The organism is Pseudomonas sp. JL3 (assembly GCF_031570575.1).
Classification (GTDB): domain Bacteria; phylum Pseudomonadota; class Gammaproteobacteria; order Pseudomonadales; family Pseudomonadaceae; genus Aquipseudomonas; species Aquipseudomonas cucumis.
The window spans coordinates 57,485-115,155 of record NZ_JAKWJK010000004.1 but is presented as its reverse complement, the minus strand read 5'-3'; the positions used below and the strand labels follow the sequence as shown (position 1 = coordinate 115,155).

General features: G+C 60.1%; 41 protein-coding genes and 2 pseudogenes (2 of these 43 running past the window's edge). 13 read left to right on the top strand and 30 right to left on the bottom strand.

Annotated features, from left to right (window positions below; genetic code table 11):
- The 17 genes in view from MMG91_RS09755 to MMG91_RS09675 are tightly spaced (at most 9 nt apart) and all read right to left on the bottom strand, a layout consistent with a single transcriptional unit that may run on beyond the window.
- Positions 1-192: the 5' end (the start) of a beta-ketoacyl-[acyl-carrier-protein] synthase family protein gene (locus tag MMG91_RS09755; RefSeq protein ID WP_310659464.1), read on the bottom strand. It extends 1,005 nt beyond the left edge of the window; the window shows 192 of its 1,197 coding nt (coding positions 1-192); it begins with the start codon at positions 190-192; its stop codon lies off the left edge, out of view.
- A complete protein-coding gene (locus tag MMG91_RS09750) occupies positions 189-671 on the bottom strand; it encodes a hypothetical protein (protein ID WP_310659463.1) in 483 nt (160 codons plus the stop codon). The genes MMG91_RS09755 and MMG91_RS09750 overlap by 4 nt, the downstream gene beginning before the upstream one ends.
- On the bottom strand, positions 671-1,396 hold the full coding sequence (locus MMG91_RS09745; RefSeq protein WP_310659462.1) for a methyltransferase domain-containing protein: 726 nt from the start codon (positions 1,394-1,396) through the stop codon (positions 671-673). Before MMG91_RS09745 ends, MMG91_RS09750 begins: the two co-directional genes overlap by 1 nt.
- The gene (locus tag MMG91_RS09740) at positions 1,393-2,640 is read right to left on the bottom strand and encodes an NAD(P)/FAD-dependent oxidoreductase (RefSeq protein ID WP_305447894.1); all 1,248 of its coding nucleotides are present in this window, start codon (positions 2,638-2,640) and stop codon (positions 1,393-1,395) included. The genes MMG91_RS09745 and MMG91_RS09740 overlap by 4 nt, the downstream gene beginning before the upstream one ends.
- Positions 2,627-3,787 (bottom strand): sodium:proton antiporter, encoded by a 1,161-nt coding sequence (locus MMG91_RS09735; RefSeq protein WP_310659461.1) that lies wholly within the window; start codon positions 3,785-3,787, stop codon positions 2,627-2,629. Before MMG91_RS09735 ends, MMG91_RS09740 begins: the two co-directional genes overlap by 14 nt.
- Positions 3,784-6,123 (bottom strand): MMPL family transporter, encoded by a 2,340-nt coding sequence (locus tag MMG91_RS09730; protein WP_310659460.1) that lies wholly within the window; start codon positions 6,121-6,123, stop codon positions 3,784-3,786. Before MMG91_RS09730 ends, MMG91_RS09735 begins: the two co-directional genes overlap by 4 nt.
- Positions 6,107-6,709 carry an outer membrane lipoprotein carrier protein LolA gene (locus MMG91_RS09725; protein WP_310659459.1) on the bottom strand — a complete coding sequence of 201 codons (603 nt, stop codon included), beginning with the start codon at positions 6,707-6,709 and terminating at the stop codon, positions 6,107-6,109. Before MMG91_RS09725 ends, MMG91_RS09730 begins: the two co-directional genes overlap by 17 nt.
- On the bottom strand, positions 6,706-7,131 hold the full coding sequence (locus MMG91_RS09720; protein WP_237884238.1) for a thioesterase family protein: 426 nt from the start codon (positions 7,129-7,131) through the stop codon (positions 6,706-6,708). Before MMG91_RS09720 ends, MMG91_RS09725 begins: the two co-directional genes overlap by 4 nt.
- Positions 7,124-8,668, bottom strand: coding sequence for a histidine ammonia-lyase (gene hutH, locus MMG91_RS09715; RefSeq protein WP_310659458.1), 1,545 nt, complete (start codon positions 8,666-8,668; stop codon positions 7,124-7,126). Before hutH ends, MMG91_RS09720 begins: the two co-directional genes overlap by 8 nt.
- Positions 8,649-9,596, bottom strand: a complete 948-nt coding sequence (locus MMG91_RS09710) for a glycosyl transferase (RefSeq protein WP_310659457.1) — start codon at positions 9,594-9,596, stop codon at positions 8,649-8,651. Before MMG91_RS09710 ends, hutH begins: the two co-directional genes overlap by 20 nt.
- Positions 9,593-10,327, bottom strand: a complete 735-nt coding sequence (locus MMG91_RS09705) for a glycosyltransferase family 2 protein (RefSeq protein ID WP_310659456.1) — start codon at positions 10,325-10,327, stop codon at positions 9,593-9,595. Before MMG91_RS09705 ends, MMG91_RS09710 begins: the two co-directional genes overlap by 4 nt.
- Positions 10,320-12,002, bottom strand: coding sequence for an AMP-binding protein (locus tag MMG91_RS09700; RefSeq protein ID WP_310659455.1), 1,683 nt, complete (start codon positions 12,000-12,002; stop codon positions 10,320-10,322). The genes MMG91_RS09705 and MMG91_RS09700 overlap by 8 nt, the downstream gene beginning before the upstream one ends.
- Complete coding sequence (locus tag MMG91_RS09695) at positions 11,999-12,544, bottom strand: membrane protein (protein WP_030129182.1); 546 nt, start codon at positions 12,542-12,544, stop codon at positions 11,999-12,001. Before MMG91_RS09695 ends, MMG91_RS09700 begins: the two co-directional genes overlap by 4 nt.
- Positions 12,541-12,795, bottom strand: coding sequence for an acyl carrier protein (locus MMG91_RS09690; protein WP_007903178.1), 255 nt, complete (start codon positions 12,793-12,795; stop codon positions 12,541-12,543). Before MMG91_RS09690 ends, MMG91_RS09695 begins: the two co-directional genes overlap by 4 nt.
- Positions 12,796-12,804: 9 nt before the next feature.
- Positions 12,805-13,065 carry a phosphopantetheine-binding protein gene (locus MMG91_RS09685; protein WP_123721556.1) on the bottom strand — a complete coding sequence of 87 codons (261 nt, stop codon included), beginning with the start codon at positions 13,063-13,065 and terminating at the stop codon, positions 12,805-12,807.
- The gene (locus MMG91_RS09680) at positions 13,046-13,855 is read right to left on the bottom strand and encodes a 1-acyl-sn-glycerol-3-phosphate acyltransferase (protein ID WP_305447902.1); all 810 of its coding nucleotides are present in this window, start codon (positions 13,853-13,855) and stop codon (positions 13,046-13,048) included. The genes MMG91_RS09685 and MMG91_RS09680 overlap by 20 nt, the downstream gene beginning before the upstream one ends.
- Positions 13,831-14,556, bottom strand: coding sequence for a beta-ketoacyl synthase chain length factor (locus MMG91_RS09675; protein WP_305447903.1), 726 nt, complete (start codon positions 14,554-14,556; stop codon positions 13,831-13,833). Before MMG91_RS09675 ends, MMG91_RS09680 begins: the two co-directional genes overlap by 25 nt.
- Positions 14,557-14,913: 357 nt before the next feature.
- Between MMG91_RS09675 and MMG91_RS09670 the strand changes: the two genes are divergently transcribed.
- Positions 14,914-15,684 (top strand): ParA family protein, encoded by a 771-nt coding sequence (locus tag MMG91_RS09670; RefSeq protein WP_008009127.1) that lies wholly within the window; start codon positions 14,914-14,916, stop codon positions 15,682-15,684.
- 116 nt (positions 15,685-15,800) lie between these two features.
- On the opposite strand, the gene trxC is transcribed toward MMG91_RS09670, so the two are convergent.
- The 6 genes and pseudogenes from trxC to MMG91_RS28940 all read right to left on the bottom strand — a co-directional run.
- Positions 15,801-16,235: a thioredoxin TrxC gene (gene trxC, locus MMG91_RS09665; RefSeq protein WP_123358753.1), complete on the bottom strand. Its 435-nt coding sequence runs from the start codon at positions 16,233-16,235 to the stop codon at positions 15,801-15,803.
- A gap of 115 nt (positions 16,236-16,350) precedes the next feature.
- The gene (selO, locus tag MMG91_RS09660; protein ID WP_310659454.1) at positions 16,351-17,814 is read right to left on the bottom strand and encodes a protein adenylyltransferase SelO; all 1,464 of its coding nucleotides are present in this window, start codon (positions 17,812-17,814) and stop codon (positions 16,351-16,353) included.
- Positions 17,815-17,862: 48 nt separating this feature from the next.
- Positions 17,863-21,210 carry a mechanosensitive channel MscK gene (gene mscK / locus MMG91_RS09655; protein WP_310659453.1) on the bottom strand — a complete coding sequence of 1,116 codons (3,348 nt, stop codon included), beginning with the start codon at positions 21,208-21,210 and terminating at the stop codon, positions 17,863-17,865.
- A 34-nt stretch (positions 21,211-21,244) separates the two neighbouring features.
- Positions 21,245-22,987: a potassium/proton antiporter gene (locus MMG91_RS09650; RefSeq protein ID WP_201061419.1), complete on the bottom strand. Its 1,743-nt coding sequence runs from the start codon at positions 22,985-22,987 to the stop codon at positions 21,245-21,247.
- A gap of 231 nt (positions 22,988-23,218) precedes the next feature.
- Positions 23,219-24,082, bottom strand: coding sequence for a methyl-accepting chemotaxis protein (locus MMG91_RS28945; protein WP_405046529.1), 864 nt, complete (start codon positions 24,080-24,082; stop codon positions 23,219-23,221).
- Positions 24,074-24,829 (bottom strand): annotated as a pseudogene (locus tag MMG91_RS28940) (MCP four helix bundle domain-containing protein); the annotation flags it as partial. The gene MMG91_RS28945 and the pseudogene MMG91_RS28940, both read right to left, overlap by 9 nt.
- A 290-nt stretch (positions 24,830-25,119) precedes the next feature.
- Between MMG91_RS28940 and MMG91_RS09640 the strand changes: the two are divergent.
- From MMG91_RS09640 to MMG91_RS28930, 4 genes and pseudogenes are all read left to right on the top strand, one after another.
- The gene (locus tag MMG91_RS09640; RefSeq protein ID WP_007903194.1) at positions 25,120-25,350 is read left to right on the top strand and encodes a hypothetical protein; all 231 of its coding nucleotides are present in this window, start codon (positions 25,120-25,122) and stop codon (positions 25,348-25,350) included.
- Positions 25,347-25,649 carry a cell division protein ZapA gene (locus tag MMG91_RS09635; protein WP_310659451.1) on the top strand — a complete coding sequence of 101 codons (303 nt, stop codon included), beginning with the start codon at positions 25,347-25,349 and terminating at the stop codon, positions 25,647-25,649. The genes MMG91_RS09640 and MMG91_RS09635 overlap by 4 nt, the downstream gene beginning before the upstream one ends.
- Positions 25,650-25,704: 55 nt before the next feature.
- Positions 25,705-26,832, top strand: a pseudogene (locus tag MMG91_RS28935) (cache domain-containing protein); the annotation flags it as partial.
- A gap of 21 nt (positions 26,833-26,853) precedes the next feature.
- Positions 26,854-27,699: a methyl-accepting chemotaxis protein gene (locus MMG91_RS28930; RefSeq protein ID WP_405046528.1), complete on the top strand. Its 846-nt coding sequence runs from the start codon at positions 26,854-26,856 to the stop codon at positions 27,697-27,699.
- A gap of 119 nt (positions 27,700-27,818) precedes the next feature.
- Here MMG91_RS28930 and MMG91_RS09625 read toward each other — a convergent pair whose 3' ends face one another.
- Positions 27,819-29,621 (bottom strand): acyl-CoA dehydrogenase, encoded by a 1,803-nt coding sequence (locus tag MMG91_RS09625; RefSeq protein WP_310659449.1) that lies wholly within the window; start codon positions 29,619-29,621, stop codon positions 27,819-27,821.
- Positions 29,622-29,765: 144 nt separating this feature from the next.
- Positions 29,766-33,719, bottom strand: coding sequence for a trifunctional transcriptional regulator/proline dehydrogenase/L-glutamate gamma-semialdehyde dehydrogenase (gene putA, locus MMG91_RS09620; protein WP_310659448.1), 3,954 nt, complete (start codon positions 33,717-33,719; stop codon positions 29,766-29,768).
- A gap of 460 nt (positions 33,720-34,179) precedes the next feature.
- Here putA and putP point away from each other — a divergent pair, with 460 nt between their 5' ends.
- The 7 genes from putP (at position 34,180) to MMG91_RS09575 (ending at position 45,418) form a co-directional block, all read left to right on the top strand.
- Positions 34,180-35,664, top strand: a complete 1,485-nt coding sequence (putP, locus tag MMG91_RS09615) for a sodium/proline symporter PutP (protein ID WP_310659447.1) — start codon at positions 34,180-34,182, stop codon at positions 35,662-35,664.
- A gap of 281 nt (positions 35,665-35,945) precedes the next feature.
- Positions 35,946-37,964, top strand: a complete 2,019-nt coding sequence (locus MMG91_RS09610) for a type VI secretion system tip protein VgrG (RefSeq protein WP_310659446.1) — start codon at positions 35,946-35,948, stop codon at positions 37,962-37,964.
- Positions 37,954-38,691 (top strand): DUF4123 domain-containing protein, encoded by a 738-nt coding sequence (locus MMG91_RS09605; protein WP_310659445.1) that lies wholly within the window; start codon positions 37,954-37,956, stop codon positions 38,689-38,691. Before MMG91_RS09610 ends, MMG91_RS09605 begins: the two co-directional genes overlap by 11 nt.
- The gene (locus tag MMG91_RS28925; RefSeq protein WP_405046527.1) at positions 38,691-43,355 is read left to right on the top strand and encodes an RHS repeat-associated core domain-containing protein; all 4,665 of its coding nucleotides are present in this window, start codon (positions 38,691-38,693) and stop codon (positions 43,353-43,355) included. Before MMG91_RS09605 ends, MMG91_RS28925 begins: the two co-directional genes overlap by 1 nt.
- Positions 43,352-43,660: a contact-dependent growth inhibition system immunity protein gene (locus tag MMG91_RS09585; RefSeq protein WP_310659444.1), complete on the top strand. Its 309-nt coding sequence runs from the start codon at positions 43,352-43,354 to the stop codon at positions 43,658-43,660. Before MMG91_RS28925 ends, MMG91_RS09585 begins: the two co-directional genes overlap by 4 nt.
- 347 nt (positions 43,661-44,007) lie before the next feature.
- Positions 44,008-44,331, top strand: coding sequence for a hypothetical protein (locus MMG91_RS09580; RefSeq protein WP_310659443.1), 324 nt, complete (start codon positions 44,008-44,010; stop codon positions 44,329-44,331).
- 247 nt (positions 44,332-44,578) lie between these two features.
- Positions 44,579-45,418 (top strand): 23S rRNA (adenine(2030)-N(6))-methyltransferase RlmJ, encoded by an 840-nt coding sequence (locus MMG91_RS09575; protein WP_305447916.1) that lies wholly within the window; start codon positions 44,579-44,581, stop codon positions 45,416-45,418.
- 124 nt (positions 45,419-45,542) lie between these two features.
- Here MMG91_RS09575 and msrA read toward each other — a convergent pair whose 3' ends face one another.
- From msrA to aceE, 5 genes are all read right to left on the bottom strand, one after another.
- Complete coding sequence (gene msrA / locus MMG91_RS09570; protein ID WP_305504195.1) at positions 45,543-46,190, bottom strand: peptide-methionine (S)-S-oxide reductase MsrA; 648 nt, start codon at positions 46,188-46,190, stop codon at positions 45,543-45,545.
- Positions 46,191-46,288: 98 nt separating this feature from the next.
- Complete coding sequence (locus tag MMG91_RS09565; RefSeq protein WP_310659442.1) at positions 46,289-48,982, bottom strand: EAL domain-containing protein; 2,694 nt, start codon at positions 48,980-48,982, stop codon at positions 46,289-46,291.
- A gap of 237 nt (positions 48,983-49,219) precedes the next feature.
- Positions 49,220-50,614 (bottom strand): alkaline phosphatase D family protein, encoded by a 1,395-nt coding sequence (locus tag MMG91_RS09560; protein ID WP_310659441.1) that lies wholly within the window; start codon positions 50,612-50,614, stop codon positions 49,220-49,222.
- A 284-nt stretch (positions 50,615-50,898) separates the two neighbouring features.
- Positions 50,899-52,869: a dihydrolipoyllysine-residue acetyltransferase gene (aceF, locus tag MMG91_RS09555; RefSeq protein WP_310659440.1), complete on the bottom strand. Its 1,971-nt coding sequence runs from the start codon at positions 52,867-52,869 to the stop codon at positions 50,899-50,901.
- Between the two features lie 11 nt (positions 52,870-52,880).
- Positions 52,881-55,526 (bottom strand): pyruvate dehydrogenase (acetyl-transferring), homodimeric type, encoded by a 2,646-nt coding sequence (aceE, locus tag MMG91_RS09550; protein WP_305447920.1) that lies wholly within the window; start codon positions 55,524-55,526, stop codon positions 52,881-52,883.
- Positions 55,527-55,910: 384 nt separating this feature from the next.
- Between aceE and glnE the strand changes: the two genes are divergently transcribed.
- Positions 55,911-57,671 carry the 5' portion of a bifunctional [glutamate--ammonia ligase]-adenylyl-L-tyrosine phosphorylase/[glutamate--ammonia-ligase] adenylyltransferase gene (glnE, locus tag MMG91_RS09545; protein WP_310659439.1) on the top strand. 1,179 nt of this gene lie beyond the right edge of the window, so the window shows 1,761 of its 2,940 coding nt (coding positions 1-1,761); the start codon lies at positions 55,911-55,913; its stop codon lies off the right edge, out of view.

Below are 57,671 nucleotides of genomic sequence, written 5' to 3'. Positions count from 1 at the left end.
TTGATGCGCCAACTCAGCCGGAATCGGCGCCAGCTCACCGCGCACCGCCGCCACCGGCAACGAGCGTTCCACCACCCAGCCGGCCTCGCTGCGCATGCCCGAGCAATCGCCGGCAAACAGGTTGCGGGCGACTTCCTGCTTGTCGCGGCCCAGGGCGCAAATTACCCCGAGGGCATTCAGATAGGCTGTCATGGCGTGTGCTCGCCTAACGGAGTGACGCGATAGTGCGGGCCTTGGGATAGGTTCAATTCAAAGCTCAGTGGTTGTGAATAGCGGATGTTCCAGCGTGGTGGCAAGGACCGTTGCCGGCCATCCTGCCGGGCAGCGGGATAGTTGTTGTGCAACTCGCCCGCAGGGGTCAACGCAAATAATAAGGCAGCGAACAGCTCCCTGGCTTCCGGATTGGGCGGCAGCAGACCGTCGGCCTGCCATTGGCCATCGATCAGTTTCTGCCGTGCCACGGGAATCCCCAAAGGGTCCATCATCGACCAGCGAATGCCTGGACCTTCACGCTGGATCACCAGTAGCCAGTCCTGACGTTGCTCGGCTACCTGGCGTTCAATGTGCAGTTGCAGCGGCAACGCCAGGTTCGGGGTTCGCTCGGGCAGCGGTGCCTGGCTGGCGCAAGCGCTCAGCAACAGGACACAACCCAGAAGCAGGAAACGAATCATCAGGCACACCCTTCAAGGGGCTTGCGCGCGACCACATTCACCAGGGTTTCTTCCCGTTGGCCAAAAGGTTTTGGCTGGCGCAGGCCGAAGCGTTCGAGCAGGCCGAAATCCTGGGCGCGACTCCACCACAAGTAAGGGTAAGACACGTTCTGCGGGCCGAATTCAAAACCCTGGCGACGAATCATATCCAAGTAGCCGGCGGCGCTTTTCTGCACGTGCATCGGGTGGCGGAACAGCCAGCGAATGACCCATGTATCAATGTAAGCCTCGGTGGACTCGGCGAACAGCAAATAGCCGCCCGGCTTGAGCACCCGGTAGAACTCGGCCAGGGCCTGATCCTGCTCGACAAGGTGATGGAAAGTCTGGTGACAGAACAGCAGATCGACACTGGCGTCCGGCACTTTGATACTCGCGCAGTCACTGCCGAGCAGCTCTACATCCATGCCCTGGCGAGACGCTTCTTCGCCGCTCAGGTTCAGGCTGTGAGGGTCGGCATCCAGCCCGATCAGGCGCCGAGGCGCGAAGGTCTGGCGCAGGTACTGGAACGACTTGCCCTGGCCGCAACCGGCATCCAGCAGTACCGGGTTGGCGGGCAATGGCGCGCTGAACAGATCGCGCAAATCATTGATTGCCACTCGCAATACATGATGTTGCCAGGTGTGGCTGCGCAGGAACCAGAAACCGAAACGGGTTTCTTCGACGTAGTTGTCGCTCAAGTAACTCATGTCGGATCCTGTGCGCACAGGTCCGAAATCATCCGCAGTCGACGTTTGGGTTCGCTGACGAACGGGTTGCGTTCATCCCAGGCGTAACCCGCGAGGATCGAGCTGATCATGCGGCGGATATCCGCTGTGCCGCCCTGATAGAAAATCACATCCTGAAAGGTCCCGGCATACCAGCCTTCGACGTAGCAGCGGAAAGTGTTGACGCCGCGCTTGAGCGGTTCGGCGAACTCGGTCTGCCAGTCGACGCTTTCACCTTGCAGTTGGCGGTGCAGCACCCCGGCGGCCATGCTCGCCGAACGCATGGCGATGGTCACGCCGGAGGAGAACACCGGGTCGAGAAATTCCGCCGCATTGCCCAGCAGGGCGAAACCTTGACCGTGCAGGGTTTTGACGTTGGCCGAATAGCCGCCGATGGTCCGCGCGGGCGTATCCCACACGGCATTGTTCAGCACACCGGCCAGGCTTGGGGTTTCAGCAATGAAGCCGCGCAGGCAGTCGTCCAGATTCTCGGTGCGGCCTTCGAAGTGTTCAGCGGCCGCCACTACGCCCACCGAGCAACGGCCGTTGCTGAACGGGATGGTCCAGAACCAGATATCACGCTGGGTCGGATGGGTGGTGATGAGGATTTTCTCCCGGTCGAAAGCCGGGCTGTCGATACAGTCTTCGACGTGGGTGAACACGGCCTGGCGCACCGGGAAGTTCGACGGTGCTTCAAGGTCCAGCAAGCGCGGCAGCACGCGACCGTAGCCGCTGGCGTCAAGCACGAAGTCGGCCTCGACGCGGTATTGGCTGCCGTCTTCGCGAAGCACATCGAGCTGCGGTTTCGGCAGGCTGAAATCGACGCTGACGATGGCTTCGCCATAACGGACATCGACACCCTGCAACTCAGCCTGATCGGCCAGCAGCTTGTCGAAGTCGGCGCGCTGGACCTGGAACGTCGTCGGCTTGCCGTTGGTGAATGTGTCGCCGAAATCGAAGGTGCTGTACTGATCACCCCAAGCGAACGCTGCGCCGTTTTTGCGCTGGAAACCAGCAGCATTTACCGCGTCGAGCATGCCGGCTTCTTCGACGAAATCCAGGCAGTGGGACAGCAGGCTTTCACCGATGGAAAACCGTGGGAAATGCTGGCGCTCGATCATCAGCACATCATGACCTTTACGCTTGAGCAGCGCGGCGGCGATGGCGCCCGAGGGGCCGGCGCCGATTACCAGTACCTGACGACGTTCCATTTCAACTGTTGGCACGGGTGCTCCTTGCCGGGACGGCGATGTTCAAAGGGATTCGGTGCATGCCGGCCAGTGCTGGCAGCAGGGTTGCGATCAGGCCCATCAACATCAGCGCGAAATACAGCGCCGGGCTGATGAGCTGTTGTTGCAGCAGCAGGTTGAGAAAGACGATCTCGCTCAAGCCGCGAATATTCAGTAAAAGGCTTTCCCGCCAGCGACTGGCACCTTCAAACGAGGCGCCGGCCCAGCCGAGGCCCAGCCAGTTGCCCAACAGTTTGCTGGCGATAGGCAGCAGCAGGAGCGCGGCCAGTTGCATACCGCCGAGACTGTCGATGGCGCTGTGCACGTTGATCTGCACGATGCCGAACGTGAGGATCAGCGGGATGGCGATCCAGGTCTGCAAACGGTTCATCCACGCCGCCGACAATGGCAGCACCAATGGCACCTTGAGCGCGGCCATACACAGCAGATAGCCGATGCCGAAAATCAGCGCATTGAGTTTGAAGTGTTCGGCGACCACCAGCAGCGCGAAGAAGCAGCCGCTGTGCAGCAAGGGTTGGCGCAACCCGGCCAGTCGCAGCAACAACGGCAGACAGGCGCCGGCCAGCGGCAGCAAGAGGCTGCTCAGGTGCAGGCTCCCCTGGGCGAACGCGAACAGAGTCCAGCAGGTCAGGTCGATCAGGATCGCGGTCTGCACCAGGCGTCGGGTGGCAGCGGGCGGGTAGTTGATGTGGCGCAGGTACAGATACAACACCGGAATCGCGGTGATGGCGAACAGCAGACCGACCGCCAGCGAGCTGATCCACGGCTGCGGCGGCAACAGCCAGACCGCAGTCGCGAGCCCGCAGGCAAACGGAATGCAGAAACTCGGCAAGGCGATTTTCAGGCTCTGGCGTTCCAGTCGCAGGTCGATCACGTCACTGAGGATGTGCCCCAGCAGTAAGGCAAAGCTCAGGCTGTAGAGGTTCTTCAGCCAATCCGGAGCGATCAGATCGGCGCCGCTCAGGTGCCAGCCCGGTTCGATCCAGAAGTACATCAGCAGCGGCAGGCCGAAGGTCGCCAGCAGCAACTGGCTGACGATCGGAATCAGACCGAAATGACGGCCGACGCGAGTGGCCACGGCGAACAACACCAGGGCCATCAACCAGAACGCAGCGACCATCATGCTGCCGGCTCCACGACCGGGGCGGCATGGACTTGGCGTCCGGCCCACGGCGCCAGGATGAAACTGAACGCCAGGCCGAGGCTCACCGACAGGCCGAAGTTGCTCACCGCCGGGGTGCTGGACACCGCCAGCAGGCCGAACGACAGCCAAGTGGTTACTGCCGCCAGCAAGGTGCCCAGCAGACTCGCCGCGGCGCCACCTATCTGTTCGCGCATGAGGATCGCGTAATCGACGCTGATGGCCGTCACCAGCAGCAGGCCGAACAGGCTGAACAGCGTCAGCGGCTGACCGAGCCAACCGAGGCTTGCCAGACTGCACAGGGCCGCCAGCAACGGCAGAGAGACGATTCGCAGCGCGCCACCGAAACCGAATGGCAGGATCAGCACCAGCACGATCAGCACGCAGGAAGCGAGTTTCAATTCAGCGGCGCTGATTTGCGTGGCGGCGAAAACCTCGTTCAGTTCGCCGAGGCGGTCCACCAGTTCCACACCTGGCAAGTCCAGTGCCTGGACCCGCAACAGCGTGGGATTGTTCAAGCCTTGCAGGCTGACCATCGCCGCCACGCCATCATCGGTCGGCCCCAGCCACAGGGTGCGGTAGGGCTCGGCCAATGGGCCGGCCAGCGCTGCGTCGATGTCTTCGGTGGGCAGCGCCCGCAACGTTGCCAACTCTGCTTGCAACGCGGCGGCTGGCACGCCGAGGTCGAGCAACGGTTGCCAGAACTGCGGTAGCTTGCTCAGTGCTTCACGCACTTTGCGCTGTTCGCTTGGCTGGCTGACCAGTTGATTGAGCGACAGATAGCCCTGAAGTTTTTCCAGATTGACCAACTGATCCAGACGCTCGCTCAGTGCCGTCAGGCGTTCGAGCAACTCCTGCTGATTGGCCGCGCGCACCAGGAAGAACTGGCTGGTGGGTTGATAGCCGGTGATGCGTGCGATGGTCTGGGCTTCGTCAGTCAGATGCTGCGGCGTGCCGACCCATTGGCGAATATCGTTTTTGCTCTGCAACTGCAACAGACCGCCGACACAGAAGGCGATTAGCAATGCCAGCAGTACCGGCGTGCGCAAGTATTTCAGCAGCGATTCACGCAGCTCGAGCAACTTCTCGGCGATGCGCATCGGCCATTGCGCCGGCCGCAGATCCACGCCCTTGAGCAGCGCCGGCAGCAGGCACACTGCCGACAGGTAGGCGCCCACCAGACCGGCAGCGGAGAACACGGCAATTTGGGTCAGGGCCGGGAACGGCGTCCAGGCCAGGGCCAAATAACCGATGCAACTGGTGATCAGGCTCAGCGTCAGCCCCGGCAGGGTCAGGCGCAACGCCGGCCAGCTGTGCCAGGGTTTCAGGCTCCAGCTTTTGGACAGGTAATGCAGCGGGTAATCCACCGCCACGCCGATCAGGCTGGAGCCCAGCACCAGCGTCATCACATGCATGTGACCGAACAGCGCGACGCAGGCGACCGCGCCGAACAGCATGCCCACCAGCACCGGGACGAACGCCAACAATACCCGCCAACGCCGGAAGGCCAGCAACAGCAGCAACAGAATCCCGACCGTGGCGCCACCGCCGACCCAGGTCATCTCGCGAGCGGCTTGCCGTTGACCGCTGGCGGCGTACAACAGACCGCTGGCGGCGAGCAGTTGCACATCCGACCGGGCGGCTTCTTCGCGACTGTGCTGGAGCAGGTCAGCCACTTGCAGCGGCAGGTTCATGTCGAACGCGTTGCCGGCGGTTCGCGCTCGCAGCATCACCCAGCTCTTGCCATCGGCATCGGCGACCAGCGCACCGCTGCCGATGTCCAGTTGCACCGAGCCGTGTTGCGGCTGGCTGTTCTGGATGCGCCCGGTCAGGCCGAGCCAGTCGTCCTGGCTCGGCACCAGGCTGAAGCCGGTGAACGGATCGAACAGGGCTTGAACTCGTTGCTGAATAAAGGCGTCGGGGTGCTCGATGAGTTGCTGCCGGTCGGCCGCCGACAGCATGGCCAGTCGGCCTTGCAGTAATTGTGTGCGCACCGCCGGCAGGTCGGCCTGCAGGTTCCACTTGACCTTTTCGAACACGCCGCTCGCCTGCCACTGCTCGCCCAGTTTTTGCGCCATGGCGATGGCTTGCTGGCGGTCTTTATGGCCGACCAGCACTAGCATTTCCCGGTTCAGTGGTTCTTGCATGCGTTGTTCGGCGCGCAGTTCCAGCGCGTCTGGTGCGGTGCCTGGCACCAGTTCCATCAGGTTGGCCGACAGCGGTGCACCGTCACGCCATTGCCAGCCGGCGAGCGCGAGCACCGCCAGCAGCAGGATCAGAAACAGCCGCGGCAGCATCCGTTCACTCGGCAAAGTCATGTTGCTCCGCATCGCTCAAAGGTTGTGCGCTGGTGCTGTCCTGCATGCGCAACAGGGTTCGGTCACCCTGGGTTTCGAGCAGCTCGATGCTGTGCACCAGTTCGCCGCCGTCAATGTTGATCTGATTGAACACCTGCTTGAGCAGCATCGAACGCGGGGTCAGGGTCAGCTTCCAGCTTTGTGCGTCGCCGCTCAGCGAAAGCTCGAAATCCCGTTGCAGGCCGCTGCTGTCGCCTTGCAGCACCGCGAGGAACAAGCGGTTCTGTTCGGCGCCGGCACTCTTGTTCGGCAGCATTTGCCAACCGCTGGCATCACGCCGGGCAATGCCCTTGTCGCTGATGCGGTAGTCCTGTTGCAGCGGCGTTTTCAGCAGCCAGAGCAGACCGTGGTTTTTTGCCAGAACGAAGGTGCCCTTGCTGGTCAGCGGCTGGGGCAGGGCGCGCAGGTGTTTTTCCTGAATGAAACTGCCGTGGATCACATCGGGTTTGGCCAGCTGATCGCTGAGCTGTTGCAGATCGAAGGCCTGCGCCAATGATGAAAGCCCGAGCAACGCTAAAGCGCCAAGGCATTTGAGGAGCGAATTCATGGCAGCATCCTTTCAACCGCGTCGGTGAACACCTTCGGTGAGGCCAACTGCATTTCGCGGCTGCTCATGTCGACGGCAACCTGTACTGAAACAGCGCGGGTCAGACGTTCGCCGGTTGCGAGATCGCTGATCAGGTAATTGATCTTCAGTCGGTTTTCCCACTCCACCAGGCTGGCGCGCACATTCAGCTTCTGGCCGAACACGGCGCCGCGTACATAGCGCAGTTGCAAATCGATCACCGGCCACGCGTAACCCGACGCCACCATGGCGTCGTAGTTGTGGCCGATCTTGTCCAGCAGCGCACAGCGGGCGACTTCCAGGTATTTGACGTAATGGCCGTGCCAGACCACGTTCATGGTGTCGACGTCAAAGAACGGTACGAGGATTTCCGTGTCGGTGTGGAGCACTCCCTTGCTACGCATGCAGCCTCCAGTGTTGTTCGGCGATGCGTTGCAGGCACAGGCGCAGTTCGCCTTCCAGGGCACGGTCTTCGATGACCGGCGCAAAGTCCTTGGCCAATTCTTCGTGCATCGCGGCCAGGGCCGGTGGTAGTGGCCGTGCGTCTTCAGCCTGGCCGCGCAGCCAGACCCCTTGGTTGGCGGCCAGCAGCGTGGCGGCGGCGACCTGTTCGGTCAGCTCCAGCACGCGGATGGCGTCGCGGGCGGCGATGGTGCCCATGCTGACTTTGTCCTGGTTGTGGCACTCGGTGGAGCGCGAAAAAACGCTGGCCGGCATGGTGTTTTTCAGCGCCTCGGCGGTCCAGGCACTGGTGCCGATCTGCACCGCCTTGAAGCCGTGGTTGAGCATCGCGCGGTCGGCGGTGGCGCCAGACAGGTTGCTCGGCAAGCCATGGTTGTAACGCTCGTCCACCAGCAGCGCGAGCTGACGGTCGAGCAAGTCGGCGACGTTCGCCACCAGGGTTTTCAGACTGTCCATGGCGAACGCGATATGGCCGCCGTAGAAGTGCCCGCCGTGCAGCACGCGTTCGGCTTCGGCGTCGATGATCGGGTTGTCGTTGGCGCTGTTGAGTTCGATCTCGATGAATGAGCGCAACCAGTTCAGGCTGTCGGCCAATACACCGAGCACGTGCGGCGCACAACGCAGGGAATAGCGGTCTTGCAGGCGATGCAGCGGCGCAGTCGGCGCATCGATCGCCAGGTCTTTGCGCAACCAAGCAGCGACTTGCATCTGCCCTGGATGGGGTTTGGCGGCAAACAGACGCTCGTCGAAGTGCTCCGGGTTGCCCTGCAACGCGACTACGTTCAGCGCGGTAATGCGCGTGGCCAGTTGCAGCAGGTAATCGGCGCGGGCGTAAGCCAGGCACGCGAGGCCGGTCATCACGGCGGTACCGTTCATCAGCGCCAGCGCTTCTTTGGGACGCAATACCAGCGGTTCCCAGCCCAGTTCGCTGTGCACATCGGCGGCTTGTCGGCGTTCACCACGGAACATCACTTCGCGCTCGCCGGACAAGGTCGCGGCGACGTAGGACAGCGGCGTCAGATCACCACTGGCGCCCACCGAACCTTCTTCCGGAATCAGCGGCAGAATGTCGTGTTCGAGGAAGGCTTGAAGACGTTCCAGCAGTTCCACGCGTACCCCGGAAACGCCTTGGCAAAGCGATTGCAAACGCGCCGCCAGCACCGCGCGGGTGGCTTGGGCGTCGAGCAGTTTGCCCAGGCCGCAACCGTGGAAGGTATACAGATGACGGGGCAGGGCTTCGACGTGGTGCAGCGGCACCGCTACTACACAGGAATCGCCATAACCGGTGGTCACGCCATAGATCACGCCTTCCTTGTCCAGCAGGGAATCAAGGAATTGCGGGCCCTTGGCGATGCGCTGGCGAAACTCGGGGTCGCCCTGCAACTGCGTCGGCACCTGACGGTTGGCCAGGGCCAGCACGTCTTCGATGCGCAAAGGGAGTTCGCCGAAGGTTACCGGCTCAAGCGTTGGCGTCGTCATCGGTCTTCCAGAAAGGGTAAAAGTTGAACCATTGTTGGGGCGCTTCGAGGCAATAGTGACCCAGGCGTTCGGCGTAGCGGGAGGCCCACTGATGAATGACCTGTTCGCGGTCGTTGCGTTTCCACACGATGGCGTCGGCGAACGGTTCGAGGGTCAGTCGATAGTCGCCCGTGGGTTTCTTCAGGCACAGCATCAGGTTGATCGGGCATTTCAGCAGACCGGCCAGCAACCAAGGGCCTTGCGGGAATGCGGCCTGATGGCCGAGAAAATCCACTGTCACGCTGCGCCCGCCATGCAGCGGCACGCGGTCGCCAGCAATCGCCAGCCATTCGCCGCGCTCCAGGCGTTCATGCAGTTGCAGCATGATCACCGGGTCCAGCTCGCTGACCTGAATCAGGCGCAGATTGGTCGCCCCGGCTTCGCCCAGCAGGCGGTTGAACTGTTCGGCGTGCTTGGTGTGCACCAGCACGTTCATGGTGACTTTCTCGCCGATCTCGGCCAGCGCCCGGCAGACCTCGAGATTGCCCAGGTGTGCGCCCACCAGCATTTGCCCGCGTGTGCCGCGCAGTTTATTGCGCAGCAGTGCGGGGTCGATGATTTCAATTTGATCGATGCTCAGCTTGCCGTTCCACACATCGAGTTTGTCGAGCATGGAGTCGGCGAACGCCATGAACTGGCCGAACACCCGCCAATGGCTCGGCCGCAACTCGCTACGACCGCTCCAGTCGGCGAGTCGCTGCTGGTATTGCCAGGCGCTCTGGCGGGCGCTGCGTCCGAACAGGAAAAAGTACAGCACGATGCCGTACAGCAGTGGGCTCAGCAGTCGGCGGCCCAAGACTTTTGCGCAGAGCGCGGTGAACTTCATCAGCCAGAAGCTGCCTCGCTCCTGGCGGTCGGCCCAGTGCTGTTTGTCTGCGTTGTCGCTCATGCTCGCCACCGTCGCCAGAGGATCACCGGTGCGCGCAGCAACATGCCGAAGAACAGCCGGGTGTGCATGCTCGAAATCAGTACATTGTCGTGGAACAGGCGGAAATGCGAGACGCCATCCGAGGGGTAATGGACCTTGGTTTTCAGCCACTGCATTGGCATATTGCGCCAGGCCAGGCGCACCAGGATGTCGGAGTCGAAGTCCATGCGCTTGCCGATCCTGGCCGAGTCGATCAGTGCCAGGGTCGGTGGTAATGGATAAACGCGGAAGCCGCACATGGAGTCGCGAATCTGCAACGACAGGGTGTTGATCCAGACCATGACGTGCGTCAGGTAGCGGGCGTACAAACGGCCCTTCGGCACGCTGTCGTCATATTGTGGATAACCGCAGATCACCGCCTCGGGATGGGCGCGCGAATGCTCGATGAAGACTTTGACGTCTTGCAGGTCGTGCTGGCCGTCGGCGTCCACCTGCAAGGCGTGGCTGAAGCCCAGGCGCGAGGCCTCCCGCAAACCGGTCATCACCGCACCACCCTTGCCTTGATTGACGGTGAGCCTGATCAGGTAAACCCGCTCACGCTGGGCCAGTTGGTCAAGCACCTTGGCGCATGCCGGGCTGCTGGCATCGTCCACCAGAATGCACGGCAGGCCGCAAGCAAGCAGCGCATCGACCACGGCAGTGATTGCGGTTTCGTGGTTGTAGACCGGGATTACGGCGCAGGGGTTATGCATCGCTGGCAGCCTCCAGCAAAATCCGCCCGCTGGAGCAGGTGGCGGTTTCATTGCGATAGGCGAAATACAATTTACTGCGCGCGGAGTCGAAGCGCAGGTGCAACTGGATTTCATCACCGGGGCGTACCAGTTGCTGGAATTTCAGCACTTCCATACCGGCGAATTTTGCCGGCAGATCCATTAATTGCTGGCCCAGGCTCAGCGCCCAATCCACCTGCACGACACCGGGCAATACCGGTGTCTGAGGGAAATGGCCGCTGAAATACGCCAGGTCTGGCGGGATGGCCAGTTGCAGGCTCCACTCGCCATCGGTGTCGATTTGTTCCAGCACTTCCGGCGCCTTTGGGCGGGGCGCCAGCAATATGCTCTCCACTTGTGTCTGGGGCAGTTTGCCTTGAGCGTTCAGTGGCAGTTGTCGCAACAGGCGCCAGCGACGGGGCAGGGCGAGTGCTTCGCAATGCTGGCTCAAGTGTTGGCGCAACTCCTGAGTAAGAGTACGTCGACCCTGATTACGCAAGGCATGCAGGCCTTGTTCGCTGAGTACCAGCAGTGCCCCCAATGAAGCGCGGTTTTCCTGAACCACACCGAGGCGCGCTTCGGCGACCCAGTCGTGAGCCATCAGCGCTTGTTCGAGCATCGGTAGCGAGATACGTTTTTCTTCCAGTTTGACGATTCGGTCCAGTCGTCCCAACAGCTCGAAACGGCCGTCGGCGGCGATGCGCGCGGCATCGGCGGTGTGTTCGATATGGCCGGCCGGTAAGTACGGTGAGGCGATAAGCAGGGCGCCATTGCTGTCCTGACTCAGCGCAACATCGGCGAAGGGTTGCCAGAGACTTTGGCCTTGACGCCAGGCGATTCCGCCGGTTTCCGAACTGCCGAAGATTTCTGTCGGCCATTGCTGCAGGCGCTCATGCAGGCTTTGCGCTGCTTCGGCAGGCAACGCACCACCGGAAGAGAACACTCGGCGCACCGCGCTCAGCGCTGGCCAGTCGAGGTTGTCGCCCATGCGCTTGAGCAGCGCGGGGCTGGCGACCCAGGCGAAGGCCGGGTGTTCGCGGCTGGCGCGCTGCAAGTCTTCCGGGAAGGCCATTTGCGTACGCACGAAGGAGCGCCCGGCGCACAACGGCCACAGCACCCGAAACAGCAAGCCGTAGATGTGTTGCGTGGCGACGCTGCCGATGATGCAGGCCTCGCCCAGATCGGCGCCCCACAAGTGCTCCAGCGCTTCGACTTCATTGGCCAGTTGGCGCAGGGTTTTGTCGATGCGCTTGGGTTCGCCACTGGAGCCGGAGGTGCACAGGCTCAGCTGACAGCGATCCAGATCCAGCGGGCTGGCCGGTAGCGGTGAATGCCGATAATCGCTCAGGTGCGCGTCGTCGGCCTGATCGGTCAGCCACAGATCGACCTCGCTCGACCAGCGCTGGCGAGTCTGCGCTTGCAGGTCGGCGGGCAGCAGCACGCTGACCCCGGCCCGCCAGGCGCCGAGCAGGGCAATGGCCAAGTCGCCGGCGTCTTCAAGGTGCACGGCGATGCGCTGCACACCCTGAGCTTGCAGGCCCGCAGCCAGGCTCAGGGCCTGCTCGCACAATTGCGCGTGATTCAACGCCGGTTCCACCGTCACGGCACGGTCCGGCTGAGCCTTGAGCAACAGTTGCTCAAGTGTTATCCAATTCATGGGCGGCCTCTTACCCGTTGTCGTATCAGCCATTCAATGGCAAACATCAGGCCGATCAATCCATAGGAGATCAGGCCGGTGTACAACATCCACCAACTCAGCGGCGCCCAAAGGGTCAGGGCGGCGGCGCACAAGCCGTTGCAGAGAAAAAACACGCTCCAGGCGATCGTCACCTGGCGGGTGTAGCGAATGGCCCTGGCCGGCAATTCCGGTTCTCGCAAACGGGCCAGGCGTTCAATCATTGGCGGGCCGTATTTCAGGCTCAGGCCGAACAGCACCAGCATGAATGCACTGATCAGTACCGGGTACCAGCGCAGCAGCACCGGGCTGTCGAATAGTGCCAGCAGCAGGCAAAACCCGATGGCGACCGTGGCCATCCACAGGCTGCCGGGCCGCCGCTCACCGGTCAGCGCCCGCGCCAGCCACAGGCTACCCAGCAGCAGACCAAACTGCCACGGGGCAAAATGCTCCATGCCGAAATACACCGCAAAGGGGTACAACAGGCCTGCCAGCAGCAGGCCCAGGCCGATCAGTCGGCTCATGCGGCCGGTTGAACCAGACGGTAGACCGCCTCGACCACGTCGCTGACGGTACGCACCGATTTGAATTCTTCGGCAGCGATTTTCTTGCCGGTCTGGCGTTTGATGTGATCGATCAGGTCGACCGCATCGATGCTGTCGATTTCCAGATCCTGATACAGGTTGGACCCCAGACTGATGCGCTCGGGCTCCAGCTCGAAGAGTTCGACCAGAGCATCGCGCAGGGTATTGAAAATATCGTCACGAGTTTGCATGGTCCGGTCTCAAGCTGCCTGTTTTGCAGTGACGAACGCCGCAAGGCTCGCCACGTTGGTGAAGTGATTACGGGTGTCCTTGGCGTCGGCATCGATTTTGATACCGTATTTTTTCTGGATGGCCAGGCCGAGTTCCAGTGCATCTACCGAGTCCAGGCCCAGGCCTTCGCCAAACAGCGTCTGGTCATCGCCGATGTCGTCGACGCTGATGTCTTCGAGGCCCAGGGCGTCAATGATCAGTTCTTTGATTTCACGGTGTAGATCGCTCATCTTCGGCGAGCTCCTTAATAAAGTAGTGGTGCAAATAATCATTGAGCTTGCGCGAGGCCTGAGGTGCAGGTCCCTGCGTTGCAAAGGCCTGTGGGTCTATATCGGCCCCGACGCGAAAACTGAAGTGCACGCGGCGTTTGGGGATCCGATACCAGGGTTCGGCCTTGGTCAATGTGGTCGGATTGACCTTGATAATCACCGGGGTGAGGATTCTCGCACCGCGCAGGGCGATTGCCGCGCCCCCCCGATGAAAGGCCGGCGCTTTGCCGGGTTGGGTGCGGGTGCCCTCGGGAAAGATGATCAGGGTCTGACCGTTTTTCAGCGCGTCGGCCGCCGCATCGAGCATGTCCATGCTGCCATCGTTGCTGATGTAATCGGTGCGGCGTAGCGGTCCGCGGGTGAACGGGTTTTCCCAGAGGCTTTTCTTGACCACGCAGTTGGAGTGGCCCACCAGGCCGATCAAAAACACCACATCGATCAACGAGGGGTGATTGGCGACGATCATTTGCCCTGGCCGTCCCAGTTTCTCCGCGCCCTGAATGTCATAAGTCAGCACGCCAGTGCGAGCCATGAACCGAATGAAAAACCAGAAACAGCGGCTCACCGTCTGTCGTGCACGCTGACGATGGGCCTGGGCGTCTCCCGGCAGGCAGCTCAACAGCGGGAACACCACCAGTCGCAGGCAAAGCCCGCCCAACCCGAACAGGGTGAAGCTTGCGGCAGTGGCCAGCAGGCGCCAGTAATAGGCGTCGCGGTTTTTATCGGTTACGGGTTGCGTTGCCAGGTCCATACACGATTTTTCCAGGCATGTTGGCAGGAAGTCTGCTGGCCGAGCAGGGTACGCAACAGATTCAGGGCATGGGGCCAGTGGGGTTTGGACAACGCTTGTGAGGTGCTGTTCAGCGACAGCTGCCACTGATTGCCGGGCGTAATCAACAGCCCGACCGCGTAAGGAAATGGCACATCGTCGATCCAGGCCGAATAGGCTTCGGGCGGTTGCTCTTCAGTCACTACCAACAGTACCGCGGGCGCGCCTTCCTCAAGCAATGCCGCTGCCTCTAGCATGCCGTGTTCAAGACCATCGCCAGCCGCGGCGAGAGCGGTCATTTCGCTGGTTTCACCACGCATGATCGACCACAGGCCGATGACCGCGTTATGCACTGACAGGCTGAACTGAGTGGGCGACAACGGTTGATCAGTCGCCAGATCGCTGAGAATTTCGAAAGTGCGCGGAGTTTCGCCATGGCGGGAAATAAAGACCAACGGTAGGTCTGGGTGCCCATCGGCCAACGGCCAGCCGACGCTGAACGCCATCCGCGCCAGGCGGCTGAGTCGCCGACGTTGCATGGCCGGCAGAAACGACACATCGGGGGCGGCATCGCTGCGCTCGAGCACGACCGGTTGTCGGCTCCAGGCCTGCCAATCATCCACGCTTTCAAGCCCAGGGGCCCACGCGCGCCATTGGGCGATGTTGAAGTTGATCACAGACATTCATCCCGCCCCTGCGGGCTTCCTTTGACGCGGTGAGTCGCAAAAAATCGCGCCTGACCTTACGTGGCGCTTAACGCCGAGTGGCGCGCATTATCCCGGTGTGGCGGGCGTGTAGCAAATGCTGGTTACATTTTGCGCAACGAAATGTACCGTCTGGTTCGCGAAAAAGCTGTCGTTTGGCCATTATCCATGATGCGTCGGACATGTCTGTCGGCTCTATCAGCTGTCGATGGACGAGTTGGCGGCTTCTTCTGCCGGATAATTACCATGACTGTGTAGTCCCGACTCCAGCGAGGTAGCTAAGCAGCGCCGTGGACTACTACACTCGGTCATTCTTTGATACACGGAGGTTTTGACATGCGGCGCGTGGTGTTCAATCAGAAAGGTGGCGTGGGCAAATCAAGCATTGCCTGTAATCTGGCGGCGGTCAGCGCCAGCGAAGGCTATCGCACGTTGTTGGTGGACCTCGATGCTCAGGCCAACTCCACTCAATACCTGACGGGACTCACCGGTGACGATATCCCGATGGGGATCGCTGACTTCTTCAAGCAGACTCTATCCTCCGGGCCGTTCTCGAAGAAAAACCAGGTCGACATATACGAAACCCCCTTCGACAACCTTCACGTCGTCACCGCCACCGCCGAACTGGCCGACTTGCAACCCAAGCTTGAGGCCAAGCACAAGATCAACAAGCTGCGAAAATTGCTCGAGGAACTGGACGGCGATTACGACCGAATCTACCTCGATACGCCGCCAGCACTGAATTTCTATGCTGTCTCGGCCTTGATCGCGGCTGATCGTGTGCTGATTCCCTTTGACTGCGACAGTTTCTCGCGTCAGGCGCTGTATGGCCTGTTGGCGGAAATCGAAGAATTGAAGGAGGACCACAACGAAGGGCTGGAAGTTGAAGGCATCGTCGTCAACCAGTTCCAGGCCCGCGCCAGTTTGCCTCAGCAAATCCTCGACGAATTGATCGCCGAAGGCCTGCCGGTGCTGCCGGTGTACCTGGCCAGCTCGGTGCGCATGCGCGAATCCCACCAGGCCAACACGCCGCTGATCCACCTCGACCCGCGGCATAAACTGACCCAACAGTTCGTCGACCTGCACAACCTGCTGGAAAATGCCTGATTTACCCCTGTAGGAGCGAGGCTTGCCCGCGAAGGCGTCGTGTCAGGCAACAATGATTTCGAATGTGCCGGCCCCTTCGCGGGCAAGCCTAGCTCCTGCATTTTGTCGAAGGGGATTCAAATTCCCTGACTACGCAACCAGCTCATCAACTGCGGCAACGGGAAGGCCCCGCTTTGGCGAGCCACTTCCCGGCCGTTCTTGAACAGAATCAGGCTCGGAATCGAGCGAATCCCCAACTGCGCCGATAATTGCTGATTCGCCTCGCTGTCCAGCTTGGCCAACCGACACTTGCCCGCCAACTGCCCCGCCGCCTGCTCGAACACCGGCGCAAACGACTTGCAGGGTCCGCACCAGTCCGCCCACACATCCACCAGTAACGGCAGGTCGCCCTTGATCTGACTGGCGTAATCGCCTTGCTTCAATTCGAACGGCTTGTTCAGCAGGACTTCGGCCTTGCAGCGACCGCATTTTGGATGGTCGTTGAGGCGCTCGGCGGGGATGCGATTCAGGCCGTTGCAGTGGGGGCAGGGGATTAGCAGTGGTTCGGGCATGATTGGTTCTCAGTGGGCAGTCTATGCAACTGATCTGGAGTCGAAGGTGGTCATTATCAAGGCGATAGGTTGTAGGTCATTACCTTCTTCAGTTGCACAGAGGGACTACGTTCACTCACGATGAACAACTAATCTCCAGATGCTTCCCCCACTCCGGTGGCCGCTCGGCATAGCTCTCCATTCCAGGCTGTTCCTCGAACGGATTGCTCAATACCGCATGCAAACGACGAACTTCTGAGTAGTCGCCACTTTCCGCCGCATCGATGGCTTTCTGCGCCAGATAGTTACGCAGGATGTACAGCGGATTGACCGCATGCATTCGTTTGCGGCGCTGTTGCTGGTCAACCACACCTTCACGAGCAACCCGGGCGATGTAGAGCTCGCCCCACGCATCGAAGCCCTTGATGTCGACGAAGTCATCGCGTAAACGAGCGACCGCCAGTTCCGGTGATTCATCCCCCAGGCGGCGGAAGAACAGGCTGTAGTCGACGCCGCTGTTCTGCATCAGTTGCAGCAGGTGCTCCAGCAGTTTCTGGTCGTCGTCTTCGGCAGTGGTGAAGCCGAGGCGGCGGCGCATCAGGTCCAGGTAATGGGCCTGGAACAGCGGCAGATACAGGCCGAGGGTTTCGCGCAGGGCTTCGACGCTGATGAATGGCGTCAGGGCCTGGGCGAGGGCGCTGAGGTTCCACTGGCCGATCGGTACCTGGTTGCTGAAAGAGTAACGACCCTGATCATCGGAGTGGTTGCAGATGAAGTGGGCGTCGAAGTCATCGAGGAAGGCGAACGGGCCGAAGTCGAAGGTGATGCCCAGGATCGACATGTTGTCGGTGTTCATCACGCCGTGGCAGAAGCCATAGGCCTGCCATTTGGCGATCAGCTCGGCGTTGCGCTCGACGATTTCGCGAAACATCGCCAGGTACGGTTCCGGCTGTTCCAGGCAGTGCGGGAAATGCATGGCCAGCACATGCTCGCCGAGTTCTTTCTGCTGCTCGGGGCGCTTGGTGTAATAGAAGAATTCGAAATGCCCGAAGCGCACATGGCTCGGCGCCAGGCGCAGGACCATGGCTGCGCGTTCCTGTTTCTCGCGCCAGACCGGTGTGTCGGAGCCGATCACGCACAGGGCGCGAGTGGTGGGAATGTTCAGGGCATGCAGGGCTTCAGAGGCGAGAAACTCGCGGATCGACGAACGCAGCACCGCTCGTCCATCGCCCATGCGTGAGTAAGGCGTCTGACCGGCGCCCTTGAGGTGCAGGTCCCAATGTTCGCCGGCTTCGTTATAGACCTCGCCCAGCAACAGGCCGCGACCATCGCCCAACTGCGGGTTGTAAGAACCGAACTGATGCCCGGAATAGACCATCGCCCGCGGCTCGGCCTCGGCCCAGAGCTTGTGGCCGCCGAACAGTTCGGCGAACACCGGTGTCTCGGCCGCGGCCGGGTCCAGGTCCAGCAACGCCATGGCAGCGGGGCTGGCGACCACCAGTCGCGGAGCGGCGATGGGCTCGGGCAGCACATGGGTTGAGAACGCGTCGCCCAGGCGGGCGAAGCGATTATCGAAGGTCAGTTCGTCGAGGGCTTTCAACGGCCATCTCCAGCAGAATGTCCGAGCATTCTGCTAGGGATAGAGCGGTTAGTCGAGTTCGACAGGCGGCTCGTGCCGCGGTTTACCGTCGGCCAGCGGCACGATGGTTTTGGTTTCCGGCTCGACCGGCACCATTTTGTATTCCTGGCCGTTAAGGTTCTTGAGGTAGACCTCCAGCTGCCGGAACGAGATGTTGATGTGCTGCTTCTTGAACTCGCGATTGATGAAGCGGTTGACCTCATCGAGCACCGGGTTACGGTCGCCGAGGTCGCGCACATGCATGCGCAACTCGTGATCGAGGGTGCTTTCGCCGAAGTTCAGGAAGTACACGTGGGGCTCCGGATCCTTCAGCACGCGCGGGTTATCCCGGGCTGCCTTGAGCAGCAACTCTTTCACCAGGTCCAGGTCCGAGCCGTAGTCGACGCCGAGCTTGAGGGTCACTCGGGTGATGGTGTCGGTCAGGGACCAGTTGATCAGTTGCCCGGTGATAAACGTCTTGTTCGGAACGATGATGTCCTTGCGGTCGAAGTCGGTGATGGTCGTGGCGCGAATGCGGATCTTGCTCACCGTGCCCGACAGGTTGCCGATGGTGATGGTGTCGCCGATCCGTACCGGGCGTTCGAACAGGATCATGATGCCGGAGATGAAGTTGGCGAAGATTTCCTGCATGCCGAAACCCAGACCCACCGACAGCGCCGCCACCAGCCATTGCAACTTGTCCCAGCTCACGCCGAGCGTGGACAGGGTCGAGACAAAACCGACACCGGCGATCACATAGGACAGCAAGGTGGTCGTGGCATAGGAACTGCCTTGGGCCAGGTTCAGTTTCGACAGCACAAACACTTCAAGCAGGCCTGGCAGGTTGCGCGCCAGCGCGAAGGTGATGCCGATGATAATCAGGGCACCGAGCATGTCGCCGATACTGATCGGCACCATGCTCATGTTGGCGCCGGTGCCGCTGGTGTATTCGTAGAGGGTGATGTTGTCCAGATACGAGAACACTGAGATCAGGTCCGACCAGACCCAGTACAGCGCGGCGATGAAACCACCGAGCAGGGCCAGACGGATCAGTCGCAGGGACTGCTCGTTGACCTTCTCGATGTCCAGGGTCGGCTCTTCGATTACTGCTTCACCGTCGCCGGCCTCTTTCGCGGCCTGGCGTTTGGCCAGGGCGCGCTGATAGGCCAGGCGCCGTGCCGCAACACTGAGGCCGCGCACGAAGGTCGCTTCGATCACCAGCCAGAACATCAGCAAGTACAGCGTGTTGATCAACCGGTCGCTGAGTTTCAGCGCGGTGTAGTAGTAGCCAAAGCACACGGCGACGAACAAGGCGATCGGCAGGGCTGTGAACAGAACCCCCACGGCCTTGCGGAACAGTGAAGCGTTCTGGTGAGTCGGGCTGCTGATCAGCAGGCGGCTGAGCAACCAGGCCATCAAGGCATAGCAGGTCAACACCACCGGCATGCCGAGCACGTCATCGGCCAGCGCCGCCGGTTGCAGTTCGGCGACCGCCACGACAGCTACCAGGGCCATCACTACCAAACCGAGTCGGCGTATCCAGCCTTGAAGGAATTCGACCTGAGGTTTTTCCCAGCGGAAATGCAATTCGGCGACGCCGCCCGGCGCGAGGATGCGGTAGGCGGTATAGAACACCAGCCAGGCCTGGGCCATTTGCAGCAGCGCCGCGCCCATATTGGCGTTCTGCCCGCGGGCGTCGATCTGCAACGCCAGGCCGCACAAGGCCAAACCCAGGGCGACGGGCATCGCCAGCAGGATGTTGATCAGAATCGCTTGCGGTGTGTGCCACTGGCTGTCGCGCTTGAAATGGCCAATATCCAGGTGAACTTTATTCAGGCGGGAATAGAGATTTTTGCGGCGCCACAGCAGCGCCCCGATCAGCAAGGCCAACGGCAAGAACAGCAGTGGCCGTTGCGTCAGGCCATCGGTCAGTTCGCTCAGGCTCGAGGCCCACGGCAAGGTGGTGACCTGACGTTGCAGGCGTTCGGGCACGCCGTGCATCCACTCAAGATCCAGCGGCTTGTTGCTGGGAATCCAGAACATTTGCTCGTCCAGCGTAGCCCTTAGGCTTTGCGCGGTGCTGAGCAATTGCTTCTGGTTGAGTTGCAGCGTGATGGATTCATTGAGCACCGCGCTCAGCTCGCGATTCAAACGCTCCAGCAGGTCCGCGCGGGTGGTGGCCAGTTCCAGCAGGCTCTTGCGCAGTTGCGGGGTGACTTGCTCAGGCGGTTGAGTTGCCAGCAGGTTATCGACATAGGTGGTCGGGTTGCTGAGCAGTTCCCGTTGCTGGCTGACTTCGAACTGATACAGGCGAATGTCGGCGATCTGGTCGGCCAGGTCGCGGTCGAGCTGGAGGCGCGGCAGGGCCTGTTTCTGTTTGTAGAGAATCTTGGAGAGCAGCAGGCTGCCCTTGAGCACGTTGATCTGTTCGTCCAGCGCCGAATCGCTCTGGGTCACGCTGTCCAGTTGCTGTTTGGTCTGCAGGTTCTGTTGGGTGACTTCGTTGAGGCGGTCGGTGCTTTTGAGCAGGTAGTCGGAGAGCTTCAGGTTGGCCGCGCTTTCGGTGGCCAGCAGGCTGCTGCCGCCGGCCTTCTGCGCTTCGATGGACTGCTGGGTGACGGTCTCTTGGGACTGGGCCAGGCGCTTCTGGTTGATCAGGGTTTGCAGCTCCTGGATTTCCCGCTCCAGGCGATTGGTTTTTTCCGTGAGCAGGTCATGCTGGCTGTTGCCCAAATCCTGCAGCTGACTGTTACCGGCCAGTTCCTGTCGGCGCAACGGAATCAGCGCATTGAGCGCCGCGAGCTCGGCGTTGAGCTGGTCGCGCTGTTCACCGCTCAACGTCTTGCCGTTGTCTTTTCCGATTTTAAGGATGTTATTGATTTGCTGAATGCGCGTCTGGCTGGCGGAAATTTCGGCCTGGGCACGCTCGGGACGGGTCTGGGCAGTAATCACCAGACTGTTGGCCTCGGCCAGTGCTTTTTGCAGATCGCTTTGCTGGGTCGAGCGCTCGGTCAATAGCTGCTCAAGCTGCTGAATGGTCTCTTTGGTATAGCGTTGCGCCACCGGCACTACATTGGTGGCCTTGAGACGAGTCAGTTCACGCTGGTTCTCGATGTTCTGCTTTGGCGCGCTAGCGAGCTGCTGCTTGAGATCAACCAGCTTTTGCTCGTAATCACGCTTGTTGGTGAGTTGCGTCAACGTGCCTTGCAAAATGCTCTGCAGCGCTTTCTGATCGGCTTCCGGCAGTTTGCGGTCGGCGATCTTGTCCAGGCTCGCCTGCACGGCTGCGCTGGAGGGCGGTTCGGCGGCTTGCAGTGTGTTGATCGAAAGACTCAAGCCCAGCAGGGCCATGATGAAAAAAGTGCGCAGGGTTGACATAAAGACCGATCGAAAACTAGACGAAGAGTGGAGTTTAGAGGAACAAGCCGGGACCCGGGCGACTTCCTTCGGGGAATCTGACGCCTACCTTACCAATCTTGTTCCCTTCCATGACAGCCACAGTCCAAAGGGTGTTGTTCCATTCCACCTGGTCACCGACTACCGGCGCACCGCCCACTTTCTGGGCAATGAAGTGGCCCAGGGACATGTTTGGATCGATGCCTTCGACTTTCAACCCGTACAGGGCAGCAACCGCGCCCAGCTGGGCGTCTCCTTCGAGTACGAAGTCGCCGAAGAAGCGCAAATCCAGACCTCGTTGCGGAGCCTGGCTGAAGAGTTTTCCGAGGGCCGGAAGGTTGTGTTCATGGCCGATCACGCAGAGCAAATCATCGACTTCGAGCACCGTACTACCCGACGGATGGAGCAATTGTTGACCACGAAACAGGGCCGCGATACGAGTACCTTCGGGCATTTTCAGCTCGCGAAGAGGGGATCCAATGCACCATTTCTCGGCACCGAGGCGATACACGAACAGCTCCCACTCGCTGGTGACATGCACTTCCAGCGCCGATCGGGAGATGGGCAAAGGCTCAGGCGGGACGGTCACTTTCAAAAGCTTGGCAACCCAGGGCAGGCTCGTGCCTTGCACCAGCAGCGACACCAGCACAATGAAGAACGCCAGATTGAAATACAGCTGCGCATTGGGCAGCCCCGCCATCAGCGGGAACACCGCGAGAATGATCGGTACGGCACCGCGCAGGCCCACCCAGGAAATGAATGCCTTTTCGCGACCATGGAATGCCTTGAAGGGCAACAAGCCGACCAGCACTGAGAGCGGACGGGCAAACAGAATCATCCACAGCGCCAGGCCCAGCGCCGGCAAAGCAATCGGCAGCAGGTCATGGGGCGTGACCAACAGCCCCAGCACCAGGAACATGCCGATCTGGGCCAACCAGGCCATGCCGTCGAGCATGTGCAAAATGCCGTGGCGACTGCGGACCGGACGGTTGCCGATCACCAGGCCGCACAGGTACACCGCCAAAAAGCCGCTGCCGTGCAGGGCGTTGGTCAGAGCAAACACGACCAGGCCGCCCGCAATCACCAGAATCGGATAAAGGCCGGTGGCCAAGTGGATACGGTTGACCAGTTGCAGCATGAGCCAACCACCGCCGAGGCCGATCACGCCACCAATGCCGAACTCGCGCATCAAATGCAGGAGCAGATTCCAGTGCAGGCCGGTCTCGCCGCTGGCGAGCATGTCGATCAGGGTCACGGTGAGGAACACCGCCATCGGGTCGTTGCTGCCGGATTCGATCTCCAGGCTCGCGCTCACCCGTTCGTTCAGGCCCTTGCCGCCCAGCAGCGAAAACACGGCCGCGGCGTCGGTGGAGCCGACGATGGCGCCGATCAGCAGGCCTTGCATCAGATTAAGGTCGAACAACCACGCCGCCGCCATTCCTGTCAGCCCGGTGGTGATCAACACACCCACCGTGGCCAGCGACAATGCTGGCCATAACGCCACGCGAAAACTCGCCACCCGGGTGCGCAAGCCGCCGTCGAGCAGGATCACTGCCAGGGCGAGGTTGCCGACCAGATAAGCCGTTGGATAGTTATCGAAAATAATGCCGGCGCCGTCGACACCGGCCGCCATGCCCACCGCGAGGATGATCACCAGAATCGGGATACCGAGGCGCGATGAAAGTGAGCTCACCAGAATGCTCGCACCTACCAGCAACGCGCCGATCAAGAACAGGCTGTTGATGGTCGTCGCATTCAAAGGCAGTACTCCAGAAAGCTAAAGGCGGGCACAAACTGACCATGCAGTCTGCGTGCCAGCGATTCTAACCTGTTGAAATGTGATGCTGTCAAAAAGCTTTTAACGTGAGTCGACTGATCGTTCCCACGCTCCGCGTGGGAATGCAGCCCGGGACGCTCTGCGTCCCAAGAGCGGACGCGGAGCGTCCTTAGAGGCGTTCCCACGCAGAGCATGGGAACGATCAGTCCCAGGTTACAGGCTAAACCGCCCAACCATGTTGTTCAGGTCCAGCGCCAGGCGCGACAGCTCGTTGCTGGCCGCGCTCGTCTGGTTGGCGCCGGTGGCCGATTGCACCGACAGGTCACGAATGTTCACCAGGTTGCGGTCCACTTCACGGGCCACTTGTGCCTGTTCTTCGGCCGCGCTGGCGATCACCAGGTTGCGTTCGTTGATTTCGACGATGGCGCTATTAATAGTGTCCAGCGACATGCCTGCACCACGAGCGATGTTCAAGGTCGACTCGGCGCGCTCGGTGCTGTTACGCATCGAATCCACCGCGTGTTCAGTGCCGCTCTGGATGCTGCCGATCATGCGTTCGATTTCGCTGGTCGACTGCTGGGTGCGATGGGCCAGGGCACGCACCTCGTCGGCGACCACCGCGAAACCACGACCGGCTTCACCGGCACGGGCTGCTTCGATGGCAGCGTTCAACGCCAACAGGTTGGTCTGGTCAGCCAGGCCGCGAATCACGTCCAGTACTTTGCCGATGTCGCGCGACTCGTTGGCCAGATCGCCGATCAGGTTGGCGGTGCTTTGTACGTCGGCGCTCATGCGCTCGATGGCACTCACGGTTTCCTGCACCAGGTCACGACCGTCACCCGCCGAAGTGGTGGCGTTTTTCGAAGCCTCGGAGGTGCTCACGGCGTTGCGGGCCACTTCTTCCACGGCGCTGGTCATTTCGTTGACGGCGGTGGCGGCCTGCTCGATTTCGTTGTTCTGCTGAGTCAGGCCACGGGCGCTTTCGTCAGTGACGCTGTTGAGCTCTTCCGCGGCGGACGCCAGTTGCGTGGCCGAACCGGAAATCCGTTGCAGGGTGTCGCGCAGTTTTTCCTGCATCTTCGCCATCGCGGCCAGCAAACGACCGGCTTCATCTTCGCCGTCGACGGTGATCGGGCGCGTCAGGTTGCCTTCGGCGATTTCTTCGGCGGCGCTCAGTGCGTTGGCGATGGGCTTGGTGATGCTGTTAGTCAGTAGCCAGGCGAACAGCAGGGTCAGGCCGGTGGCGATGACCAACAGGGTCACCGTCAGGTTGAAGGCCGAGGAGTATTGGTCGACGGCTTGCTGATTGGTGTCGAGGGTCTGCTGAGTGTTGATCTCCAGCAAACGGTTCAGCACGACGTTGATCGCTTCAGAGTTGTTCAGCAAATCGGTATTGAGCAGCGTGCGCAGTTCGTCGACCTGATTGTTGCGCGACAGGCTCTTCATCCTGTCTTCGATCTGGCGATACTGCCCCAGCAGCTGTACATACTGATCATAGGCCGCACGTTCCTGCGGGCTGGCGATCAGTTTTTCGTAGACGGCTTGAGCCGCTCGGATCTGTTGGTTACGGGTTTCCAACAGGTCCATGGTTTTCTGCTGGACATCCGGCTCGCGGTTTACCAACAGACGGTAAGACAGGACGCGCAGGCGCAGGGTCAGCTGAGTGAACTCGTCGAGGCTTTTGATGCTCGGTACGCTGTTCGAAGTAATTTCCTCGGCGGCGCCACGAATCTTGCTCATCTGGTTCAGCGCGAACACCCCCAGAACCAGCATCAGACTGCCAATCAAGGCAAAACCGAGGAACGCCCGCGGTGCGATATTCATATTTCGTAAGGACATGGTGTTCACCGAAAAAAGCGCATCCGTGCGGGGCTGAGACTGCTGTATGCATGACTTATCGGTCATACGACTAAAGTCTTGAGGTGTTGCGCGCTTTTGTCGCACAAGGGCTGCGGCGACGAAGTGCAGGAACCAGATCCGCCAATCACAGTCTTTAAAGCTCGCGAGGAAGGTCGCCCGCCAGGAAAATCAAGGCCTTGCGCCTGCATAACCCTGGCATCTGTGGTGACTTTTCTTTATCGTACGCGCCCTTTGAAAATGCCCGGAAAATCAAAATGTTGGAAGCATCCCTAAGCCAATTGGAACAACTGGTCAGCGACCTGGTGCAGCAGAACCAGACCCTGCTCGGCACCAATCAATCCCTGAGTGCGGAACTGGCCCAGGTCAAGGATGAAAACGAAAGCCTGCAACTGAGCCTGATGGAACAGGAAGAGAAACAAGGCGCCACCGCGGCACGCATTCAGGCCTTGGTTGAGCGCGTCAGCGCCGGCCCTGTCAGCGCATGAGTTACGGCGCCGCAGGGGTAAAAGTCGTCTCGATTCTGGGGGAGGACTATTCGATCAAGGCGCCGGCCGGGGAAGAGCAGACCCTGCTGGACGCCGCATTAATGTTGAAGGCCGCTCTGGCCGAGACCAAAAAGAGATACCCGACGCTGATCGGTGACCGCTTGCTGGTGCTGGCGGCGATGAATCTGTGCTCGCAGCAGATCGAAATGCAAAAGCGTCACCAGCAAGAACTTGACCGTTACCAAGAGCAAGTCAGCGCCACGGTTGAAGTGATCGCCAAGACAATCAATCAGGCCTGATCAGCTTTGCGCACAACCAAAGAATAGATTGTTGATTGAGTTGTATACAATCGGCATGGCTGTTGCAGTGTTTCAGCCTCTTATTCTTTGGGGGTGCTCCATGCAGTTCTGGCGACGCAGTATTCAATGGCAGTTGATCCTGAGCATGGGCACCGCCCTGCTGGTCAGTATTCTGATCGTGGTTGGCGTTTATACCCTCGTGGTCAACCGCCTCGCCCAGCGCTATCTGGTCGAACAAGCGCTACCGTCGAGCATCGAAGCGATGCGCAACGACATCGAACGAATCCTCGTTCAACCCCTCACCGCCGCCAAGGACATCGCCAGTAACAGCATGGTTCGCGACTGGTTGGCCGGGGGTGAAAGCAGTGTCCAGACCGCTGGCTTCGTCAGTTACCTGGAAGGCATTCGCGCCGAGCACAAAGCCTTTACCGCGCTGATCATCGGTGCCGCTTCAAACCATTACTTCACGGAAAAGGGCCTGGATCGCACGCTCAGCCGTTCCAATCCCAACGACGCCTGGTTCTATTCGTTCCTCGACAGCAACCAGCCGCGCACCCTCAATATCGACAATGACACTGCCACCGGTGAGTTGGCGCTGTTCATCGACCTAAAGGTCGAGCAGGCCGGCAAAGTCGTGGGCGTCGCCGGGCTGGGCCTGAGCATGAAAGAGCTGTCGGAGTTGATCCACAATTTCAACTTCGGTGAGCGCGGCAAGGTCTATCTCGTGCGCTCCGACGGTTTGATCCAGATTCACCCCGAGACGCAGTTCAGCGGCAAACGCACGCTGATCGAACAGATCGGCGCCCCGGCAGCGCAAGCGATCATGGGGCAGCTCTCTACCTCCACCGCGTTCGCCACCAGCAGTTTTGTCCGCGATGGAGAAGATTTTCTGGCGTTGAGCCTGCCGCTGCGTGATCTGGGTTGGACCTTGGTGGCCGAAGTGCCGCAGTCGCAGATCTACGCCGAAGCCCGCCGGGCGATGTGGATGAGCAGCGGCATCGGCCTGGCGGTGGCGTTGGTGTGCCTGTTGCTGGTGGTGTTGCTGGCCCGTGGATTGGTGCGACCGATTCGTCAGGTAACAGCGGCGCTAGTAGCCATCGGTAGCGGTGGTGGAGATTTGACCCACAGGTTAGATTCCAGTCGCGCCGATGAGCTGGGTGACCTCGCTCGGGGCTTCAATCGCTTCCTGGAAAGTCAGCGCGACATGATTGGCGAAGTCCTGGCCACCAGTGAGCGCTTGCGTACGGCCGTCGGCCAAGTGGCACGGGTGGTGGACAACACGGCGGCACGCTCGGGTCGTCAGCAGGAAATGACCGACATGGTCGCCACCGCTGTCCACGAGATGGGCCTGACCGTGCAGGAAATCGCGCAGAACGCCGGCAACGCGGCCGTCGCTTCGCAAACTGCGCGAGATGAAGCGCTGCAGGCGCGGGAGGTGGTGGGCGGATCGATCCGGCATATCGAAAGCATGTCCGAGGAGATTGGTATTGCTGCCGGCGCGGTGGGCGAGTTGGCTCATCAGGTGGCGTCTATCGATCAGGTGTTGGCGGTGATTCGCGGGATTTCCGAACAGACCAATTTGCTGGCACTCAATGCCGCTATCGAAGCGGCGCGGGCCGGGGATATGGGGCGCGGGTTTGCGGTGGTGGCGGATGAAGTGCGGACATTGGCGCGGCGGACTCAGTCGTCCACCGACGAGATCCGGCAGATGATCGGCAGCCTCAAGCAGGGCGCGGAGAATGCGGTGTCATCCATGTACGCCGGGCAAGCGGCGACCGGCACGGGTGTTGAGTCGAGTCAGCGCACCGGGGCGTCGTTGACGGCGATTACCGGGCAGGTCGAGCGCATCAGCGATATGAACCATCAGGTCGCGACGGCGACGGAAGAGCAGTCGGCGGTGACGGAAGAGATCAACCGTAACGTGCAGGGGATTTCTGATTTGGCGCGGGCCACGGCGGGGGAAGTCAGGGCTTGCCGTGAAGACTGTCAGACGTTGCAGCGCTTGGCGGATGATCTGGCACGGCAGATGGGTAGTTTCAAACTCACCTAACCGATCGTTCCCACGCGCAGCAAAGGAATGCAGCCCGGGACGCTCCGCGTCCCATTGGAACGCGGAGCGTCCCCTGAGGCATTCCTTTGCTGCGCGTGGGAACGATCAGTGTGAGGGGGTTAGAACCACTCATCCCGCATCGTCAGACACACATCATCCCGCGCCTCAAGAATCGCCAGCTCATGGTGGCAACCCGGCACTTCCCAGGTCAGAAAATACCGCGCCGCCTGCAGCTTGCCTCTATAGAAGCTCACGTCCGCCGCGTTGCCTTTGGCCAACCCTTCCTCGGCGCGAATCGCCTGTTCCAGCCAGCGCCAACCAATCACCGTGTGCCCGAACACTTTCAGGTACAGCGCCGAGTTCGCCAGGCTGCTATTCACCTTGCCTTGGGCCAAATCGGTCAGCAGGCCAATAGTCACGGCGTGCAGGCGTGCCACCAGTTTCTCCAGCGGTTCACGCAGCGGCGTCAGCGATTCATAGGCCTGCGCCCGCTCGGTGGTATCGGCAATCAGGCGGATCAATTGCTTGAGCCCCGCCCCCCCGTTCTGCGCCAGCTTGCGTCCCAGCAAGTCAAGCGACTGAATGCCGTGAGTCCCTTCATGGATCGGGTTCAGGCGGTTGTCGCGGTAGTACTGCTCCACCGGGTACTCACGGGTGTAACCGTGGCCGCCGAGAATCTGGATCGCCAGTTCGTTGGCCTTGAGGCAAAACTCCGACGGCCAGGATTTGACGATCGGCGTCAGTAAATCCAGCAGCTCATGGGCTTGTTTGCGTTCGGTTTCGGTTTCCAGAGTCGTGGTGTCGTCGAACAGTCGTGCCGCGTACAACCCAAGGTCAAACGCGCCTTCGACGTAGGATTTTTGGGTCAGCAACATGCGTTTAACGTCGGCGTGCTGAATGATCGCCACCGGTGCGGTGGTCGGATCCTTGCTATCCGGCACTCGACCTTGCGGACGCTCGCGGGCGTATTCCAGGGAGTACAGGTACCCGGCGTAACCCAGCATCACCGCGCCCATGCCGACGCCAATTCGTGCCTCGTTCATCATCTGGAACATGTAGCTCAAACCGTGGTGCGGCTTGCCCACCAGATAGCCGACACACTCGCCGTTATCACCGAAGTTCAGCGCGGTGGACGTAGTACCGCGCCAGCCCATCTTATGGAACAGCCCGGCCAGCAATACGTCGTTGCGCTTGCCGAGACTGCCGTCATCGTTGACCAAAAACTTGGGCACGATAAACAGCGAAATGCCTTTCACCCCGGCCGGTGCGTCGGGCAGTTTGGCCAGCACCATGTGCACGATGTTTTCCGACAGCGGGTGATCGCCACCAGAGATGAAGATCTTGTTGCCCTTGAGTCGATACGTGCCGTCGGACGCAGGCTCGGCGCGGGTACGAATATCCGACAGCGACGAGCCCGCGTGGGGTTCGGTCAAGGCCATGGTGCCGAAGAAACGGCCGTCGATCATCGGTTGCAGGAAGCGCTGCTTCTGCTCATCAGTGCCGAAGCTTTCAATCAGGTTCGCCGCGCCCATGGTCAGGAATGGGTAAGAGGTCGACGCCGCGTTGGCCGACTGAAAGTGCGCAAAGCAAGCTTGCGACAGCAGCGTAGGAAGTTGCATGCCGCCGGCATCGAAACTGCGCGCGGCGTTGAGGAAACCGGCTTCAAGGAAGGCATCCACCGCCGGTTTCACTTCCGGAATCAGAATCGCCTGACCGTCTTCATAGCGCGGTTCGTTCTCGTCGCCCTTGCGGTTGTGCGGGGCGAAGAACTTCTCGGCGATGCTGCGGGCGGTACAGATAGCCGCATCGAAGGTCTCGCGGTTGTGCTCGGCGAACCGCTCACGCTGCGTCAGGCCTTCGGCATCAAGGACTTCATACAGCTCGAAAGCCAGATTGCGGGAACTGAGCAACGTCTCGGACATGGCGGCCTACCTTTATTTGGGATGGGCCGAGTCTAGGCGTGGGAATAGAGACTGAACAGGATGATTGATCTTGGTGATGGAGAAGCAAAAGATTTTGCTTCAAAAAACCGGACACCCATTGCAGGTGCCCGGTCTTATCGCGGTTTAGCCGATCGTCATCAAACTGGCATTACCACCCGCCGCAGCGGTGTTCACGCTCAACGCACGCTCGATCACCAGGCGCTCCAACGCAATGTTGGTTTCGCCCTGCGACAAACCATGAACCCCGACGATCGCGCCGGCACGCTTGGCCACTTGCTGGCAGACCGCACGCAACTGGTCGGAATGGCCATGATGCAGAACCGCATCAATTACCACCTCGTCCTTGGTCCAGTCGGCCACCCGCTTGATCCGCGCCTGGATTTCTTTCGGCAGGCGTGCGAACAGTGCCTTGCCCGGTTCAGCGTCCGGCCATACCGCCGAGCCGCCTACGGCCAATACCGCAGCCAGTTGGGTCAGCAAATCGCCTTCGACTTCCGCCAGGCACAGCACGTGTTCGCGCGGCAGGATGGCGTAGCTGTTGCGCTCGCCAGTCGGGCCCGCCAGAACACGGGTGATCCCGCTTTGCGATTGCGCCGCGAACTGTACGCACAGGGTGCTCAAGTCTGCGAACTTGTTGCTGTCGGCCCAAGCTTTCAGCGCAGTCAGCGGTTTGCTCATGGCATCACGCAGACGGACGTCCGGTGCAGCGAGAGCGTCGCCGCGGGCGAAGGATTGTTCGATCGCATCGGTAGGACGTGTCGACAGCAGGCGGTACAGGTACAGCGGACCACCGGCTTTCGGGCCAGTACCCGACAGGCCTTCACCGCCGAACGGTTGCACGCCGACCACGGCACCGACGATGTTGCGGTTCACATAAACGTTACCGGCGTTGACGTTGTCGATCACCTTGGCGATGGTCTCGTCGATGCGGGTGTGTACGCCCAGGGTCAGGCCGTAGCCGGAAGCATTGATCTGGCCGATCAGTTGATCGATCTCTTTGCGCTTGTAGCGAACCACGTGCAGCACCGGGCCGAAGATCTCCCGTTGCAGTTCGTCGAAGCTTTCCAGTTCGATCAGGGTCGGCATCACGAAGGTGCCGCGTTTGACTTCTTCGCTGTTGGCGATGGCCACCTGATACACGTTGCGACCTTTGTCGCGCATGGCCTGGATGTGCTTCTCGATGCCCGCCTTGGCTTCGGCGTCGATCACCGGGCCGATGTCCACGGACAGGCGCTCTGGATTACCGAGACGGCATTCAGCCATGGCGCCCTTGAGCATTTCGATGACACGGTCGGCGGAATCTTCCTGCAGGCACAGTACCCGCAGCGCCGAGCAACGCTGGCCAGCACTGTCGAAGGCCGACGACACCACGTCGATCACCACCTGTTCGGTCAGCGCCGAGGAGTCGACGATCATCGCGTTCTGACCGCCAGTTTCAGCGATCAGTGGAATCGGACGACCCTGTGCATCCAGGCGGCCGGCGACGTTGCGTTGCAGCAAACGTGCGACTTCGGTGGAGCCGGTGAACATCACGCCTTTGACGCGATCATCGCCGACCAGACGGGCGCCGACGGTTTCGCCACGGCCCGGCAGCAGTTGCAGCACGCCTTCCGGAATCCCGGCTTCGAGCAGCAGACGCACGGCTTGAGCAGCCACCAGCGGGGTTTGTTCCGCAGGTTTGGCCAGTACCGGGTTACCGGCGGCCAAGGCAGCAGCGACCTGACCACTGAAGATGGCCAGCGGGAAGTTCCACGGGCTGATGCAGACCACCGGGCCCAACGGGCGGTGGGCATCGTTGGTGAAATCGTTGCGAGCCTGCACCGCGTAATAACGCAGGAAATCCACGGCTTCACGTACTTCGGCGATAGCGTTGGCGAAGGTCTTGCCGGCTTCGCGAGCCAACAGGCCCATCAATGGCTGGATTTCGCCTTCCATCAAATCGGCGGCACGTTCCAGGATCGCAGCGCGTTCGGCCGGCGGGGTGGCCTGCCAGATCGGTGCGGCGTTCAGGGCGCACTGGATCGCATTGTCGACGTCTTCGACGGTGGCTTCCTGCACATGGCCAACCACATCACGCAGATCGGACGGGTTGAGGACTGGTGCAGGGGGCTCGGTGCTGGACGCGCAACCGAGCATCGGCGCCGCTTTCCAGTTGTTGTGAGCGGTGGCCAGCAGGGCGCATGAAAGGGAAGCCAGACGATGTTCGTTGGCCATGTCGATGCCGCTGGAGTTGGCGCGCTCGGTACCATAAAGATCACGCGGCAGCGGGATACGCGGGTGCGGCAGGCCGAAGCCGCCTTCCAGCGTAGCCATCTGCTCGATGCTGGCCACCGGATCGGCCACCAGCTCCTGAATCGAAATAGACTGGTCGGCGATACGGTTGACGAACGAGGTGTTCGCGCCGTTTTCCAGCAGACGACGCACCAGGTACGCCAGCAGTGTTTCGTGCGTGCCAACCGGTGCATACACGCGGCACGGGCGGTTCAGCTTGCCTTCGGAAACTTTGCCTACAACCTGTTCGTACAACGGTTCACCCATGCCGTGCAGGCACTGGAACTCGTACTGACCGGGGTAATAGTTCTGACCGGCGATGTGGTAGATGGCCGACAAGGTATGGGCGTTGTGCGTGGCGAACTGCGGATAAATGACTTCCGGCACCGACAGCAGTTTGCGTGCACACGCGATGTATGAAACGTCGGTGTACACCTTGCGGGTGTACACCGGATAGCCTTCCAGACCTTCGACCTGGGCGCGCTTGATTTCGCTGTCCCAGTACGCGCCTTTCACCAGACGAATCATCAGGCGATGACGGCTGCGGCGAGCCAGGTCGATCACGTAGTCGATCACGTATGGGCAACGCTTCTGGTACGCCTGGATCACGAAACCGATGCCGTTCCAGCCGGTCAGTTGCGGCTCAAAGCACAGACGCTCCAGCAGATCCAGCGACAGTTCGAGGCGGTCGGCTTCTTCGGCGTCGATGTTCAGGCCGATGTCGTATTGCTTGGCCAACAGAGTCAGCGACAGCAGGCGCGGGTACAGCTCTTCCATCACGCGCTCGTACTGGGCGCGGCTGTAACGCGGATGCAAGGCGGACAGCTTGATCGAAATGCCCGGGCCTTCATAAATCCCGCGACCGTGGGACGCTTTGCCGATCGAGTGGATGGCTTGTTCGTACGAGGCCAGGTATTTCTGGGCGTCATGCTCGGTGAGTGCGGCTTCACCTAGCATGTCGTAGGAATAGCGGAAGCCCTTGGCTTCGAACTTGCTGGCGTTGGCCAAGGCTTCGGCGATGGTTTCGCCAGTAACGAACTGCTCGCCCATCAGGCGCATGGCCATGTCGACGCCCTTGCGGATCATCGGCTCGCCGCTCTTGCCGATGATGCGGCTCAGGGAGGAAGTCAGGCCAGCTTCGTTGTGGGTGGCGACCAGTTTGCCGGTCAGCAGCAAGCCCCAGGTGGCGGCGTTGACGAACAGCGACGGGCTGTTGCCCAAGTGCGGCTGCCAGTTGCCGGTGCTGATTTTGTCGCGGATCAGGGCGTCACGGGTGCCTTTGTCCGGGATGCGCAGCAGCGCTTCAGCCAGGCACATCAGCGCTACGCCTTCCTGGGACGACAGGGAAAATTCCTGCAACAGTCCCTGAACAATCCCGGCACGGCCGCCGGCGCTTTTCTGATTGCGCAGTTTCTCGGCAATCGAGGCGGCGAGCTTGTTGGTGGCTTCGGCCATCGGTGCCGGCAGGCGCGCCTGCTCGATCAGCATCGGCACCACTTCAGGTTCCGGGCGACGGTAGGCGGCAGTGATAGACGCGCGCAGCACCGATTGCGGCAGGATGCTTTCAGCGAATTCCAGGAAGCACTGATGCGCGTGATCGACGTGGATCTCGCCCGCTTCGTCAGCCTCCTTGCCGTTCAAACCGTTCAGCTCGGACAGGGTTGCACCACCCTCGAGTTTTTCCAGGTAATTGAAAATTGCCTGCTTGATCAGCCAGTGCGGCGTGCGATCAATCGAGGTCGCGGCGGCCTTGAGGCGTTCGCGGGTCGGGTCGTCAAGTTTGACCCCAAGAGTGGTGGTAGCCATATTTTTATCCTCATGTTTGCCACGACCGCGTGGCATCAGCTGGCGGCAAGATTAGCTGTGCGTCAGTCGAGGTGCAACCGGGTGCAACCCTTTTTTTGTCGGAATAATAAGCAGCTCGTCAGGAAACTGATTCTGGTACATCCCTCCCGCGCCTGCTTGGTGCTTTTACTTCTAGTGCAACCCGAAAAACGCCCTAAAAAGGAGCAAAAACCGACCCTTTTCAGGAAAATCCGACTAGGTGCAACTTATTCGCACGAAACTGGTTGCACCTTATTTGCTTTGTTGAATAGCATTCGCGGCCAAGGTGCAACCGGTCCAAAGATCGGTGTGCCGGCTGATGGCTTTCCTGGGGAAACATCAGTCATAAATGCGCGGGATCCGGAATCGTCTGTCAAACGTCGTCGTTTGCGATCGGTTCACCAGCCGCCGCTACATAAAAACAATGCCAGGGCGTAACTCAATGAGCGTAAGCAATCCAACCCTGATCACGTTCGTGATCTACATCGCAGCAATGGTGCTGATCGGCTTCATGGCCTATCGCTCCACCAACAACCTTTCTGACTACATTCTGGGCGGTCGTAGCCTGGGCAGCGTCGTGACTGCACTCTCCGCTGGTGCTTCCGACATGAGCGGCTGGTTGTTGATGGGCCTGCCAGGCGCTATCTACATGTCCGGTCTTTCCGAAAGCTGGATCGCCATCGGCCTGATCATCGGTGCTTACCTGAACTGGCTGTTCGTCGCCGGCCGTCTGCGTGTGCAGACCGAGCACAACGGCGATGCACTGACCCTGCCGGATTACTTCTCCAGCCGTTTTGAAGACAAAAGCGGCCTGCTGCGGATTATCTCCGCGGTCGTGATCCTGGTGTTCTTCACCATCTACTGCGCTTCCGGCATCGTGGCCGGCGCCCGTCTGTTCGAAAGCACCTTCGGCATGTCCTACGAGACGGCGCTGTGGGCCGGTGCTGCGGCGACGATTGCCTACACCTTCGTCGGTGGTTTCCTGGCAGTGAGCTGGACTGACACCGTACAAGCTACGCTGATGATCTTCGCTCTGCTGCTGACGCCAATCATCGTGCTGCTGGCGACCGGCGGCGTCGACACCACGTTCCTGGCCATCGAAGCGCAAGATCCAAGCAACTTCGACATGCTGAAAAACACCACCTTCATTGGCATCATCTCGCTGATGGGCTGGGGCCTGGGCTACTTTGGCCAGCCGCACATCCTGGCGCGCTTCATGGCCGCGGATTCGGTCAAGTCGATCACTAAAGCACGTCGCATCTCCATGGCCTGGATGATCCTGTGCCTGGGCGGCACCGTCGCTGTAGGTTTCTTTGGTATCGCGTACTTCTCGGCGCACCCTGAACTGGCTGGTCCTGTGACCGAAAACCCAGAGCGCGTGTTCATCGAACTGGCCAAAATCCTCTTCAACCCTTGGGTTGCCGGTGTCCTGCTGTCGGCCATTCTGGCTGCCGTCATGAGCACCCTGAGCTGCCAGTTGCTGGTGTGCTCGAGCGCCCTGACCGAAGACTTCTACAAAACCTTCCTGCGTAAAACCGCTTCCCAGGTTGAACTGGTCTGGGTCGGCCGCGCCATGGTGTTGCTGGTTGCCCTGATCGCCATCGCTCTGGCGGCTAATCCGGAAAACCGTGTGCTGGGTCTGGTCAGCTACGCCTGGGCTGGTTTCGGTGCTGCGTTCGGTCCAGTCGTCCTGATCTCCGTGATCTGGAAAGACATGACCCGCAACGGCGCACTGGCCGGCATCCTGGTCGGCGCGATCACCGTGATCGTCTGGAAACACTTCGAGCTGCTGGGTCTGTACGAAATCATCCCTGGTTTCATCTTCGCCAGCCTGGCGATCTACTTCGTCAGCAAAATGGGTGCACCGACCGCCGGCATGCTTCAGCGCTTTGCCGCGGCCGAGAAGGATTTCCGCCTGAACCAGTGATGGGGATGAGCTGATGCTCTGATCTTTTGCTGAATATGAAAACGGTCCGCTTCTCTTTGGAGGCGGGCCGTTTTTTGTTTTGGGGGAAAGGTTTGGTGTCAGTGCTGCCGTCTTCGCGGGCAACACACTACTTCTGCAGGGAATGTCTGTAGCCAAACAACCCGATTCATGAAGGAAAATTCCCTAAAAAAGTAGGGTAAATCTGATTTCCTTGTCCCTCCGTCAACACCCCTTGTCGCTCATGCAGAATCGCCCGCCTTCATTCTGCAGAGACACATCGGATGTTCGCGCCTGCCAATCAACCGCGTTTCACGTTGACCCTCGACGGCGTCCAGAATGAGCTCAAGGTACTTGAGTTCACGGGCAAGGAAGCCATCAGCCAACCCTACCGCTTTGACCTGGAACTGGTCAGCGAACGGCCCGACATTGACCTCGAAAGCCTGCTGCATCGCCAGGCGTTTCTGAGTTTCGATGCACAAGGTTCCGGTATTCACGGTCAGATTTTTCGCGTCGGCCAGAGCGATTCCGGCCAACGTCTGACGGGCTACCAAATCAGTCTCGTGCCGCGCCTGGCATACCTCGCTCGGCGCATCAATCAGCGAATCTTCCAGCATAAAAGCGTGCCGGCGATCGTCACGCAAATCCTCAAAGACCACGGCATCCAGCGCGATGCCTTCGAGTTCCGGCTCGGCAGCGACTACCCCGAGCGCGAGTATTGCGTGCAATACGCCGAAAGCGATCTGGCGTTCATCCAGCGGTTGTGTGCCGAGGTCGGCATTCACTACCACTTCCAGCACAGCCCCGACGGGCACCTGTTGGTGTTCGGTGATGACCAGACGGTTTTCCCCCGCCTGCCCGAGCCGACGCTGTACCTGCCAGGCAGTGGCATGGCGGCAGATGCGCCGGCGATCAAGCGTTTCAGCGTGCGGCTGGAAACCCGGACCACAGCGGTCACCCGCCGGGACTACGACTTCCATAAACCCCGTTTGCAACTCGAAAGCCGCCTCGACAGCGAGCAGCGACCGGTGCTGGAGGACTATCACTTCCCCGGCCAATTCACCGATCGCGAACACGGAAAGCAATTGGTTCAACGAGCGCTGGAGCGACACGGCACGGATTACCGTCAGGCCGAAGGTCGCGGCGACGAATCAGCTTTGGTCAGTGGGCATTTCCTACACCTGGCCGAACACCCGCGTCAGGCCTGGAATGACTTGTGGCTGATCACCGAAATCGAGCACCGTGGCCGGCAGCCGCAGGTGCTGGAAGAGTCGGCCACCAGCGAGAGCCCGGATGATTTCCAGGGCTATCGCAATACCTTTCTGGCGACGCCGTGGGACGTTTCCTTTCGCCCGCCGCTGGGGCCAGAAAAGCCGCGCATGCTTGGCTATCAGCCCGCCGTGGTCACCGGCCCGACTGATAGCGAAATCCATTGCGACGAGTATGGTCGGGTCAAGGTTCAACTCGCTTGGGACCGTGACGGTCAGCTCAACGAGCATTCCAGTTGCTGGCTGCGTGTCGCCACTGGCTGGGCGCATGACCGCTACGGCAGCGTGATGATTCCGCGCGTCGGCATGGAAGTGCTGGTGGGATTCGTCGACGCCGATGCGGATAAACCGCTGGTCATGGGCTGCCTGCCCAACGCGGCGACCCCGGTGCCACTCGATCTGCCGGCGGACAAGACCCGCAGCATTTTCCGCAGCCAAAGCAGTCCCGGTGGCGGCGGTTACAACGAAATGCGCATCGAGGATCGCAAAGGCGCTGAGGAAATCTACCTGCGCGCCCAGCGAAACTGGACTCAGCATGTACTGAACGATCAGCAGGTGCAGGTCGATAACCAGCGCAGCATCATCGTCACCGGCACCGCCCGCCATGAACTGAAGGCTGACGAAAAACGCATCACCCACGGTCAGCGCCAGACCGAAGTGCGGCTGGACGATCACTTGGTAGTGGTCGGCGACCGGCACATTCGCGTGACCAGTCAGGCCCTCAATGCCAGTCAACAATTCCACGTCAGCGCTGGCCAGCAAGTGGTCATCGACGGCGGCGCCAGCGCGACCATTCAGGCGGGCGGGCAGTGGATCAATATCGGCCCCGGCGGGATTTTCAGCAGCGTGCCGATCCAGGTCGGTGGTGCGCCGATGGCGGCCATGGCCGCTGCGCCGAGCCTGCCGGATGTTCCGTTGAAACTCGCCGCCGCCCCGGCGGCGCTGCTCAGTGCCGCACAAATACTCAGCCTGCAAAGCGACGCGCCGTTCTGTGAAGAATGCGAGCGCTGCAAGGACGGTGTTTGTGCCGCCTGATGCCTTGTCACCTCACGCCTGGCTGGAGCGCCAGCCGCTACGACCATCGGAGCAACTGTTCGCGATTTTCAGCAGTGCCAGTGCCGCTGAACCGTTCAAAGCCTGGCAACGCTCGATCACGGCCCAAGCGCCGAGCCCGATTTGGGCTGATACCGCTTACGCCGAGTGGGAAGCGGTGATGCCCTATGTCGGAACCGTCGCTGCTGGCAGTGAGTTTTTGGATTGGGTCGCCGCCACTGAGTCCCGTGATTGGGGTTGGCTGGCGGTGTCTTGCGCCACTCAAGAGGCGTTGGTCGAGCATTTGCGCAGCCTCACACAAGTTCTGATGCCCAACGGCAACGCGGTGTTTTTCCGCTATTGGGATGGGCGCTATGTGCTGCCGATTCTGCAGTCTGCCGAGGTTAACGCTGCGCAACTGATGCCGGTGATCGGGCGCTGCCTGATCAATGGCCAACTGCTGGATATCGGTGGCAGCGCGCTGAAGAGCGTCGGGGTTTTCCCCTGGTGGGAAGTATCTGAATCGCTGCTCAACCACCTCGCCACCGAGTCCGCGACAACGCATATCAACAACCTGCTGAAGTGGTTGAGCGAGGACCGTCCTGATCTTTATGAGGCGTTCTCCGAAAGTGTGTTGCGGCACAAAGTCGCGAGTTTTCTTGAGACACCCGACCTGCCTCAAGCGCCGAAATCAGCGTTGGTGGATTACCTGATGACGGAGCTGGACTGATGGATCAGATCGTACGGATCGAGCAGGAGCTCGACGGTTTCAAAGACACACTGGTTTTGTATCGCCAACAGCTTGGCAACTTCTTGAGCAGGAATGCGGACAGGGTCAGCCGGACGATGGACATGCCTTCGCTGTTGGACATGGAGCGGCTGATAAAACTTGGCACTACGACTACAGCGGTGGGTAGTCGTGACGATGATTTTTTCTCGGGTTTAGCGCGGTGTCCTGCGAGCGGAATACTGCAGATCGAGAGCAAGTTCGAATCGGTTTATGACATCCCGTTGGGGAATATTTCGGTCGATGTGATTGCCGTTGATGGCGGTGAAAGTACACCGGTCTTGCTCAATGAAAACGGTAAAGGGCAGTTCGAAGGCACACCGGGAAAGTTTTATCGCGTTCATGTCCTGGGTGAAGCTGCGCCCTCGAAGATCAACGAACTTTTTGATTCCTACAAAGGCCTCTCCAGCGACCTGGAAGACTGGTTACGCAGTGAGTGGGAGGGGTTCAAGCCGCAGTGGTCGCAATCGACTTTTGCGGCTGCCGGTAACGGCATGCTCGCGGGAAGTTGGGCGGCGGTCATGGGCGTTTGGGACAGCCTCAGCCTGCTGTCGGACATTCTTCAGGATCCCCGCAAGTTCATTGAGCGTTTGGGCAGCGGCGCTGATGAGTTGGTCAGGCTCGCGGAAACAGCGCCGCAGGTCATGGCAAAAGTCCAACTGCTGGCCAGTGACGAAGCGGCGCTGTGTTTACTGTTGCGTACTGCCAGTCTCTGGCTGGAAATGCTCCCGCCCAGCGAGATCGCCGGCAACGCGGCAGAGGCGGCCAGCCAAGTCATCGTCTCGGTGCTGATTGATATTCTGATTGCTTCGGTACTGGCTTTCACAGGTGTCGGCATACCCGCCGCCAAAGCCTATTTAATGGCTCGCGGGCTCAAATACGGGATGGGGTTGGCCAGTCTCGCGATGCGCTTCGTCGAGACGACGTTCAATATCCTCAGCACCTTCATGAAGTACGTCGACCAGTACAAGGCGGTCGCCGCACGCGGTGTTGCCGCGGGTCTGAAAAAAGGCCGGATGCAACTGCGCTGGGACGCCAAACGCAACACCACACTGAAAAAAGACGAGCACCACGACGACTCCCCGGATCAGGCGAAAAACCCCAACGGCGACAGCGCCACGTGCGTGCCGTCTACCTGCAAAAACGGCTGCCCGGTGTCGATGGTCACTGGCGAAGAACTGCTGACCCTGGCCGACGGTTCCCTGGACGGCCTCCTGCCGTTCGACTTCACCCGGCTCTACCGCACCAGCGCCGCCGAGATCGATGTCGGCCTCGGTTTTGGCTGGAGTCATTCGCTCGCCCATCGGCTGGAAATCGACGGCGACCAGGTCATCTGGATCGACCACGAAAACCGCCGCACCACTTTCCCGCTGCCGAGCAGCGAACGCCCGGCGATCCACAACAGCCTGTCGCGGGCGGCGATTTATCTCGGTGATGACCCCGAGGAACTGATCCTTGCCCAGGCCGGCGACGACACGCGTTTTTATCACTTTCATAACGGTCGGCTGACGGCGATCAGCGATGCGTACGACAACCGTTTGCGCATCACCCGCGACCGCCAGGAGCGCATTCAACGCCTCGACAACGGCGCGGGCCGCGCCTTGCTGTTGCGTTATGACCGCGCTCATCTGATCGCCGTCGACTATCAGGTGTTTGTCCCGGCGCAGACCCTCGACGAGGCCTGGCACACCGAGCAAACGCTGGTCAGCTACCGCTACGACGAATGCGCTCAACTGATCGAGGCGAGCAACGCCGCCGGCGAGAGCGAACGCTACGACTACGACGACCAACACGTGATCCGGCAGCGGCAATTGGCCGGTGGGGCAAGTTTCTTCTGGGAATGGGAAAGGTCCGGCAAGGCGGCCAGATGTATCCGGCACTGGGCGTCGTTTACGCAGATGGACACGCGTTATGTCTGGGACGATCAGGGCAGCGTCACCGTCCAGAACATCGACGGCAGCGAAGAGGTTTACGTCCACGATGACCGGGCGCGGCTGGTGCGCAAGGTCGAGCTGAATGGTGGCGAACAGCTCAAGGCCTACGACGATCAGGGCCGGCTGATTGCCGAGCAGGATCCGCTCGGCGCCGTCACCGAATACCGCTACGACGAAGTCGGACGGTTGGTGGCGCTGATTCCGCCGGAAGACGAGCCAACGGCCTACGAGTATCGCAACGGTTTCCTGCATGCGCGCTATCGCGGCAAAGCGGTGTGGAAGTATCAGCGCAATGCGCAGGGGGACATCACCGAAGCCACCGATCCCGATGGCCAGGTCACTCATTATCACTACGACGCTCAGGGGCGCTTACTGTCGATCCGCTACCCGGACACCAGTCGTCACGTGTTCGTCTGGAATGCCTTGGGGCAGTTGCTCGAAGAGACCTTGCCCGACGGTGGGCAGCGGCGCTTTTCCTACGACGCGTTGGGGCGGCAGATTACCCGTCAGGACGAACACGGTGCCGTCACCCAGTACCAATGGGATGCCGTCGGCCGACTGATCCAGACGACTTTACCCACGGGTGCCAGCCGCACTTTCAGCTACAACGCCTATGGCAAGATCACCGCCGAACGCGACGAGCTGGGCCGCGTCACCCGCTACGAATACGCCGACGGCCTGCACCTGGTCAGCCGCCGGATCAATCCCGACGGCACCCAGCTCCAGTACCGCTACGACAACGCGCAGCTGCTGCTCACAGAAATCGAAAACGAATCCGGCGAAAAATATCAGCTGGATTACACGCCTAACGGCTTGATCCGACAGGAAACCGGTTTCGACGGCCGCCGCACCGCCTACGCCTACGACCTCAACGGTCATCTGCTGGAGAAAACCGAGTTCGGTGATGACGACTCGCAGCTGGTTACGGGCTATCAACGAGATTCGGCCGGACGGTTGTTGGTCAAGACCTTGCCCGACGGGGTTAAGGTCGAATACCGCTACGACTCGCTGGGCCGACTGACCGGCGTCGACGATGGCCACGATCGCCCGCTGGAGTTCGAGTACGACCAGCAGGACCGCCTGATCACCGAGCACCAGGGCTGGGGCACCTTGCGCTATGGCTACGACGCCTGCGGCCAGCTCAACCGCCTGCGCCTGCCGGACGGCAGCAAACTCGACTACCACCACGCCAAGGGCGGTGCGCTGACGGCCATCGACCTCAACGGCACGCGGCTTACCAGTCACCAATTCGTCTTCGGGCGCGAACGGCAACGCCAGCAAGGTCAGCTCACCAGCCATTATCACTATGACGAACAGGGCCGGCTGCAGGCCCACGCGATCAACCAATCAACCAAACCGCTGTACTTGCGCCACTACAGCTACGCCGTCAACGGCAACCTGGCGACCATCGCCGACAGCCGGCACGGCCAGTGCAGCTATTACTACGACGCACTCAACCGCCTGACCCGCGTGCGCCACACCCGCGACGACCCGCCGGAAACCTTCGCCCATGACCCGGCCAGCAACCTGCTGATGCAGGACCGCCCTGGTCCGGCGACCATCAAAGGCAATCGTCTGCTGATGCAGGGCGACCGTCATTACGACTACGACGCCTTCGGCAACCTGATCCGCGAACGCCGCGGCACCGGGCAGAAACTCGTCACCGAATACCGCTACGACTGCCAGCATCGGCTGGTCGGCGTCACCACGCCGGACGGTCGTTGCTCAAGCTACCGCTACGACGCCTTCGGCCGCCGCATCGCCAAAACCATCGACGGCAAAACCACCGAGTTCTTCTGGCAGGGCGACAACCTCGTCGCCGAAAGCAGCCGCGAGCACTACCGCAGCTACGTCTATGAGCCCGGTAGCTTCCGCCCGCTGGCCATGCTCGACGGCAAAGGCCCACGTAAGGCTTGTCCCTTCTACTACCAGCTCGACCACCTGGGTACACCGCTGGAGCTGACCGATTTTGGTGGTGAGATCGTCTGGTCGGCGAAGTACAACGCCTACGGAAAAGTCACGCACCTGGCGTTCGGCGGGGGCGAGCAACTGGAACAACCGTTACGGTTTCAGGGCCAATACTTCGACGCCGAGAGCGGTCTGCACTACAACCGGCATCGGTACTATGATCCGGAGATTGGTCGGTATCTGACACCGGATCCGATCAAGTTGGCGGGTGGGCTGAATCAGTATCAGTACACCCCGAATCCAACGGGTTGGGTTGATCCGTTGGGGTTGGCTTGCAACCCGTGCCCCGGCGATATAGATGCCGATGGGCCGTATAGCGAAATTGTTCCTGGTGGAGGCTTGGCGGCGCATGAAGCTCAAGGTGGGCATCTCATCGCGAAGCACGTAGGTAGAACAAATATGCAGTTAGCTCAAAGGTTAGAAGCGGAACCAACTATTCCTGCAGCATCAACATTTCCTGATCGAGCTACTGCTGAGTCAGCTTCTGCGAGAGCATTAGATGCAAATAAAACAAAGATCGAAAAATTCCTTAATGGGACAAAAGGGAAGACGACAATTACTCATGAGTTTCCCTACCCAGTAGGCGTCAGCTTACCGAACGGACGTACCGAATATCTGTCAGCATCGAAGGTGTTGTTGGTATTAATTAAGGATGCCCGGCGGCCTGAGGGTTATTTTTTGCTAACAGGATTTCCAGAGATATGAGCAGAGAGTTCCCCGAGCTACACGATTTTTTTGGAGCGTACTTTCATCAAGATTGGACAGTCGAACATGATACGGCTGAGCAAGTGATTGATGCTTTTTTAGCTGACTCCGATCCTGGGGATCTAATGGTGGTCCGGCAAGAGCTCAATGTGCTGCTTGATCAGCAGAAAGACGAGCTTGTGTTGCGGGAATATTTATTGAAAGAGCTGAGCTGTTATTACTGCTATTGGATTGCATGGGAGTCAGGTGAGTTTTGGTTACGCCATATCGCTGACAGATTGGCTAGTCGACTTGATCATCCTTGATGACAAATGGCAGTGAAATTTCTGGGCAAGGTCGTCGGAAGTTTCCTTCAAAACGTATCGGTTTCCATGAACTGGTGCGAAGTGAGATCCATGGATAGTCTTTGGTTGTCGCTGCAAATGCAGTGGCAGGGTGTAGGAACCCTTACTCCAACGTGCGTCAGTACTGTCGATTGATTGCGACACTTAAATCGTGTCCGTAATATCGTTCGCGGCGGCTGTGCGCGGGACACGTTTCGACGTGGCTGAGTTGGAGTATCTCAGTTTCCTACTCCCGCGCACGGCTGCCACCCAAGCCCGTAGGAAAGGCCGTTGGTAGCTTCAAATACATACTCCAAGGTCTCTAAAAAATGAAAAATCTTCACCCCGATCCTCCCTACGAAAAAATAATCCCTCATCCCGAAAACCGCTTCATGGCATTGACCGGCAACTGCACCGACATGCCCACCCTGTTCGTCGACACCCACGCCCCGCTCGATGTTTTGTATGACGCTGCCAACTATCGAATTCGTGCAGTCACTCAGGTGCTTGAGAACATGTCGATGCGCGGCTCAGTCGAGTGCGAATCCTTCATTCTCAGTGACTTTGCCTTGCTCTGTGCCATTCCATTGCGCGATGGGTGTGATGTGCTGGATGTGGTTGGGCGGCGTTTGCGGGCCCGGCCTTCGGAGTAACGCCGCAGAATGATCGTTCCCACGCTCCTGCGTGGGAATGCAGCCCGTGACGCTCTGCGTCACATCGGTGTCAGGCGCGAATTCGATTGCGTGGCTGGAACACGGAGCGTCCCTTGAGGCATTCCCTCGCGGAGCGTGGGAACGATCACCGTGTAGAGTTGGCGGCACCAGGATTGCCCGCTCAGCCGCGAACCCCTGACGTTCTGCGCCGTACAAGGTAAACTTCCCGGCCTTCGCAGGAGCAATCATGAATTATCGTCACGCCTTCCATGCCGGCAATCACGCCGATGTGTTCAAACACCTGACTTTGACCCGCCTCATCGCCTTGATGTCGCGCAAGGAGCAGCCGTTTGCCTATCTCGACACTCACGCCGGTATTGGTCTGTATGACCTGCAGGGCGATCAGGCCAGTCGTACCGGTGAGTACCTGGAAGGTATCGCGCGGTTGTGGGATCAGCCGGATTTGCCGGCGCTGACCGCCGATTACATGAAGGTGCTGCACGACATGAACCCGGATGGCCAGTTGCGCTATTACCCGGGGTCGCCGGAGTTGGCGCGGCGTCTGACGCGGCCGCAGGATCGGGTGATGCTCAATGAGAAGCACCCCGAAGATGGCTTGCTGCTCAAGGACAACATGGCCGGTGATCGTCGGGTGAAGGTGCACTTGGGCGAGGGCTGGCATGTGCCGCGTGCGATGTTGCCGGTGCAGGAAAAGCGTGCGGTGATGTTGATTGATCCACCATTCGAGCAACTCGATGAGATGCAGCGTTGTGCGGCGTCGTTGAAAGAAGCGATTGGCCGGATGCGCCAGACGGTGGCGGCGATCTGGTACCCCGTGAAGGATCAGCGGGCGTTGCGGCGGTTCTATCAGGACTTGGCCGGCACGGGCGCGCCGAAGCTGTTGCGGGTGGAGTTGCTGGTGCATCCGTTGGATACGCCGAACAGTTTGAACGGGTCCGGGTTGGCGATTGCCAATCCGCCGTGGGGGCTTGAAGAGGAATTGCGTGAGTTGTTGCCGTGGTTGTCCAAGAAGTTGGGGCAGACCCAGGGTGGCTGGCAGATGGATTGGTTGATTGCCGAGAGTTGACCAGTGATCGTTCCCGCTTTGCGTGGAATGCAGCCCGGGACGCTCTGCGTCACCTAAAGGCGGAACGCGGAGCGTCCCGGGCGGCATTCCCACGCAGAGCGTGGGAACGATCAACGTCCGAAAATCAGATCGGGCAAGTCACGCCCGTACCGCCAATCCCGCAATACCCTTCAGGGTTCTTGGCCAGGTACTGCTGGTGATAGGCTTCGGCGAAGTAGAACGTCGGTGCTTCTTCGATTTCGGTGGTGATGGTGCCTTTTCCAGCCTTGGTCAGTTCGGCCTGGAACACCTCTTTACTGTGCTTGGCCGCAGCCAGTTGCGCCGGGTTGGTGGCATAGATTACTGAGCGGTACTGGGTGCCGATGTCATTACCCTGGCGCATGCCCTGGGTCGGGTTGTGCAGTTCCCAGAACATTTTCAGCAGCTCTTCGTAGCTGACTTTTGCCGGCTCGTAGACCACCAATACCACTTCGCTGTGGCCGGTCAGGCCCGAGCAGACTTCTTCATACGTCGGGTTCGGCGTAAAGCCGCCGGCGTAACCCACCGCCGTACTGACCACGCCTTCGCGCTGCCAGAACTTGCGCTCCGCGCCCCAGAAGCAGCCCAGGCCGAAGATCGCGAAATCCACGTCCATCGCAAACGGGCCCAGCAACGGGGCGTCGTGGACGAAGTGTTTTTCCGGCACGGTCATTGGGGTTTCGCGGCCAGGCAGGGCTTGTTCTTTAGTCGGGAGCACGTTTTTGTTCACCAGGATTTCCGAGCGCAGAACCATGATCAGTCCTCTCAGTCAGGTTGAGATGTAAATAAACAGACTGCCAGTGTGCCTAATGCCGGTCAGTTACGCACTACCCCTGTGGGATTACGGTGTGCTCAGACGATTGGGCCGCGCGGGTAGCGTTTGAGCTTTTCGATCAGCTCCGAACCCGGGATTGGTCGGTCGAACAGGTAGCCCTGGCCGACATCGCAGCGGTGGCGGCGCAGGAAGGCCAACTGCTCGGCGGTCTCGATGCCTTCGGCCACGACCTTGAGTTTCAGGTTGTGGGCCATGGCGATCACGGCGGAGGTGATTTCCATGTCGTCCTGGTTGTCCGGGATTTCGTGGATGAAGCTTCGATCGATCTTGATGATGTCGATCGGGAATTTTTTCAAGTAGCTGAGCGACGAGTAACCGGTGCCGAAGTCGTCCATCGCCAGGGTCAGGCCCAGGCGCTTGAGCTGATCGAGCTGCAAGTGGGTGTCTTCGGTGGCTTCCAGCAGCAGGCCTTCCGTTAACTCAAGCTCCAGCAGGTTCGCCGGCAGCGCTTCCTCTTTGAGGATGTTGGCGATGGACGCCACCAGGTCCGGGTCGGAGAATTGTTTGGGCGACAGGTTGATCGCCACTTGCAGATTGCCGAGGCCGGCGGCGGTCAGTTCTTTGCTCATGCGACAGGCCTGGCGGGCGATCCATTTGCCGATCGGGATGATCAGCCCGGTTTCTTCGGCAACGCTGATGAACTGATCCGGGCGGATCATGCCTTTTTCCGGGTGGTTCCAGCGTAGCAGCGCTTCCATCCCCAGCAGACGACCGCTGCGCAGGCACAGTTTGGGCTGGTAGAACACGTCCAGCTCGTTCTGGGTCAGGGCGCGGCGCAGGTTGTTCTCGACGAACAGTTTGTAGCTGGCCTCGGCATTCAGCGCTTCGGTGAACACCTGCACCTGGTGTTTACCGTTGGCCTTGGCCTTGTGCAGCGCCAGGCCGGCGTTGCGCATCAGTGTTTGTGGGTCGCGGCCATGCAGCGGCGCGCAGGCCAGGCCCACGGAGCCGGTGACGCTGATCAACTGGTTGTCGACGAACATCGGCTTGTCGAGGGTCGCCAGTAATTGGTTGGCGACCTGTTGGCCAGTCGAGAGGTCAGTGTCGTCCAGCAGCACCGCGAACTCGTTACTGGCGAAGCGCGCCAGGCTGCCGCTCGGGCTCAGGCTGTTGCGCAAGCGTCGCGCCAGGCTGATCAGCAGTTTGTCGCCGGTCTGGTGGCCGAGGCTGTCGTTGATGCGTTTGAAGTTGTCGATGTCCACCAGCAGCAGGCTGATCGGCGTGTCGCTGTCTCGAGCGAAGCGTTCATCAAGGTTGCGGATGAACGCCGGACGGTTGCCGAGGTTGGTCAGGTTGTCGGTGTAGGCCAGGCGCTCGATGCGCTGCTGGGCGAGCTTGGTCTGGGTGATGTCTTCGTAGATGCCGATGTAGTGGGTCAGCTCACGGTTGTCGCCATAGACCTTGGAAATCGACAACTGGCCCCAGTAGGGTTCGAGGTTCTTGCGCCGGCTCTTGAACTCGCCCTGCCAGCTGTTGCTCTTGGCCAGCGCCGACGGTGCGTCGAACAGCAGTTCGCTGAGGTTTTCCAACGCCGGCAGTTCCGACAGTCGCTGGCCGTGGACTTCCTCGGTGGTGTACTGGGTGATCGCGGTGAAGCTTGGGTTGACGTACTCCACCACGCCGTCGCAATTGACCAGCAGAAAAGCGTTGGCGCTTTGCTCCACCGCACGCTGGAACAGGTGCAGGGCGCTGGTGGCGGTACGGCGGTTGTGGTTGTTGATGACTTGGGCGAACTGATCCGCCAGCTCGCCGGCAAAGGCGATTTCGTCCGACTGCCAGGCGCGGGTCGCACCGATCTGTTCCAGGCAGAGCACGCCGACCACTTGGCCATCGACGCGGATGCTGGCGTCGAGCATGGCGTTGACGTCGCGCGGGCGCAGGTATTCGGCGATTTCCTGGGTGCGCGGGTCGCGCATGGCGTTGTGGGCGTCGATGGCGCGGCCAGTGTGCAAGGCGTCGAGGTAGTCGGGAAAACCGCTGGCGTCGATCGGCTCGGGCAATTGGTGATTTCGGCTGGCGCGGTGATAGGCCGAAATCGGCGTCAGTAGCGAGCCGTCGAGGTTCCACAGGCTGGCGCAGTCGACTTCATAGATGTCGCAGGCACTGCGGGTGATCAGTTCGGCGGCTTCTTGCAGGGAATTGTTGGTGCTGTAGCGCTGGCGGGTCAGCAGCAGGATCAGATCTTGCTGGGCGCGCACCCGGTCCAGGTGCTGCAGTTGTTCCTGCTGGGCACGTTGATTGAGTTCCAGGGCGATTTGCAGGCGTGAGTTCTGGGTTTCCAGATCCAGCGCCGGCAGCAACGGTTCGCCGTCGAACAGACCGTCCACCACCATCAGGTAGCCGCGCAGCAGGTGTCGATTGTGTTGTTTGTAAGCTTCGCCCAGTTCCAGCAGGCTCAAAACGCCTGCGGCGGTGTGCAAGGTGTAGCGGATCAGGTAATGCGGGCTATTGGTGAGTTGCTGCTGGATCGTGTCATGCAGTTGATAGCGCGCTTCGGGCTCCATCAGGCTGGCATAGGGCGAGCCGACCAGGGCACAAAGTTCCACTGCCGGCAGGCCAAACTGTCGTTCGCAATTGGGGTCGAGAAACAGCAGCGCCCAGCTCGGTTCATTCAGCCGTTCGAAACGCAGCATGCCGAGCCGCGAGGGCACAGGCAACTGCGTCACTACCTCGGCCACCATACGGCTGGCGGCATCGGGTTGGCTCTTCATATGGAGGGAAACTCGCTTCGAATATACTGATCGCGCCGGGCTCTCGCCCTCTTTACTGTTGTCTGCGGCAAGGTTGCATCATTGCGACACCGACTGACAAGAGACATGAAGGCCAAGTGCTATAAGAATATGTCGGCAGGCGTGAAGAATTCTCCAGCGAGGCGCCAAAAAGTAATGCAGTAAGTCAAAAAATCGCAGCCCTCGGCAGCCCCTGCAAGGCTGCGATCTTTTCCGGGATCAACGTAATTTTATGGTTATCGACTGCAGTTGCTTGCCATCCCGATCGTGATAATTGACGCGAACCTGTTCAGCATCGACGACCAGATGCGCGAAATTATCCTGGCTGATCACCTCACTGGTCAGCTCGTGCCGATAATCTCCCGCGGCCGTTCGGGCCAACGCTTGGTCGAGAATGAACGTGGATGCCTTGGCATACGGCAGCAGTTTGCTGTTGCACAGTGGTGAAGACACGATGGTGTGAACTTCGAAGTCCGGGACCTCGCTGTGGGTCAGGCGACTGGTCAGCGAGCCGTGGACGTCGCCGGAAATGAAGAAAACGTTCTTGATGCCGTGCGTGCGAATCGTCTCCAGTAGTCGTAGTCGTTGTTCCGGGAAGGCTTTCCAGGCGTCATCACCGTGAAGCTTGCGGTCGGGGTAGAACATGACGCTGGTGACCACGAATTTGACCCGGGCCGTGCTGTTGATCAGCCATTTGAGCAGCGCCTGTTCCTGCTCTTCATCAAGGATGCGCCGGTCGCTGGCCGACAGATTGCGTCGGGTTCGGCTGTCGGTGATAAACCATTCGATATCACCATCGGTGAATTGATACCAATACTGTTCCAATTGCCTGCTGACTTGTCCGTTGGCGAGCAGTTCATGGGCGGGGCTGTGACTGGCTTGATATAACTCATATGCCGCCATGGCGTTTCTGTACAGGTATGCATCGTTCTTGCTTTTATTGGCGGGCCAGTTGTCTTCAATTTCATGGTCGTCGAGGATCATGTAAGTCGGCATGCCGGACATTAACTTCGAAATATGAGGTTGTGAAAAAGCCGTGCGGTATTTACTGAGAATGTCCTTGTACTCCCGGTCGGGGGCCACGAGGTTCAAATCATCGACATAGATTTGATCGCCGGTCATCAGCATGGCGCTGACAGGCGGCTCGGCGCGTTCTGCCAGGCTGGTGATCGAGGCAAAGATCCGGTCGCCCAAGTGCGGGGCCGACGCAATGCCGGCGGTCATTCGCAGGTAGCGACATGAACCGATGACATAAGCCCGTGGCGTCGTGTTTTTGCTGGATTGCGTGCGAAAGCGGTAGATCGCCCGAGGCCACTGCAGCGGCAGTTCCTGGATCGTTTCCACGGTATGCACCGGGCTCATGGGGCTGAACCATCCCGCCTGATATTCATAGTCGGTATCGGCGGCGAGATCATTGAGTGCAATCACATCGGACATGTCGCGCAAAATAGTCAGTTTCGCAAATACGCTTTTGGACCAGCGATCCTCACCGGCACGCCGATAACGGACGCCCGCAAATACCAAGGCGTTACTCTGTAATTCACCGCGCAAGAAAATGCGAGCGTGGTTAGTTGTTGTATGGCCAATAATCGGGCCGACAGTTGGTTTGAACATGTTCGAATCCATTCGAAGTAATGCTAACTAAGCAGATTAAGTTGTCGAAGTTTCTATTAGAAATTCTCCTAACTAAGACTAGTTATTGGCTCGCAAAAAATATCGGGCGGAAGTGGACTCGAGTTGTAGGCAGCGTAAGCCATGAATGTAGGAATAAGGCGCAGAGGAGGGCTTTCTTCAGGGCAAAAAAAAGCCCCGCCAAATTGGCGGGGTTGAGGTACGAGCGTGGCGCTCGGAAAACGTGGATCGCGACGGGCCCTCCGGTGAAGGAGGGCCGGTCGGTGTTACAGCAGGATGGTGCGGATGTCCGCCAGCAGGTCGCTCAGACGCTTGGTGAAGCGTGCAGCAGCGGCGCCGTTAATCACACGGTGATCATAGGACAGCGACAGCGGCAGCATCAGCTTCGGCTGGAAGGCTTTGCCGTCCCAGACTGGCTGGATGGTTGCCTTGGACACACCGAGGATCGCCACTTCCGGCGCGTTGACGATCGGCGTGAAGCCGGTGCCGCCAATGTGGCCGAGGCTGGAAATGGTGAAGCAGGCGCCTTGCATGTCGTCAGCGGTGAGCTTTTTGTCGCGGGCTTTGGCAGCCAGCGCAGCGGCTTCGGCTGCCAGTTGCAACAGGCTCTTCTGGTCGACGTTCTTGATGACCGGTACCAGCAGGCCTTCAGGGGTGTCGACTGCGAAGCCGATGTTCACGTACTTCTTGCGGATGATCGCTTTGCCGCTTGGCGCCAGCGAACTGTTGAAGTCCGGCAGTTCCTTGAGCAGGTGTGCGCAGGATTTGAGCAGCAGCGGCAGGATGGTCAGCTTGACGCCAGCCTTCTCTGCAACGGCTTTCTGAGCAATACGGAACGCTTCCAGCTCGGTGATATCAGCCGAATCGAACTGAGTCACGTGAGGAATGTTCAGCCAGCTGCGATGCAGGCTCGACGCGCCGATTTGCATCAGGCGAGTCATCGGTACTTCTTCGGTTTCGCCGAAACGGCTGAAGTCCACGACCGGAATCGGCGGGATGCCCGCGCCGCCGGTTGCGCCGCCAGCGGCCGGTGCTTCCTTGGCCTTCTGCATCATGGCTTTGACGTAAACCTGCACGTCTTCTTTCAGCACTCGACCGTGGGGGCCACTTGGGCTGACAGCGCTCAGCTCGACGCCGAATTCGCGGGCCAGCTGGCGCACCGCAGGGCCTGCGTGAACCTTGGCGCCCGGCTTGGCCGGTGCAGCAGCAGGTGCGGCAGGTGCCGGAGCAGCAGGTGCTGCGGCGGCTGGAGCAGGTGCAGCAGGAGCAGCTGGAGCCGGGGCAGCAGCAGGTGCCGCGCCTTTGACTTTCAGCTTCAGGATCAGGTCGCCAGTACCGACTTCGTCATCCAGCTTGATGGAAACGCTTTCCACCACGCCAGCGGCAGGCGATGGGATTTCCATGCTCGCCTTGTCGGATTCCAGGGTGATCAGCGACTGGTCGGCGGTGACGGTATCGCCAGCCTTGACCAGTACTTCGATGATCTTGGCCTTGCCCGCCGAACCGATGTCCGGGACGTGAATGTCCTGAACAGTGTCGGCAACCGGGGCTGCCGGAGCCGCAGCGGCTGGCGCCGGAGCAGCGGCAGCAGGCGCAGCTGCCTGGGCTGGCGCGGCCGCGGCTGGTGCAGCAGCACCCGCCACTTCCAGGTCCAGAATCAGGTCGCCGGTGCCGACTTCGTCGTTGAGCTTGACGCTGATGGCCTTCACCACGCCAGCGGCAGGCGATGGAATTTCCATGCTCGCCTTGTCGGATTCCAGGGTGATCAGCGACTGATCAGCGGCGACGGTGTCGCCGACCTTGACCTGGATCTCGATGATCTGGGCCTTGCCTGCCGAACCGATATCCGGCACGTGCACTTGCTGAACGCTGGCAGCAGCAGGCGCGGCAGCAGGAGCAGCTGGCGCTTTCGCGGCAGCAGGTGCAGCTTCAGCCTTGGCGGCTGGCGCAGCGGCAGCTGCAGCTGCAGCTGCAGCTGCAGCTGCAGGGGCCGCAGCTGCGGCACCTTCGACTTCCAGTTCCAGCAGTTCGTCGCCTTCTTTCAGGCGATCGCCCAGCTTCACTTTCAGGCTCTTGATGATGCCGGCCTTCGGCGCAGGCACTTCCATGCTCGCCTTGTCCGACTCAAGTGTCAGGATGCTCTGGTCGGCTTCGATACGGTCGCCGACCTTCACAAACAGTTCAATTACTTCACCTTCACCGCTGCCGATGTCAGGTACGCGAATGAGTTCGCTCACAGAGTGTCTCCTCAGCAGTCCAGTGGGTTGCGTTTTTCCGGGTTGATACCGAACTTGGCGATGGCTTCAGCCACCACCTTAGGTTCGATATCGCCACGGTCAGCCAAAGCTTCCAGGGCTGCCAACACCACGAAATGACGATCGACTTCGAAGAAGTGACGCAGCTTCTTGCGGCTGTCACTGCGGCCGAAACCATCGGTGCCCAGGACTTTGAATTCCTTGGACGGGACCCACTGACGAATTTGCTCAGCGAACAGCTTCATGTAGTCGGTAGACGCGATGACCGGACCTTTACGGCCGTTCAGGCACTCTTCGACGTAGCTCAGTTTAGGCTTCTGGCCCGGGTGCAGACGGTTGCTGCGCTCGACGGCCAGGCCATCGCGACGCAGTTCGTTGAAGCTGGTAACGCTCCACACGTCTGCGCCAACGTTGAACTGTTCACGCAGGATCTTCGCCGCTTCACGGACTTCACGCAGGATGGTGCCGGAGCCCATCAGCTGAACGTGGTGCGCCGCTTCGCGGGTGTCTTCCTCGAGCAGGTACATGCCCTTGATGATGCCTTCCTCGACACCGGCCGGCATGGCTGGCTGCTGGTAGGACTCGTTCATCACGGTGATGTAGTAGAAAACGTCCTGCTGCTCTTCGGTCATCTTCTTCATGCCGTCCTGGATGATCACCGCCAGCTCGTAGCCGTAGGTTGGATCAAAGGTGCGGCAGTTCGGGATGGTGGCAGCCAGGATGTGGCTGTGACCGTCTTCGTGTTGCAGGCCTTCGCCGTTCAGCGTGGTTCTACCGGCGGTACCGCCGATCAGGAAGCCACGGGTGCGGCTGTCGCCAGCGGCCCAGGCCAGGTCGCCGATACGCTGGAAGCCGAACATCGAGTAGAAGATGTAGAACGGCAGCATTGGCTGGTTGTGGCTGGAGTACGAAGTACCGGCAGCGATGAAGGAGCTCATGGCGCCCGCTTCGTTGATGCCTTCTTCGAGGATCTGGCCCTTCTTGTCTTCTTTGTAGAACATCACCTGGTCTTTATCGACTGGCTCGTAGAGCTGGCCGACGGACGAGTAGATGCCCAACTGACGGAACATGCCTTCCATACCGAAGGTACGGGCTTCGTCCGGGATGATCGGGACGATGCGTGGACCGATTTCCTTGTCCTTGACCAGTTGTGCGAGGATCCGCACGAACGCCATGGTGGTGGAAATTTCACGGTCGCCCGAGCCATCAAGAATGGCCTTGAGGGTGTCCAGCGACGGGGTCGGTACGCTGAAGCTCTGCGCGCGACGCTGTGGCACGAAACCGCCCAGTGCAGTACGGCGCTCGCTCAGGTAGCGGGCTTCGGCGCTGTTTGGCTCTGGCTTGAAGAACGGCAGGTTTTCCAGCTCTTCGTCTTTGACCGGAATGTCGAAACGATCGCGGAACAACTTCAGGCTGTCGACATCGACTTTCTTGGTGTTGTGCGCAGTGTTTTTCGCTTCGCCGGCACCGGTGCCATAACCCTTGATGGTTTTGGCCAGGATGACGGTAGGTTGTTCTTTGTGGTTGACCGCTTCGTGGTACGCCGCGTAGACCTTGTACGGGTCATGGCCGCCACGGTTGAGTTTCCAGATCTCGTCGTCGGACAAGTCTGCAACCATCGCCTTGAGTTCTGGCGAGTTGAAGAAGTGTTCACGCACGAACGCGCCGTCTTTGGCTTTGTAGTTCTGGTACTCGCCGTCGATGACTTCGTCCATGCGGCGTTGCAGGATGCCGTCGACGTCTTTGGCCAGCAGTGGGTCCCAGAAACGGCCCCAGATGACTTTGGTCACGTTCCACTGAGCACCGCGGAACACGCCTTCGAGTTCCTGGATGATCTTGCCGTTGCCGCGAACCGGGCCGTCGAGGCGCTGCAGGTTGCAGTTAATGACGAAGATCAGGTTGTCGAGTTTCTCGCGGCCAGCCAACGAAATGGCGCCCAGGGATTCCGGCTCGTCGCACTCGCCGTCGCCCAGGAAGCACCAGACTTTCTGCTTGCCTTCGGGGATGAAGCCACGGGCTTCCAGGTACTTCATGAAACGTGCCTGGTAGATCGCCTGAATCGGGCCCAGACCCATGGATACCGTCGGGAACTGCCAGAAGTCAGGCATCAGCCAAGGGTGCGGGTAGGACGACAGGCCCTGACCGTCGACTTCCTGGCGGAAGTTATTCATTTGTTCTTCGGTGATGCGGCCTTCCATGAACGCACGGGCGTAAACGCCTGGCGAGGTGTGACCCTGGAAGTAGATCAGGTCGCCGCCGTGTTCGTCGGTCGGGGCCTGGAAGAAGTAGTTGAAGCCGATGTCATACAGGGTCGCACTGGAAGCGAAGCTGGAGATGTGACCACCCAGGTCAGAATCTTTCAGGTTCGTACGCATTACCATGGCCATCGCGTTCCAGCGTACCAACGAGCGAATGCGGCGTTCCATGAACAGGTCGCCAGGCATGCGTGCTTCGTGAGTTACGGGGATCGTGTTGCGGTAAGGCGTGGTGATGGCGTAAGGGAGCTGCGAGCCGCTACGGGTCGCGAGTTCGCCCATACGGGTCATCAGATAGTGAGCACGGTCTTCGCCTTCTTTGTCGAGAACCGATTCCAGGGCGTCCAGCCATTCCTGGGTTTCGACGGGATCGAGGTCTTGCATGGCTTGCTCCAGGGCGGAAAGGCTTCCAGAATCGGTTGCCTGAGTTTGCGACTGGCCTTGTGGGCAGACGATATAAATTCTTGGATTGCCGAGAGGTATGTTCCGGCGGCGTGTAGTTTTACTACAAATCATCGGGCATTTCAGCCTTTCGAATGTATAGACGAGTAGTAAAACTACAGATGATTGGCTTGTGGCCTCCGGCTGCGTTGTGAGAATAATCGTTAAGGTTGGTCTTTTGCCAACCAAAAAAGGTGAAGGCTTGATGATCGCTGCCAAAAATAAACAAATTTCAGCTATTTCTAACCTTTGTTCGACAGTCGGTCAGGTAGCGTATTTTCACGAATCACTACATGCAGCCCTTCACACGCCGATCAAGGATAGACCATGAGCCTCCCTTCGCTTGCCGAACTGCCCGATGGGCTCCTGCCGTTTGTCACCCGCGCCGAGCAGTCGTTTCGTACGACCGTCGGGGTTCTTCCCGATGACCATGGCCTGTCTGCCTGGACGCCTGAGCGCTGGGCGCAATTTGCTCGCGTCGCCGCTGCCAGCGACTTTGTGATTGAACAGAGTCTGCGTGACCCTTTGATGTTGCTGGAGCTGGTGCAGTCCGGCGAACTAGACCGCGCCTTTACGCCGGGCGAATTGTGCGCACAGATTGCGACGGCGGTGAGCGCAGCCGAAACCGACGACCAGCTGGGCCGCGCCCTGCGTCGCCAGCGCGCACGCCAGCAAGTGCGGATCATCTGGCGTGACCTGACCCGCCAGGCCGATCTGATCCAGACCTGTCGTGACCTCTCGGACATGGCCGATGCCAGCATCGATCAGGCCTATCAGTGGTTGTATCAGCGCCATTGCCAGCAGTTCGGCACGCCCACCGGGCGACGCAGCGGCGAGCCGCAGCAGATGGTCATCCTCGGCATGGGCAAGCTCGGCGCCGTGGAGCTGAATCTGTCGTCGGACATCGACCTGATCTTCGCCTACCCCGAGGGCGGCGAAACCGTCGGCGTGAAGCGGTCGCTGGATAACCAGGAATTTTTCATTCGTCTCGGCCAGCGTCTTATAAAGGCGCTGGACCCGATGACCGTCGACGGTTTCGTGTTCCGCGTCGACATGCGCTTGCGGCCTTACGGTTCGTCCGGCGCGCTGGTGCTGAGCTTCAATGCGCTGGAACAGTACTACCAGGATCAGGGCCGCGATTGGGAACGCTATGCGATGATCAAGTCGCGCGTGGTGGCCGGCGATCAAGTGGCGGGCGCGCAACTGCAAGAGATGCTGCGCCCGTTCGTTTACCGGCGTTACCTGGATTTCTCGGCCATCGAAGCGCTGCGCACCATGAAGCAGCTGATTCAGCAGGAAGTCCGGCGCAAGGGTATGGCCGACAACATCAAACTGGGTTCCGGCGGTATTCGTGAAGTCGAGTTTATCGCCCAGGCCTTCCAGCTGATTCACGGTGGCCGCGACCTGAGCCTGCAGCAGCGTCCTTTATTAAAAGTACTGAGCACCCTTGAAGGTCAGGGTTACCTGCCGACGGCAGTGGTCAGCGAGTTGCGTGAAGCCTACGAATTCTTGCGTTACACCGAACACGCGATCCAGGCCATTGCCGACCGCCAGACCCAGATGCTGCCCGATGGCGAACAGGATCAGGCGCGCATTGCCTTTATGCTCGGGTTTGCCAATTGGGCGGCATTCCACGAACAGCTGATGTACTGGCGCGGCCGGGTGGCCTGGCACTTTGCTCAGGTGATTGCCGATCCCGATGAAGAAGCCGGCGCCGAGAGCGAAGTGGTGGTCGGCGGGGAATGGCTGCCGCTGTGGGAGGAGGCGCAGGACGAGGAGGCCGCGTGCCGTCAGTTGGAAGAGGGTGGTTTCGCCGACGCCTCCAAGGCGCTGAAAGCCTTGGCCAGTCTGCGTGGCAGTCCGCAATTGCGGGCCATGCAGCGCTTGGGACGTGAACGCCTCGATGCTTTTATTCCGCGCTTGCTGGCTCAGGCTGTGGAGCATGCCAATCCCGATCTGGTGCTGGAGCGGGTGTTGCCGCTGGTGGAAGCCGTGGCGCGTCGTTCCGCCTATCTGGTGCTGTTGACCGAGAACCCCGGTGCCCTGCGCCGTTTGCTGACGCTGTGCGCCGCGAGCCCGTGGATTGCC

Bases quoted from the DNA above. Each gene is read 5' to 3' on its own strand.
- putP (WP_310659447.1), top strand. From the start codon at position 34,180: ATGAGCGTAAGCAATCCAACCCTGATCACGTTCGTGATCTACATCGCA.
- MMG91_RS09750 (WP_310659463.1), bottom strand. From the start codon at position 671: ATGATTCGTTTCCTGCTTCTGGGTTGTGTCCTGTTGCTGAGCGCTTGC.
- MMG91_RS09710 (WP_310659457.1), bottom strand. From the start codon at position 9,596: ATGAGCGACAACGCAGACAAACAGCACTGGGCCGACCGCCAGGAGCGA.
- MMG91_RS09700 (WP_310659455.1), bottom strand. From the start codon at position 12,002: ATGAATTGGATAACACTTGAGCAACTGTTGCTCAAGGCTCAGCCGGAC.
- putA (WP_310659448.1), bottom strand. From the start codon at position 33,719: ATGGCTACCACCACTCTTGGGGTCAAACTTGACGACCCGACCCGCGAA.
- MMG91_RS09675 (WP_305447903.1), bottom strand. From the start codon at position 14,556: ATGTCTGTGATCAACTTCAACATCGCCCAATGGCGCGCGTGGGCCCCT.
- MMG91_RS09560 (WP_310659441.1), bottom strand. From the start codon at position 50,614: ATGTTCAAACCAACTGTCGGCCCGATTATTGGCCATACAACAACTAAC.
- hutH (WP_310659458.1), bottom strand. From the start codon at position 8,668: ATGACGACGCCAACGCTTGAGCCGGTAACCTTCGGCGAACTCCCTTTG.
- msrA (WP_305504195.1), bottom strand. From the start codon at position 46,190: ATGGTTCTGCGCTCGGAAATCCTGGTGAACAAAAACGTGCTCCCGACT.
- MMG91_RS09575 (WP_305447916.1), top strand. From the start codon at position 44,579: ATGAATTATCGTCACGCCTTCCATGCCGGCAATCACGCCGATGTGTTC.
- MMG91_RS09720 (WP_237884238.1), bottom strand. From the start codon at position 7,131: ATGCGTAGCAAGGGAGTGCTCCACACCGACACGGAAATCCTCGTACCG.
- MMG91_RS09705 (WP_310659456.1), bottom strand. From the start codon at position 10,327: ATGCATAACCCCTGCGCCGTAATCCCGGTCTACAACCACGAAACCGCA.
- MMG91_RS09635 (WP_310659451.1), top strand. From the start codon at position 25,347: ATGAGTTACGGCGCCGCAGGGGTAAAAGTCGTCTCGATTCTGGGGGAG.
- MMG91_RS09610 (WP_310659446.1), top strand. From the start codon at position 35,946: ATGTTCGCGCCTGCCAATCAACCGCGTTTCACGTTGACCCTCGACGGC.
- MMG91_RS09580 (WP_310659443.1), top strand. From the start codon at position 44,008: ATGAAAAATCTTCACCCCGATCCTCCCTACGAAAAAATAATCCCTCAT.
- MMG91_RS28930 (WP_405046528.1), top strand. From the start codon at position 26,854: ATGATTGGCGAAGTCCTGGCCACCAGTGAGCGCTTGCGTACGGCCGTC.
- MMG91_RS09695 (WP_030129182.1), bottom strand. From the start codon at position 12,544: ATGAGCCGACTGATCGGCCTGGGCCTGCTGCTGGCAGGCCTGTTGTAC.
- MMG91_RS28925 (WP_405046527.1), top strand. From the start codon at position 38,691: ATGGATCAGATCGTACGGATCGAGCAGGAGCTCGACGGTTTCAAAGAC.
- MMG91_RS09585 (WP_310659444.1), top strand. From the start codon at position 43,352: ATGAGCAGAGAGTTCCCCGAGCTACACGATTTTTTTGGAGCGTACTTT.
- MMG91_RS09730 (WP_310659460.1), bottom strand. From the start codon at position 6,123: ATGACTTTGCCGAGTGAACGGATGCTGCCGCGGCTGTTTCTGATCCTG.
- MMG91_RS09735 (WP_310659461.1), bottom strand. From the start codon at position 3,787: ATGATGGTCGCTGCGTTCTGGTTGATGGCCCTGGTGTTGTTCGCCGTG.
- MMG91_RS09565 (WP_310659442.1), bottom strand. From the start codon at position 48,982: ATGAAGAGCCAACCCGATGCCGCCAGCCGTATGGTGGCCGAGGTAGTG.
- MMG91_RS09640 (WP_007903194.1), top strand. From the start codon at position 25,120: ATGTTGGAAGCATCCCTAAGCCAATTGGAACAACTGGTCAGCGACCTG.
- MMG91_RS09690 (WP_007903178.1), bottom strand. From the start codon at position 12,795: ATGCAAACTCGTGACGATATTTTCAATACCCTGCGCGATGCTCTGGTC.
- MMG91_RS09680 (WP_305447902.1), bottom strand. From the start codon at position 13,855: ATGGACCTGGCAACGCAACCCGTAACCGATAAAAACCGCGACGCCTAT.
- trxC (WP_123358753.1), bottom strand. From the start codon at position 16,235: ATGCCCGAACCACTGCTAATCCCCTGCCCCCACTGCAACGGCCTGAAT.
- aceE (WP_305447920.1), bottom strand. From the start codon at position 55,526: ATGCAAGACCTCGATCCCGTCGAAACCCAGGAATGGCTGGACGCCCTG.
- MMG91_RS09685 (WP_123721556.1), bottom strand. From the start codon at position 13,065: ATGAGCGATCTACACCGTGAAATCAAAGAACTGATCATTGACGCCCTG.
- MMG91_RS28945 (WP_405046529.1), bottom strand. From the start codon at position 24,082: ATGCAGGAAAAACTGCGCGACACCCTGCAACGGATTTCCGGTTCGGCC.
- MMG91_RS09625 (WP_310659449.1), bottom strand. From the start codon at position 29,621: ATGTCCGAGACGTTGCTCAGTTCCCGCAATCTGGCTTTCGAGCTGTAT.
- MMG91_RS09725 (WP_310659459.1), bottom strand. From the start codon at position 6,709: ATGAATTCGCTCCTCAAATGCCTTGGCGCTTTAGCGTTGCTCGGGCTT.
- mscK (WP_310659453.1), bottom strand. From the start codon at position 21,210: ATGTCAACCCTGCGCACTTTTTTCATCATGGCCCTGCTGGGCTTGAGT.
- MMG91_RS09670 (WP_008009127.1), top strand. From the start codon at position 14,914: ATGCGGCGCGTGGTGTTCAATCAGAAAGGTGGCGTGGGCAAATCAAGC.
- MMG91_RS09745 (WP_310659462.1), bottom strand. From the start codon at position 1,396: ATGAGTTACTTGAGCGACAACTACGTCGAAGAAACCCGTTTCGGTTTC.